Source organism: Aminivibrio pyruvatiphilus, from assembly GCF_004366815.1.
Taxonomy (GTDB): domain Bacteria; phylum Synergistota; class Synergistia; order Synergistales; family Aminobacteriaceae; genus Aminivibrio; species Aminivibrio pyruvatiphilus.
On record NZ_SORI01000010.1, the window covers coordinates 56896 to 110321 of the forward strand.

The window sequence follows — 53426 nt, forward strand, 5'->3', positions numbered from 1 at the left end:
AGTTCCCTTTTCCAGAAGCCGACCATCCGAACAGCTCCCTGCTCCGCCTCTCCGGAGGAGGAAAGGAACTGGTCATACACAGCAGATCCACCGGAGGCGGCTCTTTTGAAATCGCTTCCGTCAACGGCTGTCCTGCGGACATCACGGGAGAATCCTTCGTCTTTCTCCTTGAAGGGCAGCGGGAGGAAGATCTGAAGCATGCCTCCGTTATCGCTGAAGAATGCGGATGGGAAACCTCCGTTCGCCGGGGTTCCGGGGGACCGGTGCTCTTCGGCAAATCCTCCGCTCCCCTTCCCGAAACCGCCAGGGAAACCCTTGCCCGGAACGGGACCCGGTTCTTCAACGCCGATCCTGTCATGCTGCCCATGCCAGGAGAACCTCTTTTTTCCTGTGTTTCAGGGCTGCTCTCCCTTGCGGCGGAAAAAGGATGGTCTCTCGGCCGCGCTGCCCTTGCGTCGGAGGCCTCTCTCCTGGGTGTGCCGGAAAAGGATCTTATGGATGAGATGGAACGCCGCCTCGACATCATGCTCACAGCGGTAAGAAAGGGACTGGCAGGGGATTTTTCCTCCATGAAGCTGCTCACCCCCATGGCGCAAAGGCTCTGGAATTCGGAAAAGAAGGGCGCTCTTTTCACCGGAGGGCCTCACGCCAGGGCCGCCATACGGTCCCTGGCGGCCCTCCACGTCTGCTCTTCCGGCGGCGTGGTATGTGCGGCCCCAACCGGCGGTGCTGCCGGTGTTCTCCCCGGAGTGGCGGCCACCCTGGCGGAGGATTTCGGCATCACAGGGGAGAGGCTCCTGCTGTCCCTCTGGGCCGCCGGAGCCGTGGGGTACCTCCACGACCTCAGAAGCACCTTCGCGGCGGAGGTGGCGGGATGCCAGGTGGAGATCGGGGCGGCGGGAGCCATGGCCGCAGCGGCTGCGGCTGAGGCTGCGGGAGGAACGGCACGGCAGGGGTGCGACGCGGCGGCCACAGTGTTCCAGAATGTCATGGGGTCGGTGTGCGACCTCGTCCAGGGAGTGGTGGAAATACCCTGCCACAGCCGAAACGCCTCCCTCGCCTCCCAGGCGTTTCTCTGCGCCGACCTGGTCCTCGGCGGATATGAAAACCCGGTTCCCCTGGATGAAACCATCGACGCGGTGGACAGGGCAGGACGGATGCTTCCGGAGGAACTGCGATGCACATCCCGGGGAGGCCTCGCACTCTGCCCTTCGGCCCTTGCACTTCCCCGGCTCGATACGGGGACACACTAAATTCACAAGGAGGAACACAACATGCCGGCAGTTTTATGGGAAAGAAGCGATGGCGTAGGCTCCATCACCCTCAACCGCCCCGAGGCCATGAACACCTTCAATACGGAACTCGCAGCCGAACTGAACGATGCGCTCCGCACCATGGAATCCGACGACGCCGTGCGGGCCGTCGTTCTCTCCGGTGCGGGAAAACATTTCTCCACGGGAATCGACCTCAGGGAGTATCTGACAAAGGAACGGCATGAGATCAGGGGTTTTCTCTCGCTCATGAACATCCACAACCACACCCTTGCGGCCATGACGAAACCCGTCATCGCCTCGGTGCAGGGATACGCCCTGGCCAACGGGACTGGGCTTGCCCTCGCCTGCGACTTTGTCGTGGCGTCGGAAGACGCCGTCTTCGGCACCACCGCGGTGAACGTGGGCCTCATCTGCCTGGAACCGGGACACCAGCTCGCGCGGTGGATCGGTGAAAAAAGGGCCCTTCAGTATGTTCTCACCGGGGACCTCATACCGGCTTCCAAAGGAAAGGAACTTGGTTTTGTTTATGCCGTGACGGAAAAAGAAAAACTCGAAGAAAACTCCCTGGCCCTGGCGGCACGGCTGGCCTCGAAGAGCAGGCTCTCGGTCCGCACAGGGAAAAGGGGCTTCGCCGCCATGTCCGGTCTCCCCGTTGAGCGGGCTGTGGAGGCCGGCGGCGAGCTGTTCGCCGCCCTGGCGTCCTCCGAGGACGGAAGGGAAGGCGTGGAAGCCTTCCTCGCCAAGCGCCCCGCGGCATTCAGGGGAAGGTAGCAGAAAGGGGATTCCAGCAGATGATCATTACCACGACGCACACCATTGAAGGCAAGAGTATCACATCATACAGGGGGATCGTCTTCGGTGAAGTCATCGCCGGGGCGAACTTCATGAAGGACTTTAAGGCAAGCCTCACGAATTTTTTCGGCGGCCGGTCCGGGGCCTATGAAAAAGAGCTCACCGAGGCCAGGGAAGCCGCCCTGAAGGAAATGGAACAGCGGGCTGCCGGGCTGGGAGCCAACGCCATCGTGGGCATGCTGGTCCACTACGAAGTGCTCGGCAGCAACGGAAGCAACATGCTCATGGTCTCCACCTGCGGTACGGCGGTGCGGACGGACTGACCGGGAGCGGAGCGGGCGCCGCGAACGGTTACCTCCTAGAGGTCGTCCCTCCACAGCGGCATGGTGGAACACCGGGGACCTCCCCCGCCCTTCACCAGCTCGTCCGCTTCCACGGGGACCACGTTGATGCCGGCCTTTTCCAGGGCCCGGATGGTTCCCGTATTCCTGTCCCAGATGCACACCTTGCCGGGCTCCAGCGTGAAGGTATTTCCGCCGGAGCCCGCTCTCTGTTCGGCGAAGGCCACCGCTTCGCTCTCGCTGCCCCCCACTTTGACGATCCGGAGGGACGACAGCTTCAGCACTTTCCGGATGGCCCCGAAAAGAGAGTTTTCCCTGGTGATCCTGAGCCGGTCACCCCGTCCCCGGGTAATGTGAAGCACCGTGATTTTCTTTTCAATATAGGGGAAAAAGAGAAAGGCATCGTGGTCGATCATGTTCAGGAACATGTCAACGTGGACTGTGAGCCCGATGGAATCCTGGGGACCGAGCCTGGGATTTTCGAAAAGGAGGGCGAGCACGTCGGTAATGTGCCCCGATTCCATGGTCCGTCGTGCGATTCGCTCGATGGATTCGGGGTGAGTCCTTTCGTTCACCCCGACAACAAATACGTTCGGGCTGTAGCAGTGGATGTTGCCTCCTTCGACAGGCCTGTCGTCACCTTCGGCGGAGCCGTACCATGTTTTGAACCCCGTGTCCTTCAACAGGGGGTGATGTTTGAAAAGAGCCTTCACGCAGGCAGGCTCCTTCATCCTGTCTCTGTTCAGCATCCTGCCGAAAACCACCCCTTCCCCGAGAACGGCTGCGGAATCCCGGGAATAGAGCACGTTCGTCATGGGGAAAAGGCACCATTCGTCCCGCCTGTCGGCCAGGTCATGCAGGGAGACCTCCCCGGTCTCCCTGTTGAGTTCATCCTTCGTCATGCCGAAAAAAAGCCGGTCCACCATGTCCCGGGGGGACATCCCCAGAAGGTATTCCCGGAGCACTTCCAGTGTCTGGGCCGTCACACAGGGCCGTTCAGTCTCCAGTATGGAAGGCAGGACATCTTCCCTCACCCCCGGAAGGGCGAAAATTTCCCGGAGCAGATCCTCGAAAACCAGGACCCCGGCACCGAAGGAGCGAACCGTCTCCACCCACTTTCGGTGCTCTTCCGCCGCCTTTCCGGGGCTGGGCACCGCATCCCAGGCGAAGGAACCGATATTGAGGGGGGTACACCGCTCGATGCCCTTTCCGGGAGGCTGCATTATCACCGCCCGGAGCTTTCCGATTTCCGAATTCACCCTGATCTTCAGCCCCGACACAGGCGTTCCTCCTTTTTCTTGAACCGCTTCAGCGGTAGAGGTCCGTACTCAGGTACTTCAGCCCTGAATCGCACACGAGAAAAACGACGTTCTTTCCATATTCCTTTCCCCTGAGCAGTCCGGCCGCCGCCTGCAGGTTCGCCCCGGAAGAGAAGCCGGCGAAAATACCCTCCAGGCGGGCAAGGGCTCTCGCTCCTTCCGCGGCTTCCTCGCTGCTTACAGTCAGGTAGCCGTCCACAAGGGCAGGGTCAATGAAGGGAAGGTCCCTGCTGTACCCCCCGCCCTGAATCTTGTGATTCGCGTTTGTCACTTTCCTGCCCGCAAGAAAGGCGGCGGTGTCAGGCTCCACCACATAGCACCGTATGGACGGTTTGAGTTTCTTCAGGGCTCGGGAGCAGCCGGCAAATGAACCTCCGGTTCCGGCGAAATCCGCGAAGGCGTCGATCCTGCCCTCCGTCTGTTCCCATATTTCTCTCCCCGTCCCGAACTCGTGGGCCCTGACATTGCTTTCCAGGGCAAACTGGTCCGCCCGGAAGGCATTCCTTTCGCGGACGATCCGCTGCGCTTCCTCCTCCACCAGGGCCAGGTCGATGCCCGAAACCTGCCCCGGCTGCGATCCCGGCGCCTGTTCCACCAGGACGACTTCAGCCCCGAGGGCAGACATCATCCTGGCCCGCTCCATGGAATTCCCCCTGGACATGACAGCGGTGAAGGGATAGCCTTTGACTGCACAGACAATGGCAAGCCCGGTTCCCGTATTTCCGCTTGTCAGCTCCACGACGTTCTGCCCCGGAGAAAGTTCTCCCGACGCCTCGGCCTCTTCAATCATTCTGAGGGCTATCCGGTCTTTTTTGCTGAATCCGGGGTTCAGATATTCGAGCTTGCCGTACAGCCCGCCGCTCAGTCCCCATTCTGAGGCCAGCCGGTCAAGCCGCACCAGGTGCGTGCTGCCTATGGCCTGAAGTACGCTGTCCAAAACCCTATTCATCAATCCCCCACTCCTCTCCGCCCCTGCATGTCGAGGTCAGTTCCCGCAGGCCGGCTGAATTTTGACACTACTATCATATCGCATTCTCGCATTGACACGGTGTCCTGGAGACACCATACTTTTCGTGCATCATAAACCCGGGCGGAGGTGGCGTGCAATGGAACCGATAAGAGCTGTCATATGGGGACTCGGAACGATGGGCTCGCTCATGGCGAAAATACTCTCTGAAAAGGAAGGAATCGAAATAACCGGTGCCGTGGATCTGAACCCGAACAAAACAGGAAAATCTCTGGGAGCAATAACAGGCTCCTCCCGCCACGGCGAAATTACGGTGACAGCGGATGCCGGGGAGGCGCTGGCACAGGAAGCGGACCTCGTCCTCCTGGCCACATCCTCGTTTATCAGTGAAACCGCGGAACCTGTCAGGCAGATAGTGAAAAGCGGCAAAAACGTGATCACCATTGCCGAAGAATGGGCCTTTCCCCGCCGGACAGCCCCGAAAGTGGCAGAGGAAATCGACCGGCTCGCGAAAACTTTCGGCGTCACCGTCCTGGGAACGGGCGTGAATCCGGGATTCGTGCTCGATACGCTGATAATATCCCTTTCCGGAACCTGTGCGGGGGTAAGCAAAATAACCGCCAGGCGGGTGAACGACCTTTCACCCTTCGGCCCGACAGTAATGGCAAGCCAGGGAATCGGCCTCTCGCCAGAAGAATTCGGGAAAGGACTCGAAAACGGCGCCATCTCAGGCCACATCGGCTTCGAACAATCAATACACATGATCGCCTCTTCCCTGGGGATCAGGCTGGAAAGAATCACCCAGTCCCTTGAACCCATCATATCCCGTACTTCACGAAAGACCCCCTGCGTGAGCATCTCCCCCGGGCAGGTCGCTGGCTGCAATCACCGGGCAGAGGGATGGTCGGACGGCAGGCCCGTCATCATTCTCGAACATCCCCAGCAGGTTCACCCGGAAACCGAAAACGTCGAGACCGGAGATTTCATCCACATTGAAGGCAGACCGGACATCCGGCTCGCAATCCAGCCCGAGATACCTGGGGGAACAGCCACGGCAGCCCTTGCCGTCAACATGATCCCTCATGTTCTGAATGCCCCGGCGGGTCTTGCCTGCATGGCCGACCTTCCGGTTCCCTCAGCGAGGCTTGCTGATTTCCGGCAGTTTCTGAAATAAGGCGGGAGGGAATACCCCCGCCCTATTTGCACTCAGAACCCGAGTACTCTCAGAACCACGCCAAGAAGAACTTCAACCCCTGCCGCCAGATCCTCCCCGGAAGTGTGCTCCTCCGGACTGTGGCTGATGCCCCCGGCGCTGGGTACAAAAATCATGGCCGTTCTGCAGACCCTGGCCATCATCTGGGCATCGTGGCCGGCTCCCGAGACCAGCCGCATGGAGGAAAGGCCTTTCGAAGCAGCTGTCTCTTCGACGGCCTGGACAAGTTCCCTGTCGAAAACCACGGGTTCGAAGCGGACAAGGTGCTCCGACGAAATCCCGACACCTTCTTCGAAGGCGGTTTTTTCCAGGAAGGCCGCGAGCCGCTTCTCCGCCTCTGTCAGCTTCTCACCGTCCGGATCCCGCAGGTCCACCGTGAAAACGGCCTTCGAGGGGATGACGTTCACCGCTCCGGGTTCGAAGTCGATGGTTCCGACGGTGGCAAGGGTGGTCCCCGCAGAGAGGGAAAGGCCCCTCAGGAACACCGACACCAGGGCGGCGGCATAGCCTGCGTCATGGCGCAGCTTTGTCGGGGTCGTCCCGGCGTGATTCGCCTTGCCTTCAATGGTGATCCGCCACCAGGAAATTCCCTGCACTCCCTCCACCACACCGATCCGTTTCTTTTCGGCGTCAAGCCTCGGCCCCTGCTCCACGTGAAGCTCGAGATACCCGGAGGGAAGCAGGAAACCCGGTTCTTCCCCGCCGGAACACCCTATGGCGGCAAGTGCTTCGCCCACGGTGCAACCCTTTCCGTCGGTGATGTCCAGCGCCTCTCCGAGGGGCATGCCCCCCACGGCCACAAGAGACCCCAGCATATCGGGCTGAAATCTCACGCCCTCTTCATTCGTGAACGCCGCCACCACAAGCGGCCGGGGCGGAACCACGCCGGCCTCCCGGAAGGCCCTGAGCACCGCCAGGCCGGACAGGACGCCGTAACAGCCGTCATAGGGCCCCGCATGGATCACCGTGTCAATGTGGGAACCGATCATCAAGGCATTCCCAAGGCCGCCGTCCGCCCCCCGGAGAATGCCGAAAAGATTGCCGATCCTGTCCATCCGGACCTCGAGGCCGGCTTCTTCCATCCATCGAACCACCATATCCCTGCCCGCTTTATCACTTTCCGAAAGGGCGAGCCGCGTCCTCCCGCCGCTCGAATCCAGTCCCACTGACGCCAGGCTGTCTATCTGCCCGAGAAGCACGTCACTCCTCACAACCGGCCGGGAAACTGAATTTTCTCCTGAAATCATTGCCGAGCCTCCTCAATATACCTGTTTTTCATTTCAGTAATACCGGCACCCGTTGCATCATCCTTCTTCCGAAGAGAGCGGCCGGACTCCGAGGAAAACATCTCCGCCCGGACCGCCTTCCGGTCCGTGGGCAAAGGGAACGCGGACCGGTTCGAATCCCGCGCCCCTTATGAGTTCAACCCACACCGCCCGGGGAAAGAGCCCCAAACTGTGGCGGTCGTGGAAAACCTCCACTGTTCCGTCCCGCTCTCTTAGAACATAGGCCATGTCGGCGATATACTCCTCTTCCCGGTTTTCGGGAATCCACCGCCACTCGAGATAGCGGAGGGCACGGCCGTCCTTTTCGCTGCCTCCCGTTTCCGTTCCGGGTGCGAAAGTCTCCGTGACGAAGTCGGGCTGGAAGAGAGCCGCTCCTCCCGGGGCGGTATGAATGAAGGCCGTGGCGATTGCGTCGGCGAGACCGCCGCGGCTTTTCATGTAGTTCACCGCGTCATGGAGGAGAACACAGTCGAACGTCCCTCCGAGCCGGATAGAGCGCATGTCTCCCTGCACATGTCTGCATTCCGGGTTGAGACGGCGGTTCAGTTCCAGCATGGCCGGTTCCAGGTCAACAAGAGTACAGGCGAAGGACCTCTTCAGGTATGCGGCATTGTGCCCGGGCCCGCTTCCCAGATCGAGCAGCGTGACCGGATGCCTCAGGCTGTGGGAAACAAAGAGGCGCCTGTACAGGTCAGCCTCTTCGGCGTAATCCTCCACAGGGGTCAGCAGGGGGTACCACTCCGCAAGGTCCCGGTACAGCCTGAGATTCAGGCCGGAATACGTCTCTTCGCTTCTCCCCATCTGCATCCCTCCCTCTTACGTCCGCCGGGCCGTGAAAAACTCGTAGGCGAAATACTCCGGGTACTTCCTGCGCATTTCAGGTTCCAGAGCCAGTCGGTCAAGGACAGCGAGCGCGTCTTCGTCGCCTTCGTATTGTTTCCGCATCTCGCAAATGCGTTTTTCCATGGGAGTGTAGAAATCCGTCCACCAGGCTTCGTCCGGCAGGGAAAAATGGCCTGCCGGGGAAAACCCGGATTTTTCCAGCAAGACCAGGATATCGGCCGTCCTTCCCATGGACGGGTAATCGAGCTCGAAGCTCTCTCTCACCTCGGCCGGAGGGTCATCCCTGAGCCACACGGCGTCTGTGAAGGCAAGGAATCCTCCCGGGCGGAGCAGCCCCCGGCAGACGGACAGGGCCTGTTCCATGCCGATGGAGTACAGGGCCCCCTCGGACCAGACCAGGTCAAAGCTCTCCCGTGGCAGCCCGGTATCGGCCATATCGGCAACCATGGGAAAAATCCGTTCCGAGAGCCCGAGGGACAACACCGTCTCCCTGAGGCGGCTGATGCTGGGCTCATGAAGATCCACGGCGACGATGGTTCCACGGGTCATTTCGGCGAGGTGGAGGGTCTGTCCCCCAACGCCGCACCCCAGGTCCGCAACTTTCGGGAAGGGCGGCAGACCGTCGCACAGCCCGAGGGCCCTCTCGACGCAGGCCCTGTTTCCGGGCCCCTGCCGCGGAAGGGATTCGAACAGCTCCAGGAACAGCTGCCAGAACCGGGAAGTCGGTTCACTCATGGCTCTCCCTCCTTCAGATATTACCGGAACGTCAGTTGTGTCCAGTGTCCGGGGCACGTTTCTCAGTGAAAACCACCCGTTTGCAAACATCCGGCAGGCCTCCCGCGATGCTCCCTCTCACCGACTCAATTGTCGGGGCATTGCCCTTGCCCGTCAATACTCATGGAGAGGCAGTTTCTGCCTCTTTAGTGAATAAAAAAGTCTCCTCCCCTTCAGGGGAGGAGACTGCGCTTTCGTCGCTGCGAAAGGGAAATCTCTTAGTTTCCCTGTTCGCTGGTGACTTCGCTGTTCCACCGGTCGTTCGACTTGCGGAAAAGCACCGGGTCGACAATCCTGCCGTTCTTTTGTTCCACGGCGAGGAAATCGCCCTCCGGAAGAAGCCAGAAGGGCTTTCCGGACATAAACACAAGTTTCTTGAACATGGTTGTACCTCTTTCTCTTTCTGATTTCCGAAAAAACGGCGCCTCAAAGGGGATGTCTCGGTTCCAGCCGCTTCAGGTCGTATGGGCGCCGCAAAAAAATGAATCAGGCCATTCCGGATATATTCTCCAGAATGGCCTGGAAACTATCTGGCTCCTCGGCGAGGACTCGAACCTCGAACCTAGTGGTTAACAGCCACCCGCTCTGCCGATTGAGCTACCGAGGAATGATCTCTGGTGTAGTGGAGGCGGCACCCAGATTCGAACTGGGGATAAAGGATTTGCAGTCCTCTGCCTTACCACTTGGCTATGCCGCCGTACAACAAATGGAGCGGAAGACGGGATTTGAACCCGCGACCCCAACCTTGGCAAGGTTGTGCTCTACCCCTGAGCTACTTCCGCATCCCTTTTCAATAGTGCGAAGATGGTGGCGGGACCCAGAATCGAACTGGGGACACGCGGATTTTCAGTCCGCTGCTCTACCATCTGAGCTATCCCGCCTCATTTGGAGGTTAAATGGCGGGGCCGACGAGACTCGAACTCGCGACCTTCGGCGTGACAGGCCGACGCTCTAACCGACTGAGCTACGACCCCGCATTCTCCAATGAAGCCTTGGTGGGCGAAACAGGGTTCGAACCTGTGACCCCCTGCGTGTAAGGCAGGTGTTCTACCGCTGAACTATCCGCCCGTGGGTGTTCCTGCAACGCGAGGGATAGTATATAAGGAATTCTGCTGATGGTCAACACTCTCTACCAAAGAAAGAATTTTCCGGCCTTTTCAGGCAAATCGCTTTTTCCCCTATGGCAGGTGCTCAAGATTTCCCCCTCCTCCGGGAAGGCCATCCCAACATTTCCAGGAGGGGTACCCATGAAAAGCGGCGGTCATTTTCCTGACAGACCGGATCCGGACTTAACCGCCGCAGAAAGACGTGTCTCCGGAAGCTGAAAAGGATCATGACCGCAAAGGGGGCATATGCCACCCGCTTTTCCTTCAACGGTCTCAGGCGAGAGCTAAATCCACGGCCGCCAGCGAATGCAGCAGAGTGGAATCGAAAACTGGAATTGACACGTGTTCCTGTTGTATCAGCAAGGGGATCTCGGTGCAGGAAAGGGCTGCGCATTCCGCGCCCTTCTTGGCCAGGTCCTCGATGATTCTCACATACTTTTCCCGGGATTCGTCCTTTATGATGCCCAGACAGAGTTCGTGCCAGATAATGTCATCCACTATCTTCCTGCCTTCGTCGTCAGGTATCATGGGTTCAAGTCCATAGCGTTCGACCAGCACGTTCCTGTAAAAAGTTTCCTCCATGGTGAACCTGGTGCCCAGAAGAGCCACTTTCTTCATTCCCTTTTCCTTTATGGCCTTTCCGACGGCATCGGCAATGAAAATGCCTTTCATTCCCGTGGCCTTTTCCACGTCCGGAGTGAACATTCCCATGGTGTTGGAACAGATGATGAAAAAATCGGCTCCGGCGCTCTGTATGCTTTTTCCCGCCTCCACAATTGTCGCAGCGGCCTCGTCCCTTCGCCCGGCACTCAGGGGACCTTCCACATCTTCAAAATCTACGGAATACATGGCGATCCTGGCGGAGTGCAACCCTCCCAGGCGCCTGCTGACTTCCTCATTCAATATTCGGTAATAGTCTATGGAAGATTCCCAGCTTACACCTGCAATGACACCGATTGTCTTCATTATGAACTCTCCCTTCTTCATGTGACGGAGCACCCTGATGATTATACCCTGAACCGGCCTTTCTGCTCAGCTCCGTTGACTGTGTCAGGCCCCGTTGGACCGGGACATTCCGGCGGTTCCCCCTGAATGGGGGCTTTCTGCCGCTGTTCCGGCCATCTTTTCGAGAAGGGTCAGAATGCGGAGAAGGTAAAGGAGAACCCCGCCGTTGGCTGCAAGAATAAGCCCCGTCACAAGGGACGGGAGCAGTCCGGGAAAGAGCATGGAGGTTCCGAACATGATGGAGAGGAGGTTCAGAACAATCTGGGAAAGGTTCAGCCGCACCAGGATGGGCGGCACAGGATCCCCCCCTCTTTTCGGGATCCCGGAGAGCGTGCCCCGGAGTCCCATGACCCCGCCGGCAATATTCAGAATGCCGATGAGAACGGTCAGAAGCGGAACGAGAATTCCCGGAACAATACAGGATACGATGCCCAGGGCCGCGAAAAGGACGCCGCAGAATACCACAAGCCGGGTGCGGCGGAAGGCGCCGATTGGGGTGCTGCCTGTGGAGAGCATCTTCAGGGCCATGATCACCATGAGAAGGCCAAGCTGGGCGCTTGCGGCGAAGGGAAGCATGCCGAGGCTCACCGGAACGAGAAAGAAGCCGAGAAGGACCATAAAGATGCCCGTGAGAAGGATGACCGAATGATCCGCGGAAAGAGTTCCGCTCCCTCTTTCTTTCTCCTCCGGAAGGGGATGCCTGCTGTATATTCTTTTCAGCACCGCCGCCAGGAAGAGGATGGCCGAACCGAAGACCAGGACGGCGGCGGCGGTTTCATCGCCGCTGAACAGTCCCTGCTTCAGCACGAGCACCCCCATAAGCATGGAAAGAAGGTAGACGGCGGCACAGCCGATCCAGAGGAGATGGAACATTCCCCCCAGGCGGGCCCAGACGCGGAACCTGTCGGGGGCGAGGAAAAGGTGGACCAGAAGGGCTGTACCTCCGGGAGTGAAACAGAGGAACAGCAGCATTGCGGGAAAGCGGCTGAAGATGCCGGGAATGAAGCAGGTCACTATTCCGGCGGATGCCACAGCGAGACCGGCGATAAGAAGGGGGTTCGACCGCTTCATGTCTCCGAAGGGGGTCTTTCCCAGGAGGACGATCTGCAGGGCAAACAGGAAAAGAACGAGGCCGTAGACCCCGTTTTCGTAGTAGGGAATTGTTCCCCTCGTCACGGGAAAAAGCAGGATGCCGGTCAAAACCATCATCAGGCCTGAAATGAGGAGAATCACCACGTCCAGCGTGAGGTCCGTTTCTTCAAGGAAAAAATTCCTGTTCATCGAACCTGCTCCTTTCTTTCGCCCTGAAACCGCAGTTCCGGAAGGTTTTCGGACGAATGGGGGAATTTTCTATATCTTACGCTCCATTCCCGTTTTTTTCACCCCCGTCGCAGGGAAAGATTTCCGGCCGCCGCTCCTGCCGGAGAGAGAAATGATACAATGGCCGGGAGAAGGCCTGTTCCATACGGACGCTGTCCGTCAGCACCCTTCCGGTCACGGATGCCGGGGTAAAGGAGATACTCATGAATCTGGACGCCATTGCCGATTTTTCCTTTGTGCGGCCTCTTGCCCCACTGCTGCTCCTGCTGCTGGTTCTTGGGGCCGCCCTTCCTTTTCTGCGCCGTCCCGGAAAGGAACGTCTCTTTTTTGCCGCTCTCGGGCTTTTCTTTTTCGGGGCGTCGGCGGTTTTTCTTCTGATGGGGCAGCCCCTTGCAGCCTTGTCCGTATTTTTTGTTCCGGCCCTTCTCTACGGCGTCTTCAGGAAAGCGGGACGAAAGAATAAATGAAGGAATTGCTGGTCTTCGCCTTTTTTCTCTATTTCCCTTACGGCTGGTGCGCCCTGTCCGGAAACAGCAGGGAATCCTTCGGGCTGATCTGGAAAGCAGACCGCCATGCCCTTCGGGACGTTGCCGCAGTTTCTCTTCTGACCCTGCTGCCCCTGACGGCCGCTTCCCTTTTCTTTTTCGGTAACCGCCTTTTTCCGCCGGCCCTCGGAGCAGTTCCCGCTGCGGTTCTCTCCGGACTCGCGGCAGCCGTGGCGGAAGAGACCTTTTTCAGGGGATGGGTTCAGACCATGCTGGGATACCGTTTTTCCAGGGTATGGAGCGTTGTCCTGGCCTCCGCCCTGTTCGGGATTGCCCACCTGGCCTCTCCCCACGCCCCCTTCGCGGTGCTGGCTTTCTTTCCGGGGCTGGCAATGGGGTACCTCCGGGACCGCCACGGGTCGGTGCTTCCTGCGATTCTCTACCACTGGATCGGCAATATCTGGTCCATCTGGCTGTATCCTCGTTTCTGAGGAATACGAAGAAAGGAGTTTTTCCCATGAAATCCCTTCGTTCCATGATCATTCCGGCTGTTGTGTCCGTCATCGCGGCCTTTCTCTTCTCTTCTCCCGTGTACGCAGGGCCCGTCTACAGGATCGTGATGCCCCTCGTCCGGGGAGAGGAGGCGCGGGCGGAACTCCCCGGCGGACGCATTTTTCCCCTGGGGAAAGTGACCGGGCTGCCTACGGCAACCCGGTGGCCGGGGTATACGGCATCGAAATGGGCCGCACCGGGAACGGTGGCTGCTTCGGCGGTGAATGCCGTTCATCTCACCCTGTCGGTGGAGAAGGACGCCGGAAGGACCATGAGCATCCTGCCGCTCCACACGGTGGCTCCGGCGGCCGGAGATAAAGCTTTCATCACCCTCGACGTTCCGGCGGGCACCGGTTTCTTCGGAGGCTGGGCTCCTCCCGTGGGGACAAGGGTCCTGGTGCGGAAGGCAGATGGACTGCTGGTTCCCCTGGAGGTCAGCGGTCTTCCCTCTCCGGGAGACGAACTGATTTTTGACGTGGAGGAAGAAGAACGGCCCTACATCATCGACGTGGAGAATCGTCCCGGAGGGCGGGTTCTGGGCTGGTATCAGGCGGGACCGAAAGTCCTTGCCCGGGTTATCCGCCCGGTGAGGGGCGTCGGGAGGTTCGGGGGAACGGAGTTTCAGGGCAGGGGAAGGATCAGGGCGAATCATTCGGGAGTCATCGACGTGAGCACCGCCGGCCGGGGGGTGACCGGAGGATTTCAGATACTTCCCTTCCTCCACTCGAAGTCAAAGGAGATGGGAGGGGCCTGGCAGTTGAGCCAGTGGCTCATCATCGCCTCCGAAACGGAGCGGGCATTGCCCGGAACGGCGCCTCTTTTCTCGGGAAACCTCGTTCCAGGAAGCCAGCTTTCAGACGTTCTCTGGGACATCTGGTCCACCTACGGAAGAAAGCCCCTGGTGCTCTGCAGGCTTGACGGCGGCCCGTGGGAAAAGCTTCCCGAGGAGGGCGGGAAGCAGGATTTCGCCCTGGAACGGGTAACCCACCTCCGCATCTACAGCCCTTTCACCGGGGAGCCCCAAAAAGAATGACCGGACCGGAAAGAGATAAAAGGGCGCGGGAAAAACTCCCGCGCCCTTTGCTTTTATTCCACCGTAACGCTCTTCGCGAGGTTCCGCGGCTGGTCGATGTGACAGCCCAGGAACCTGGCGAAGAAGTAGGAGAAGAGCTGCAGGGGAGCCACGGTGAGGAACGGGGTGAACTGGTCCAGGGTCTCTGGGACGAAGAATATGTGGTCCGCTGTCCCGTCCAGGGAATCGTCACCCTCGGTGGCAATCGCAATGACCGGTGATTTTCTCGCCTTGGCCTCCAGGATGTTGGAGAAGGTTTTTTCGTGAAGCCCGTCCTTCGGAGAGATGACCACCACGGGAACCCTGGGGTCGAGAAGGGCTATGGGGCCGTGCTTCATCTCCCCCGCAGCGTAGGCCTCGGCGTGGACGTAGGAAATCTCCTTGAGCTTCAGGGCTCCTTCGAGGGCCACGGGGTAGGAGATGCCCCTTCCAAGGAAGAGGAAATCCCGGGCCTCATTGTAGAGCATGGCCGTCTCCTGAAGGCTCTCCTGCCGCAGGAGCACGGATTCGAGCTTGTAGGGAAGCGCGGTGAGCTCGTCACAGTATTTCTTTTCCTGTTCCGGGGTCAGCTTGCCCTGCATCTTGGCCAGATGAATGGCCAGGAGGTAGAGCACGGCCATCTGTCCCATGAAGGTCTTGGTCGCGGCGACACCGATTTCAGGTCCCGCCTTGAGCTGGAGTACGTCATGAACCTCCCTGGCGATGGTGGAACCAATGACGTTCGTGACTGCAAGGCACCGTGCGCCCTTCTCCCGGGCGATCCGTTCCGCCGCGAGAGTGTCCGCCGTCTCTCCCGACTGGGAGACGAACACGGCGAGGGTGTCCGGCCCCAGGGGAATGTTCCTGTAGCGGTATTCGGACGCCACATCCACCCTGATGTCGAAGTCGGTGATGGTCTCGAGGAAACGCTCCGCCACGAGGGCGGCGTAATAGGATGTTCCGCAGGCGACGATATGGAGCCTCTTCCATGAGGCCACGTCTTTCTTTGTCCAGGGAAGCTCGGCGGAGAGGTCCACCGTTCCTTCCGCCAGCCTTTTTGCCATGGAGTTCCGGAGCACCGCTCCCTGCTCGTTGATCTCCTTGAGCATGAAATGAGGGTATCCTCCCTTATCGACCATGGTGACGTCCCAGTCGATGTGAGTCGGGATTTTTTCCAGCATCTCGCCGGAAGCGTTCCAGAAAAGAATCCCTTCTGATGAAAGTTCGGCGATATCCCCGTCATCCAGGTAGACCACGTCCTGGGTGTAGGGAAGAATAGCGGGAACGTCCGAAGCGCAGAGGGTTTCTCCCTTCGGGGAGGTTCCCACCACGAGGGGAGACCCTTTTCTGAGGCAGTAAATTTTGCCCGGGGCTTCCCTGGCCATGATCACGAGGGCAAAGGATCCGCTCAGCCGGGCATAGAGCTCCACAAGGGCCTCGACCATGCAGCCCCTGGCGCTGTAGAGCCTTGAGAGGAGCTCGGCAACCACTTCGGTGTCCGTTTCGGACTTGTAGTCACCGCAGGCTCCTTCTGCCAGTTCCCTGCGGATCTCGCGGTAGTTTTCCACTATGCCGTTATGGACGAGCACAAGACTCGATGAGAGGTCCGAGTGAGGATGGGCGTTCACTTCCGTTACTCCGCCGTGGGTGGCCCACCGGGTGTGTCCGATGCCCTGGCTTCCCGAAACGGGATGGTCCTCCAGGATTCTCTCCAGGTCTGCTACTTTCCCCACGCCCTTGACAATATGCAGTTCCGGAGCATCCATGAGGGCGACTCCCGCTGAGTCGTACCCCCTGTATTCAAGACTCCGCATTCCATTAATCAGAACGTCCTTGACGTTCCTTCCGCCGATATACCCAACTATTCCGCACATATTCCAAACACCGCCTTTTTCCGCTCAAAGAAAACGGCCTTCCTTTTTGTGGCGGAAATTGCTTTCCGCTTTTGTATGAAGGCTTTGCGGGCCGGTTTTCGCGGCCCCGGAGGCATCCGCCGAATCTTCGATACTCCTCCGTCCTCGTCAGCCGGGGTCTCCCGGCGCAGGCGCTTTACACTGGCCGCTCGTTACCGCTGCTCCATTTGCGCTACAGCCCTGAGCACCACCTCCCTGAGTTCCGGATGGTCCATGGCAAGCTGGATGTTGGCCGAAAGCCACCCGGGCTGGGTGCCGCAGTCAAAGCGCCTGCCGTGAAATACCACGCCCCAGACCGGTTCCCTGGAAAGGAGGGTCCGTATGGCGTCGGTCAGCTGTATCTCCCCGCCTGCTCCTGCCTGCTGGCCGGTGAGGATAGGGAATATGGACGGTGAGAGAACATACCGCCCCATGATGGCAAGGTTGCTCGGAGCCGTTCCGGGAGCGGGCTTCTCCACCATATCCCGTATGGCGAAAAGTCCGGGTGCCGCTTCTTCCGCCCTGACCACCCCGTACCGGGACGTTTCCTCAGGAGGCACTTCCTCCAGGGCGATGACGCTTCCCCCCCGTTCCTCATGGACGGCGATGAGCTGGGCAAGTACCGAGGGACGGGCGATCATCACATCGTCGGGAAGGATGACGCCGAAATACTCGTTGCGGCATACAGGTTCGCCGCAGAGCACAGCGTGGCCCAGGCCCAGGGGACGGTGCTGCCTGAGGTAGATGAAGTCGGCCATTTCCGAGAGGGAGATCACTTCGTCATAGAGGGTTCTCTTGTTTCTCGCCTTGAGCATTTCCTCGAGCTCGAAGGAGCGGTCAAAATAGTCCTCTATGGCCTTCTTGGACCTGCCGGTGATCATGACCATCTCCCGGCATCCTGCGGCAAGAGCCTCCTCTACGCCGTAAGCGATGATAGGCCGGTCCACCAGGGGGAGCATTTCCTTGGCGATCTCCTTGGTAGCCGGCAGGAATCGTGTTCCAAGGCCGGCCACGGGGAAGAGACATTTTTTAATGGATGAGGGCATGGTATCCGTCACCTTTCCGTACGCAATGTTTTACCTGCATTTCTCGCGGATGGCATTCACGAGCATATCCGAGACTTCTTCCATGAGCTTCCTGTCCCTGGCCTCCACGAGAACTCTCATGAGGGGCTCGGTACCGGAAGGCCGGATGAGAATCCTTCCGGCTCCTCCAAGAATAGGCTCCACGTCGGAAGAAAGTTCTTTTATAAAATCGCCGTTCACTTGCTTCTCCCTCGAAATCTCCACGTTCCGGAGAATCTGTGGGTAGGGAGAAAACCTGTCGGCAAGGGTATCAATATCTTCGCCGAGGGAGAGGCAGGCCTTGAGGAAAAAGAGCCCCGTGCAGATGCCGTCCCCGGTGTTGACCACCGAGGAGATAATCACGTGGCCGGACTGTTCTCCTCCCAGGCGGGAACCCGTTGCATTCAAGGTCTCCATGACGTATCTGTCCCCCACCTGGCATCGGTGAACCCTGAGGCCTTCGCTTCCGAGGTGTTCCTCCAGGGCCATGTTGCTCATCACCGTCGCCACGACTCCGGAACCGAGGCATCCCGCCGAGGCGAGCCACCGGCCGAGAATCCACAGCATGATGTCTCCGTCAAGGGGCCGTCCCCTGCCGTCGGACAGTAGAACCCGGTCGGCGTCTCCGTCGTAGGCTATTCCCACAGGGAGTCCTTTTTCCTTGACAAGGCCGCAGATATGGGACATCTTCATCACGCCCACACCTTCGTTGATGTTCAGGCCGTCCGGTTCGTTTCCCACCACGGTCCACCTGCCGCCGAGCTTCTCGAAGAGGGAGGGGGCCACGAAGGATGCTGCTCCATGGGCGCAGTCCACCGCGCCTTCTGCCGGAAAAGGCAGCTCCCGGCCCCAGAGGGAGGCAAGCCAGTCACCGTATTCCACGGCAAGTTCCGGGGTCTGCCGCAGCACACCGACCGAGGCGCCGGTGGGACGCCAGTCGTCGGTGAGGTTGTCCCCCATGTATTCCTCGATGGAGGCCTCCATTTCATCGGAAAGTTTGTAGCCTTCTCCGTCGAGGAACTTGATGCCGTTGTACTCCGCAGGATTGTGGGATGCGCTTATCACAGCACCGCCGTGCATGCCGGTTTTTTTGACCGCAAAGCTGACACCGGGTGTCGGTATCACTCCGAGCATGAACACCTCCGCCCCGGCGGAGGTCATGCCTGCGGCAAGGGCGGCCTCCAGCATCTGTCCCGATCTCCTCGTATCCCTGCCTACGGCGATGCGGGGTCTCGGAACCCCCCTTTCAGTGAGGAAGAGAATATAGGAGCGCCCGAGGCGCAGGGCCATTTCCGGAGTCATGTCTCCCCTGTTGGCGACATCCCTGACGCCGTCCGTTCCGAAAAGGCAGCGCACTCTTTCGGGGTTGCTCGTCATGTTACCTCACCATCCCAGCGGTTAGAAATAATCACTGTACGTCTGCAATGACTGTAATATTCGAGGGTTCAACCCTGACCACCTTCAGCTTCCCTTCAGTCCTGTTCCGAACCTGTACGGGGACTGTCAGGCGCCGGGAAACCACGTTGGTCACGTTGACAAAGGGCTGGATGAGGAGTTCTTTTTCATCCAGGGAATTGACTTCCGAGGGAACTCCTTCCACGGTGATGTTCACCGACGGAGGCTCCACCTTCCACTTGGGGTAGACGCTCTTTCCCTCCACTTCCACTGCCACCCGGGAGAGAAGGCGCGTCACGGTGAAAGGCGTCAGAAGGACATTTACCCTCACAGACGAAGCCCCGACGATCTTCACAAGCGTATCTTCCGGCTCCCTGAGAGGAATGACCATGTTCTGCTCTTTCGCGATGTCGGTGATGTCGATGGTTTCTGTATCGATCTTCGTCACCGAGTCAAGCTTCGCAAGGGGACCTTCCACGGTGACCACCGCCGGTTCCACCACAACCGCCTTGAGACGGAAATCGTCCACCGGCTTGCCTATGATCCGGGCATTCACCGGAACGTTCTTCTTCGGCACTCCTTCCGCGAGAACGGCACTGAATTTCACCCGCTTCGGCTCAAAGGATACTTCCTCCTCGAATTCTTCGGACTTGACTATTTCCACGGGCAGGGAAAGCTCTCCTCCCGCCTTGAGATCCTCAAGAGTGGGAGCGATACGGGCAGATCCTATCTTCGCGAGATCCTTCTCGCTTCCTTTCACGCTTATGTCCCTGGGAACGATTTCCACCATGTCAAGATACAGCCCGGGGGGCAGCCCTTTATCCACGGTCACTTCCACAGGGATGAGCCTGTCGATGTACCGGAGAAGCTCGATATCGACATGTGTCGGGACCACGTCCACCAGTTTTACGTCCTTGGGGGCAATGGCCCTCACTGCCAGCCTGTATTTTCCCACACCGAGCCCCCTGGCGTCCACTTCGCAGACCACCGCATCGGGCGAAAGGGAGGACAGGACTGCCGGGGCACCGGAAAGGACTACCTCCACCTCTTTCACAGGCCCCTTCAGGGTCGTCTGGGGAGGAACGTTGAGGTATTCGAGAGGGACGGACATGCTTCTCGTCGTTTCCGTGGTTCTGCTTCCGGAAGCGTAAAACCAGAAAGCGAAGGCAATGACCACGGCCATTACCCGAAGGAACATGGGAGAGGATATTATATCATCGGTTTTCGGTGTTTCAGCCATAGTGTGCCGGCGCCTCCTCAGAGAAAAAAGGGAAATCAGGACCAGAGAGTCCGGATGTCTTCCTGCAGCCTGTCGAGAAGGGACTTGTTCTCCTCGTCTTCACCGCCGAAGTAATGGAGCAGCAGCTTCTGCACCTGGGCTTCCTTGAGGTTTTTGGAAAGGTGGCCGTTGATCGCCAGGGAGACTTCCCCTCTCTCTTCGGAAACCACAAGGGCGATGGCATCGGATACCTCGGTGACACCAAGAGCTGCCCTGTGACGGGTGCCGATCCACCTCGAAAGGTCGGAATTCTCGGTGAGGGGAAGGTAGCAGCTCGCGGCGACGATATTGTCCCTGTCAATGATGACGGCTCCGTCGTGGAGGGGGTTTCCCTCCCAAAATATGGAGATAAGGAGTTCCTGGGTGATATCGGCGTTCAGCTTGATAGCCGTTCTCCAGAAATCCTTCAGGCCGGTGTTTCGTTCAAGAACGATGAGGGCGCCGATTTTCTGCCCCTTGAGATAGCTGATGGCCCGGGCGACCTCGTGGCTCAGGAGTTCGGCCTTCTTTCCTGTTTTCTTCCTCTGCCAGAGACTTCCGCCCCTTCCCAGCTCCTCGAGCATTTTCCGCAGCTCGGGCTGAAAAACGATTGGAATGGCAATGACCAGCACACCAAGGACCTTTCCAAGAAACCACGAGAGGGTCCGGAGGTCGAATATCCGGGCAGCGGCAGCGAGGGCCCCCATGATGAGAAGCCCTTTGACGAGCTGCATCGCCCTCGTGCCGACGATCAGCAGGAGCAGCCTGTGGACGATTATGGAAATGACTATTATATCGATGGCGTCCTGCCACCGGAAAAAATCAAGCATGGGTTCTCTCCGGGCTATAATATGGAACCATTCCGTACTATACTATACCACTTCGAAAGGAACATAGGGGGAAGTCGCCAGGGCCAGCATGGCGCCGTAATCCGGAAAAAACTTCAGCTTGTCTCCCTGGGCGAGAGGCACAGCGGCATCCTCCACGTCCAGGATCAGGTGATCGCTGGACGCGCCGAGAATAATAACTCCCTCAAGCTCCGGCACAAGCCCTTCGATCCGGACGTCCTGCCTTCCCACGGCGGCAATGGCCCTCATGCGGGTTCCCCTGTCCTCGAAAACCGGCCGGCCTCCGAAGGCATCGGCCCCTACGGGGCCCACGGGAACCGACGGCTTCTTTCGCACCTCCACCAGTTCCGCCTCAAGCCACATGGTCCTCCGGAGGAGCCAGGGAATGGACCTCATAGACGTAACATCCTCGCCGAGAAGGATACCCTCGCCGATCCTCAGGCTGTTTATGCCCGGAGGAATCTCTCCCCGCTCCAGGAGCAGGAGAGAGGAAGTGGACCCTCCGGAGAAGACGGAAAGGGGGTATCCGACCTCCCGCTCCAGTTCCTTTCCGATGCGTATCAGCTGCAGGAGCTTCTCCCCTGTCGGGAGGGTGCCTCCGTAGCATCCGAAATTGACGCCCACACCCCTGCAGCGGACCCTCGGGGAACACTTAAGGATTTCGGCGATTCTGCCCGTATCGTCCATCCACACGCCTTCCCGGAGATCGCCGAGGTCCACCATGACGATCACTTCGTGGCTCAGCCCCGAAGCGGCACAGGCTTTTTCCAGCCCGACCACCGTTTCGGCAGTGCTGACAAGGGAACAGTCAGCCCGGGAAACAACAAGGTGCAGTTCGCTGAGCATGGGGATGCGGAGAAGAAGAAGGGGCAGACCGGTGTTCAGGGCCTTCAGGGTTGCCAGGTTGCCCACCCGGCTGTCGGCGAGCTCGGAACATCCGCCCGCCACCATGGCCCGGACGATGTCCTCGTGGGCGCACATTCCCTTGGTGACTCCAGAGACGGATATTCCCGCCGCGGCGCATTTCTGCACAACCCTGCGGGCGTTTTCTTCTATCGTCTTCGCGTTTACGATGAGACGGGGCCAGAGTTCGCTCATGTTATCCTCCTCTCAGTTTTCGAAGAAGGGCGATGTCCCCCCCGTAACCGGCGCCGGTCTGGGGGGTTTCCAGAATACAGGGAACATGCTCCCACAAGGGGTCCCCGAGAATCAGGGAAAACGGGGTATACCCCAGTTCGCCCTCGCCGATGTGAGCATGGCGGTCAAGCCTTCTGCCAAGGGGGTGGGAGCTGTCGTTGAAATGCCAGCAGCGGACTCTCTCCACTCCCACCGCCGAATCGATCTGCCCGATCAGACGGCGGTAGGCGGGCTCGGTTCTGAAATCGTGGCCTGCGGCGAACATGTGGCAGGTGTCGAGACACATCCCAAGCCTGGGATCCCAGTCAAGCGCCTCGAATATGCGGCGGAAGTCCCGGAAATCAGCTCCGAGGTGGTTTCCCTGGCCCGACATGGTTTCGAGCAGGATGTTCACCCTCTTGTGGGATGTCCTTGCGAGCGCCGTTCCCAGCCGCCTGGCCACAAGGTCGAGGGAGTCCTCCGCCGGGTTGCCCCTGGAAGACCCTGGATGGAGCACCAGGTCCTCGATGCCGAGGATGTCGCACCGCTCTATCTCGTCCTCGAGAGCCGCAGCGCTTTTCTCGCCCGTAGCGTCGGTGGCAGCGAGATTGATGAGATAGGATGCGTGGACCACCACGTCCCTGATGGAGCTTCCGCTCCAAGCCCGGAGGAAGCGTTCTGCCCTCCCCTGGGAGACGGGACCGCTCCTCCATTGGAGCTGGTTCTTTGTAAAAATCTGCATGACCTCGCAGGAAAGCTCCTCTCCCCTGGCAAAAGCCTGCTCCAGTCCCCCGGCGATGGAAACATGGGCTCCAATGAGGGCCATCAGCATATCCCGCCTTTCAGACTCTCGAGAACGCGGCGGAGTATCCGGGCGGTAACGCCCCAGATAATCCAGCCGTTTTCGAGGCGGTATTCCGGGTATTCATGCAGTGTTCCCCGGACTTCAACGGTCTTCGTCACGGGGACGTCCGGAAAGAGGTCTACGCCTGCGAAGCAGGCGCCCTCGGTCTCTCCTGAGGAGAGGTCGAGATCCTCCGGTTTGAACCGGGTGACCATGCCCACCACGGGAAGCACTGCCACACCGGAAACAACGGCGTATTCGGGGGCCAGGATACCGAGGGTTTCCACGCAATCCGGCTGAATGCCCGTTTCTTCCGCCGTCTCCCTGAGAGCCGTGGAGACGGGGCCGAAATCTCCCTGCTCCCTCATGCCCCCCGGGAAGCAGATTTCTCCCGCATGGTGCCGCAGCTTGGCCGAGCGCCGGAGAAAGAGAAGCTCAGGCCCCCCCGGGCCGGCAAAAAAAGGAACGAGTACGGCGCTCTTTCCGGGGGCGTCAGTGACCACGTTTTCCCACGGGGGATCCGCGGGAGGTGAGAAAACCACGGTGATGCGGTCTTTCCATTCCCGGGCGTCGTTCCAGGAGCCTTTCATACGGTCAGCTTCACCCGGCCGTGGTATATCATTCCCCGGTACCCGTCCACGGTAACGATCATGTCGTCAGAGAGAAGCGAAAGGGCCTTTTCCGCATTCACCACGCAGGGTATGCCGAGCTCCAGGGAAACGATGGCGGCGTGGGACGTGAGTCCCCCCTCCTCCGCCACAATGGCAGAGGCCAGCTTCATGGCGGGAACATACTCCCTGTCTGTGGCCCCGACAACGAGAACGGCTCCTTTCGTCATTTTTTCATTGGCCTCGGCGGCGCTCCGGGCGATGCACACCGCCCCCCTGGCCTCGTGCTTCAGGAGGGAAAGGCCCTTGAGGAGAATCCTTCCCGCTATGTGGACCTGGAGCATGTTCGTGGTGCCCGCCGCCCCAAGGGGAACCCCTGCGGTAACCACCACGAGGTCGCCCTCCCTGATAAGTCCCGCGCTGATGCAGGAGGCGATGGCCGAGTCCACTGCAGTATTCTGGTCGGTCATCTCCTCTTTCATGAGAGGAATGACACCCCAGTAAAGAGCAAGCTCACGCCACGTCCTGACGGAGGGGGTCGCCCCGAGGATGGGGCACGGAGGCCTGTGCTTGCTCACCATCTGGGCGGTGCTGCCGCTCTGGGTCATGGAGATGATGGCGGCGGCCTTCATCTGGCGGGCCACCTGGACGGACGCGCTGCTCACAGCGTCAGGAACGCCCATGGTTTTTGAGACGCTGTGCAGCGGCCGCTCCCAGAGCTCGATCTCGCTTTCCGCCCTGGCCACTATGCGCTTCATGGTCTCCACCGACCGGAGAGGATAGGCCCCCTTTGCCGTCTCGCCGGAAAGCATGACGGCATCCGCACCGTCAAGAACGGCATTCGCCACGTCGCTTGCCTCGGCCCTGGTTGGGCGGGGATTGCGGATCATGGAGTCCAGCATCTGGGTGGCGACAATGACGGCCTTTCCCTTCACCCGGCAGATGTCAATGATGCGCTTCTGCTGGAGGGGAACTTCCTCGGTGGGAATCTCTACGCCGAGGTCTCCCCGGGCGATCATCACGCCGTCCACCACGTCGGTTATCTCGTCGATGTTCAGCACGGCCTGGCGGGTTTCGATCTTGGCGATAACCTTCATGGAACCGCCGAACTCCTCCATGATCCTGCGGACTTCCATGATATCCCGCCTGTTTTTCACGAAGGATACTGCGATGTACTCCATCTGCTGTTCAAGGCCCCAGCGGATATCCTCCACGTCTTTTTCGGAGAGGGCCGGGAGGGAAATTTCCGCCCCGGGGATGTTGATGCCTTTCGTGTCCCCCAGGAGGCCTCCCACGATGACCCTGCAGACCACGTCCGTGCCTGAAATTTCCTCTACCTTCAGATGAAGGGTTCCGTCGTCGATGAAAATTTCCTGCCCAGGCACCACTTCCCCCGGCAGGGCTTCATAGTGCACCGTTACCATGGAAGCGTTTCCAAGGAGCGGCCTGGTGGTCAGGGTCAGGGTACTGCCCTGCTCGAGGCTCACCGTTCCCCCCTCCACCTTCCCCGTCCGGATTTCCGGACCCTTGGTGTCGAGGAGGCACGCGATGGGCATTTTCAGATCCCGTTCCACCGCCCGAACGAGGTTCAGCATCTCGAGATGGCCCTCGTAGGCCCCGTGGCTGAAATTGAACCGGGCCACGTTCATTCCTGCCTTCGCCATGCTCACAAGGGTTTCAAACTTCGAACAGGCGGGGCCGATAGTGCAGACAATTTTCACTTTGGTCAATTCCCTAAACCCCCTTCTCTCCCTATGCTTCCGACGGAGCGGTCTTCCGACCCCAGGTACGATTCTACCCTATCTGGAACATTTCTCCCGGAAGGACCTCCTCGACGGCCGCGGCTATGGGAGCCCCCGGATCGACCCGTACATCCTGGAGAAGCATGGTCACTGAATAAGCGTCATTTCGGATCTCAAAGAGCACCGGGGATTTTCCCGGGTACGTCTTGAGGGCCCGGAAAAGATCCTTCACGGAAACGCTCTTCAGCGAATCCTCGAAGACCGACACCCGGACGTAGGGAGGACTCCCCCGCTCGCCGGCCTCTTCCACCGGGAATACCGACCTGGCAATGACGCTTGTTTCGCCCCGTTCTTCCGGAAATCCCGAGACGAAGCACACCTGCCCGGCGGAAATTTTTCCCCGGAGGGAAGCCCATGTCTTGGGAAAACAGACCGCTTCCACCCGGGATTCTCCGTCCTCTATTTCGATTATCCCCATGGGATCCCCGTTTTTCGTCGTTCGTTCCCTGACGGAAAGAACCATCCCTCCAACGAGGGGTGGATTCTTTTTTCCTTTCCACTTCTTCAGGTCGGAAATGGCACAGTTGCTGAAGGCACGGACCTTCGCCTCGTGCTGCTCGAAGGGGTGCCCGGAAATGTAAAGCCCCGTGGCCTCTTTCTCCAGCTCCAGCCGCTCGTGGAGGGAAAAATCCTCAACCTCGGGCAGGTCCGGGCCTCCTTCGTCAGTCTCTTCGGGCATCAGTTCGAAGAGAGAGCACTGGTTTCCGTCGGCGCATTTCTTCGAGGCCGCCGAGACAAGATCCGGCAATCCCTCCAGGAGCTGTCTGCGGTTATCGTTAAGGCTGTCGAAGGCACCCGCCCGTATCAGGTTTTCCACCACCGACTTGTTCACCACCCGGAGGTCCACCCTGCAGAGAAAATCCCAGAGTGACGCGAAGGGGCCGCCCTCGTTCCGCGCGGCGAGAATGGCCTCCACCGCCGTATGGCCCGACTTGGAGACAGCGCCGAGACCGAAGCGGATCACGTCGCCTACCGCGGTGAAACTGGCCATGGAGGTGTTCACGTCGGGAGGAAGCACCTTTATTCCTGAGTTCCTTACTTCCCGGACATAGGCCGCAAGGTCCTCTTTCTTGGACCCTATCTGGCTCGACAGATAGGCCGCCATGAATTCCGGCCTGTAGTTGGCCTTCAGCCACGCCGTCTGGTAGGTAATCAGGGCGTAGGCGGCGCTGTGGGACTTGTTGAAGCCGTACCCGGCGAACTCCTGGATGATGTTGAAGATGTTCTCCGCCGTTTTCCCGTCGATGCCCCGCTCTTTCGCACCCTCGACGAACTTGACCCTCTGCTGCTCCATCACGTCGGCCTTTTTTTTGCCCATGGCCCGCCTGAGGAGGTCGGCCTCTCCCAGGGAGTAGCCCGCCAGGATGGCGGCACACTGCATGACCTGCTCCTGGTAGAGCACCACTCCGTAGGTTTCCTTCAAAACGTCTTCAAGGAGGGGATGAAGATACTCCACCCTCGCCCTCCCGTGCTTGCACTGGATGTACTGGTCCACCATGCCGCTGCCGAGGGGGCCCGGACGGTACATGGCGAGGACGGCGATGAGATCCTCGAAGCAGTCCACCCGGAGCTTCTTGAGAAGCTGCCGCATTCCCGACGATTCAAGCTGGAATACACCGAGAGTGTCCGCCTTCTGGAGCATTTCGTAGGAGGCCTGATCATCCAGGGGGATGTGCTCCATATCCGGAACGGGCTTCCCGCTGAGCGAAATGTTCTGCAGGGCCTCCTCGATTACTGAAAGAGTCCTGAGGCCGAGAAAGTCCATCTTGACAAGCCCCAGTTTTTCAATGGGCTCCATGGGGTACTGGGTAACGATCTGCCCGTCGCCGATCTTCCTCACAGGAACGAGGTCCGTCACCGGCATGGGAGTGATGACCACACCGGCGGCGTGCTGGGAGCAGTGCCTGGCGAGACCCTCGATGTTGGAGGCGATATCGAGGACCCTGGCAACCATGGGGTTGTTTTTTTTCAAATCGGCAAGCTCGGGAACCTGTTCCACGGCCTCGCCGATGGAATGGACCCCCATGGGCGGAATGAGCCGTGTAATGGCGTTCACGTCCCGTACCGCCATTCCCAGGACTCTTCCCACGTCCGTCACTGCGGCCCTGCTTTTCATCCGGCCAAAGGTGACGATCTGGGAAACCCTGTCGTGGCCGTAGTGTTCCGAGATGTAGTGGAGCAGTTCATCCCGCCCCTTGTCCGATACGTCGGTGTCGATATCAGGCATGCTGATCCGCTCGGGGTTCAGGAAACGTTCGAAGAGAAGGTTGTAACGTATGGGGTCCAGTTCGGTGATCTTAAGGCTCCACGCCACGAGGGATCCCGCCGCTGAACCTCGGCCCGGTCCGACGGGAATTCCCCGCTTCTTCGCGGCGCCAATGATGCCGGCCACGATAAGGAAATAACCGGCGAAGCCCATGGAGTTGATGACACCAAGCTCGTACTCGAGCCGCCTGGCGTACTCTTCCGGGACCTGGCCTTCCATGCGCTCAGCAAGGCCCTGCCGGGCCTCCTTTTCCAGGTTGCTCTCCAGGGTCTCCCCTTCGGGAAGCCGGAGGTTCGGAAGCTTGTAATCCCTCTCCCCGAGGGGAAGACGGACATTGCACCGCTCGGCGATGGCCACGGTGTTATCCAGCGCGTCGGGCAGCTCCGCTCCGAAGAGCATATCCATTTCCTCCGGAGAGCGGAAGTAGAAATCATTGCTCGAGAAGGACATCCGGTTCTCATCCTCGAGACTGCTCTTCGTCTGGACGCAGAGAAGGATTTCATGCCAGTCGTAGTCATCCTTCGAGAGATAGTGGGCATCGTTGGTGGCTATGAGGGGAAAACCGTGCTCCCTGGCCATGCGGACGATGGCCCTGTTCACGACGGCCTGTTCGGGAATTGCGTTGTACATGATCTCCAGAAAGAAATTTTCCTTCCCCATGATGTCCCGGTACAGCACCGCCCGGTCGAGGGCTTCCTTCTCCCTGCCCTCGAGAATGAGGGCGGGGATCTCGCCTGCAAGGCAGGCGGAGGAGGCAATAAGGCCCGATTTGTATCTGGCGAGGAGGGAATGGTCTATCCTCGGTTTTCCGTAGAAGCCGTCGGTGTTGGCGATGGAGGTGAGCTTGACCAGGTTGTGGTATCCCTCGTCGTTCTCCGCAAGGAGGATGAGGTGATGGTTCCTGTTTCTCTTGTCCCTGGTGGTGTGCCCCTCGGGATCCACGTAGACTTCGCAGCCGATGATGGGCTTGATGCCTGCGGTAAGGCATTTGTCGTAAAATTCCACGGCGCCGTACATGGCCCCGTGATCGGTCATGGCGACTGCGGGCATGCCGTACTCCACGGCCCTGGCGGCGAGCCGGTCGCACCGTATGGCGCCGTCGAGAAGGCTGTATTCAGTATGGACGTGAAGATGAACAAATTGTCGGGCCATTGTTGACGCTCCTTGTGGAATCATCGGTAAGAATGCAGGGAACATTCGGTGCCTCGTGGAAGGATCACTCTGCCGGCGGAACGATTTCTTCAGGAATGTCACCTTCCCTGTCCTCTCTCCTTACGAGGACAATTTCTCCGCCTCCCCATTTCAGGACTTCATTCACCAGTCCCTCGAAGGGTATTTCCGTATCCTCCGGTTCGCCCCCAGCGGGAACGGAAGGAAGGGGGCTGACGGCAGGCGGAGTCGCGGGCGTTTTTCCTTTTCCGTCCCGGGGAGCTTCGTCTTCGTCCCGGGGGACTCGAAAGAGGGGGATTGTCGGGCCGGGGTTCTGCCATTCGGCATCTGCACCGTCGCCGTTTCCTCCTCCCGCACATTTTTTCAGGCGGTCGCCCAGCTTGAGAACCACGGAAACATCCTCTCCGAAATACTCCGCGGCCCTCGAAGCGAGGGAGTAGGCGTTGCGCTCTATGGAGAGCACCTCGAAGCAATAGGACGAATCCCCGGGGAAAATGACGGAAATGGCACGGTCTTCAAGGGAAACGGATGTCCCGGCCAGGGCGGAATACAACAGCAGATCCCTGCCGAAGAGCACTTTCTCGAACCCCGGCCAGTTCTCCGGAAGCAGGGGAACCGGTTCATGGGTCCGGGACGCCGCACCTGAGGAAGTGTTCTCCTTTTCCGCAGGGGGCTCCGGGTCCTTTCTGCGAAACCGTTCGGACGGAGCGGAGCCCGGGGAAGGACTTCCGGCCGGTGCCGAAGGTGTCGGGACAGGCTGTTTCAGCGGCTCCTTGCCCCCGGGGGAGGCATCCCCGCCGTCCCGGGGAGGGGCCGTTCTTTCCGCCTGGGGAGTTCGCCTGGATTCAAGAATCCTTGCGGCGAGAAGGCCGGAGAGAACGTCGGACCGGAGGCCTGCCCTGACCTGGGGTATGAGTCTGGAGCAGAAGAGCATCATGCCGGAAAGTTCGTCCGTGGTCCACTTCGGACTTTCTTCCTTCAGGAAGGAGGTTTCTCCGGCCGAAAGGGCCAGGGAGGCAAGGACATCCTTTCCCCATTTCCGGAAGACCCACAGGTTGCGGAACAGAAGGAAGAGCCCCTCCACGACGCGCTGGGGAGAGGCTCCCCTGAGGAACATCTCTTCCAGAAGGAGAAAGGGCTGCACCGAGTCTTCCCCCGCCGACGCGACCCATCGTTCAAGGTCGGACATGGTGCCCCCCCCGAGGAGCCTGTCCACCGCCACTGCGGAAAGCTCCCCGCCGCCGAGGGACAGGGCCTGCTCCATCATGGAGAGGGCATCCCTGAGCGCTCCGTCGGCCTGGCGTGCAATCTCCCGGACGGCATCCTCTTCCCAGGGGACGTTTTCCCTTTCTGCAACATCCACGAGCCGGGCCCGAATATCCCGGGGGGTGATTCTCCGGAAGGGAATGTGCTGGCACCGGGAACGGATGGTCACCGGGACTTTCGAAGGTTCCGTGGTGGCCAGGATGAAGGCCACGAAGGAAGGGGGCTCCTCCAGGGTTTTGAGCAGGGCATTGAAGGCGGAAATCGAGAGCATGTGGACTTCGTCGATAATGTAGACCTTCCACTTTGAGGAAAAGGGGGAAAGAGAGACGTGGCTTTTCAGCTCCCGGATTTCCTCCACGCCGTTGTTCGATGCGCCGTCGATCTCCACCACGTCGAGACTTTCTCCCGCCGTAATGGAGGTACAGCTCCCGCACTCGCCGCAGGGCTCATATCCGTCCTTCAGGTTTTCACAGTTCAGGGCCTTGGCGAGGAGCCTGGCCAGGGATGTCTTTCCGCACCCCCTGGGACCGGAAAAGAGATAGGCGTGCCCCACCTGGTTTCTCTGGAGCGCCTTTTTCAGGACGTCCACGGCCATGTCCTGCCCGGCAACCTCGTCGAAGGTCCGGGGCCTGTACCGTCTGTAGAGCGATATCGTCATGGGACGTCCTCCTCTGTCAGGAAAAATCATGCGGGCACCGCCGAAGCAGAAACATTGCCGACCGGAAAAAAACACCGGGCGGCTATAAAGACCCATGCTATTCTACATCAAAATCAGCGGAGATATTTCGCGCCGGGGTGTTTGTTGCGGGCCTCACCGAGAGATCTCACCAGGGACTCCCGGAACGATTCGAGTGATTCGGCGCCCCCGGGCAGCGGTTCCCGGGCAACGATGGACGGACCGACCCGGAGGGCGTTCTTTCCATCGAAGGTAATGACCTGAATTTCGTAGGGGGCTGTTTCCATCTGGAGCAGGCCGTCAATTTTCTCCGCAGCCTCGACGGCGATGCCGCGGTTTTCAGTGCTTTCAGGAAGAGACCAGACAGGTTCGCCGTCGAGAAGCAGTACCGTTTTTCCCTCTCTGGATTCCACCGAGGGACGGAGAAGGTTCAGGGCTTTTTTTCTCCGGATGGGAATATTCGTTTCCCTGGCTGTCTGAAGAATATAGGCTACCCGTTCGGGAAGCTCGGGATGAGTCATGAAGACGCCGGGATCCACGTAGGGGCGCTTCAGCTGGTCGTAGATCATGGCCTCGAGAGATGTTACCATCGCCGCAGGGGGAAATCCCGCCTCCACGAGAATGCGGAATCCTTCCTTGTCGGCCTCCCGCTCGAGGTCCTTGCTGTAGGAATTTGTCACCGCTATCTGGGCGAGGTTGGTAAGAATCATGGGGCCTGCGCTTCCCTGGGAGGCGATCATGAGGACGAGTGCCGCGAGGTTGATCTTCGAAGCCCGTGCCGTCTGGATCATGACATGGCGCCTGTCGGCGTGGACGAGCTCGTGGGCAAGAATGGCGGCCACCTCGGCATCGGTGCGGAGGAAGTCCAGCATGCCGGTGGTGAAGTAGACAATACCCCCGGGAAGACTGAAGGCGTTCACCATCTTTTCCCTGACGATCCTGACTTCGTAGGGAAGAGGTCGCGAAAGGTGGGGAAGAAAGCGCCCGAGAAGCATGGAAAGCCGTGCGCTCAGGGCGGGGTCGGCGACCCTTTCCCACTGTTTCTCCACGTCGGCGGCGACTTTCTCGCCGAGGGCGATTTCCTTCTTCATGTCGTCTGATAAAGCCCATAGGGGAAGTGGGATCAGAAAGAGAGCGAATAAAAGCAGAACACCTGTTATTCTCCTTCGAAATTTCATGGCAAAGCCTCTAGAACGACCCTCCGGACTTATAGTAGCCGTGAACGGCCTTCTTTCCCCGGTTCAGCCTGAGCATTTCCTTTCTCAGGTCTGCCACGTGCTCCTCGAGAAGGGTCTGTACTTCCTGCTCCTCTTCGAGCACACTGCCCGCCACATCCCGGATGACCGCAAGGGAGGCCTTCAGGTCGTCCGTCCCGTCGGGGCCGAGGAGGGAGGCGACTTTTTCCCAGAATACAGGGCCGTCCCTGCCCTCCGAAAGCCCGAGACCGGTGCAGATGGTGTTCCATCCCTCCTGCACCAGCTCCTGCCGGGATATTACGTCCTGTTTTTCAACGAGAATGGAAAGAAGACAGTCAAGATCCCCAGACCTGACACACTCGCCCTCTTTCTGAACGAGGAGGGCGAGTTCGTTGTACAGGGCAAGTTCCGTGGATGCCAGGCTTGACAGGTTCTCCCGAAAATCATCCAGCAATGTTCAGGCCCCCCGCAGGCACTGCCTGCCGTTCCTTGGAAACACCGCCCGACAGGGCGCCCGGAAGCGGATGTTCCTGCTGCTCGGCCGCAAGCTTTATGATGGCTTCCTCCCATGTTCCCTTGAGCTCCTCGAGCATACCCCGGACAACGGAAACCTTCCCGGGCTCCTTGTGGACATTGGCCTCGACGAGGAGAAGGTACATGAAGTCATACAGCTTCATCAGCCCTTCCGCCACCTCACCCCCGGCCTCCACGTTCAGGGTGACCATAAGCTCCCGGAGGACGTCCTGGGCTTTCTGAATGTTTCTGTTCGCCTCCTCCGCACCTCCGGAGGCAAGGGCTGTTTCGGCGGTCCTGCAGGCCTTTATTCCTATCTCGTACGTTATAAGAAGAAGCTGTTCCTTCGAAGCGGTATTGACCCTTGTGGCAAGATATACCGCCTGGGCGTTCTGGGCATTCCTGGAGTCCATAAAAAATTCCTCCTTCCTCTCCCTCTGTTTCGGCCGAAGCAGGCGAAAACATTACCCATGCCTGCTGAAAAGAGGCTTCAGGAGAGGTGTTCCAGTTCCACGAGGGGGATATACTCCTCCACTGCTTTTCTGTTCTGTATGCCCTTTCCAACGTGGGCGGCACACTCCCATGCCGAGGCCATGGCGAAACGGATCGTATCCTCCGTTGACATCCCTTCCTCCCTCGCAACCACCAGTCCCGCGAGAAGAGCATCGCTGGCTGAAAAGATGGACCGGACGCTTTTCCTGTCCGCCAGGGCAAGGTAGATGCCGTCGGGGGAGAAAAAAACGTTGCCGTAAGTCCTGTAGGATACGACGGCCCACTCCACCCCTCTCTCGTGAAAGCCCGAGACCACGTCGATGAGGTTGTCCAGGGAAGTGAGAGACCTCCCCATGACCTTCGACATGAAGCGGTGGTCAACCTTCACCACGGTGGGGCCGGCCTCGAGAGCCGCCATGAGAGGAGGCCCCGCGGCATCCACCACGGTGGGTATCCCCTTCTCCCTGGCGAGATGCACAAGTTCGGCGAAGATCTCCCCGGGAGCGCCCGGAGGCAGTGATCCGCCAAGGATGACCATCCGAGTCCGCTGGAGAATCCGCCTGTAGACCTTTCGCAGGCGGTCCATGGCCTCGGGGCTGACGGCGGGACCGGCCTCGGAAATGCCGGTTTCCACATGGCCCGTATCGTCGATAATATACACGTTGGTCCTTGTCTCACCGGGAATATGAACGAAATTCGTGGTGATGCGGAACGCCCGGAGGGCATGGCGGATATACTCTCCGTTGAAGCCCGCAAGGAATCCCATTGCCGTGGAGGAATAGCCGAACTGGGCCAGGAGGGTGGAAACATTGATGCCCTTGCCGCCGGGGGACCGGCTGCTTTTCGTGGCCCGTATCCAGCCTCCGGGGCGGAATTCGGGAACCACGTACTCTTCGTCCACTGCAGGATTGAGGGTGACCGTCAGTATCATGACCTGCTCCTCCCCGGGCACGGGGCGTTTCCGGATCGGACCCGAAACGCCCCGCGGGATGTTTGACCTACTTCAGGAATGTCCCGGCGGCCGAGGCGTCGGCAACGGGCGCCATCTTTACCGTTTTTCCGGATGCCAGCTCCACCATGGCGGGGAGGGAGGGAAGGCCGAGCTTCTCCACCATGCGGGCGTTCTTGTAGCCGTCCACGAGGGCGACCTTTTTCCCGGCGTCCCTGGCCATGGCTTCCACCTCGTCGGAGAGCTTCACCTGCTCCCTGTCGATGCTGGAGTAGAAAAGGGCCGTCACATGCTCCGGGTCGAGAAGAACGGACCTGAGGTGGACCTGCTCGTTAATGTAGGCGGAAGCGCTCATGGCGGCAATCGCTCCGTCGGACGCCGCGGTGACCACCTGGCGGAGCCCCTTGTCACGGACGTCTCCGGCGGCGAAAATGCCTTCCACGGAAGTTTCCATTTCGTCGTTGGTCTTGATCCAGCCGCCTTTGGCAGCCTCGACGAGTCCCCTGACCGGTTCGTCGTGGGGGGACTGGCCCACGAACATGAAGACGCCGGCGACAGGAAGATTTGACACCTCACCGGTCTTGATGTTCTTCAGAACCAGGTTCTCCACCATGCCGTCCCCTTCGATCTTTTCCACCACAGTATTCCAGACCGGAACGATCTTCGGGTTGGAGAGAGCCCGTTCAACGGCGGCGCGGTCGGCCCGGAACTCGTCCCTCCGGTGGATGATGTACACTTTCGACGCAAAGGTGGTGAGATATTCGCCTTCCTCCACGGCGGTATTGCCGCCGCCCACGACGGCAATCTCCTCGTCCTCGAAAAAGGCCCCGTCGCATACTGCACAGTAGCTCACGCCCTGCCCTATATGCTCGGCTTCCCCTTCGCATCCGAGACGGCGGAAATAGGCCCCCGTCGCGATTATGACGGCTTCGGCCTCGATCTCCCCTTTATTTGTCAGGACGACTTTCGTTCCGTCGCGGACTTCCACGGCGGATACGTCGACATCGCGGAATTCTGTCTTGAACTTTTCCGCATGGCTCCGGAACATGGCGGCAAGCTCGGGGCCGGTGGCATGCTCGACGCCCGGCCAGTTTTCAATCTCCTCGGTGATGTTGATCTGTCCGCCGGGAACACCCTTTTCAAGAAGCAGCACATCAAGACCGGCTCTTCTGCCGTAAATCGCCGCCGAAAGCCCGGCGGGCCCTGCGCCGATGATGACAAGCTCCCTTTTTTCCATTAGAAATCCACCCCTCCAGATGAAAAACGATAGTTACCATCGAAATTATACACGAAGCCACGAGGCCGCGCGAGGCTTCCGGGACAGATCATGGAATATTCCCTCAAATTCCATGCTTGATGGCGCAATTTGCACCAGTAGCTCTCCCTGTTCACCATCCCCTATCTCGAAGAGCAGCCTCCCCCCCTTCCGGAGCTTTGCCGGTGCCCATCCGAAAAGCGCCCGGTACCACAGAAGGCCGTCCTCTCCCCCGTCAAGGGCGGAGAGGGGTTCTTTCCTGACCTCCCTCGGGAGGCCGGAAATCAGTGGGAATGGAATGTAGGGTGGATTGCTGACCACCAGGTCGAACTCTCCGTCCCCGGCCGGGATGTCCTGCGGGGTCCTGGAATGCCAGAGGAAGCATCGGGAAAGAAGGCCATGAAGTTTCAGGTTTCTCCAGGTGAGGCTCACGGCCAGGGCATTGGCGTCAACGGCCACGGCAGTAAGGTCGGAACGTTCCGAGAGAAGTGCCAAGATGATGCACCCCGAGCCCGTACCCCAGTCAAGAAACCGCCCTGATGAAGGGAGGAACGTAAGAGCGTGTTCTACAAGAATTTCGGTGTCCGGGCGGGGAATGAGGACTCCCGGGGCAACATCGAGAGAACGGCCGTAAAATTCCCAGGATCCGAGGATGTACTGCAGAGGCTCCCCTCCGAATCGGCGCTCCGTCATTTCCCAAAGCCTTCGGGCGGCGGAGTCTTCCAGCGGGAGGAAAGGATGGGCTGCAAGGAAGGAACGGTCAATCCGGGCTGCTTCGGCGAGAAGGAACTCCGCCTCCCTCTCGGGATATTCGGTGCCGGAGGCGCGCAGTCTTTCGGCGGCACGCCTCCGTGCCTCGGACAGGTTCATCAGCCCGCCTCGATGGAATGCAGCCTTTCAGTCTGGTCCGCCACGATCATGGCCTCGATGAGATCGTAGATATCGCCGTCGAGATACTGGTCGAGCTTGTAGAGGGTCACCCCGACCCTGTGGTCGGTAATTCTGTTCTGGGAAAAATTGTAGGTCCGTATCCGTTCGGAACGGTCTCCGGTGCCGATCTGGCCCCGGCGCTCGGATGCAAGTTCCTCGTTCTGCTTCCGGAGCTCGGCGTCATAGAGCTTGGCCCTGAGGTAGGCCATGGCCTTGACCCTGTTCTTGAGCTGGGACCGCTCGTCCTGGCAGGTAACCACTATTCCCGTGGGAATGTGGGTTATCCGCACTGCGGAGTCTGTCATGTTCACGTACTGGCCGCCGGCACCGCTGGACCGGTAGGTGTCGATCTTCAGGTCTTCCGTGTTGATCTCCACGTCCACGTCCTCGGCCTCGGGAAGGACGGCCACAGTGGCGGTGGATGTGTGAACCCGGCCTCCCGCTTCCGTGGCAGGAACCCGCTGGACCCTGTGAACTCCGCTGTCGAACTTGAGCTTGCTGTAGACACCGTTTCCGTCGATCCGGAAAATGATTTCCTTGTAGCCGCCGATTCCTGTCTCGTTGTAATCGAGAACTTCGGTCTTCCAGCCCTCCCGCTCCGCGAAGCGGGTATACATACGGAAAAGGTCCGCCGCGAAAAGAGCGGCTTCCTCTCCTCCCGCACCTCCCCGGATCTCCATGATGACGCTTTTCTCATCGTTGGGGTCCTTCGGCAGGAGGAGGATCTTTATCTCCTGTTCCAGCTTGCCGAGAAGGGGCTCCTTCTCCGAAAGTTCGTCCCTCGCAAGCTCGGCCATGTCGGGATCGGTACCGTACACGAGGCTTTTTGCCTCCTCGATGTCCCCGGCTGTCTTCCTGTATTCACGGTATTTGGCCACCACGGGTTCGAGCTGGGAGTGCCTTCTGGCAAGAGCCTGCAGTTCCTTCAGGTTCCCGTGGGTTGCGGGATCGGCCATTTTCGCTTCGATGGTCTCAAAATCCTTTTCAAGAGCCTCGAGTTTCCCCAGGTAGTTCATTCAGACTCCTCCGCAGGCATGTTCAGTTTTTTTCCAAGGGCGGTCTCGAGGGACGTGAGGGCCACCTCGATCTGCCGTTCGTCAGGCTCCCTGGTGGTGAGATATTGAAACGACATGGCGGGAGCCATGAGAATCCTGCCTGCCGGTCCGGCACAGGACGCTCCCTTGATGATCTCGTAGGAAATGCCCATAACCAGAGGCAGCAGGACGATCCTGCTTCCGATGCGCCAGAGGATGGAACCGGATCCGGCGAGGGAGAACACCACGATACTCACCGCAACGACAATGAGAAGGAAGGACGTTCCGCATCTCGGGTGAATCCTGGAAAAGCCCCGGATGTTTTCCGGCGTCATCACCGCTCCTGATTCGTAGGCATTGATTGTTTTATGTTCGGCGCCGTGGTAACGGAACACCTGCCGTATTTCGCTCCACAGGCCGATACCGGCGACATAGGCGATGAACACCACGCCCCGGAGGCAGCCTTCGAGCACGTTTTTGCCCATGGAAGTGAGTCCCCATGCCTTTACCGCCACGTCGGAAAGCCACAGGGGAAGCGCGATGAAGAGCCCCACAACGGCAAATATGGCCACGGCGACGGTGATGAACATTTCTTTCGCCGTGATCTTCTCCTCCTCGCCGACGGCGATCTGGGCCGATTTGTCCAGTGCCCTGAAGCCCACGGTCATCATCTCGACCATGGTGACCACCCCGCGGATGACAGGCAGCTTCCACGGCATGGAGGACGTCCAGGAACGGTTGTTCCAGCTTTCACTCTCGATCATGCCGTCGGGCTTCCTCACGGAGAGCCCCCATCGTGCGGGGCCCTTCATCAGAACCCCTTCGATCACGGCCTGTCCGCCTACGGGCATCCTTCTGTCCTCGGCCCCTTCAGCAAGCAGCAGCAACAGAAATGCAAGCAGTCTTTTCATTTTCACCTCAGTAATTTTCCTCGTCTAAAAGCGCCTCAAGGGAAGCGTACGGTTTCCCGCAGGGATTCATCTCCCTGCATTCGCCGAAAATGACACACGACGGCCCCGCCTTCTCGAAAAGAAGGGGGGCTGCCCGCCTGACCAGCCGGAGCATTTTCCTTGCCAGGTCCCGGATTTCCCACTGGGCCCGCCGGCACAGCCGGAGCGTGAAGAAATGATGAAGCTCCCTGGCGTTCATGGTCATGACGAGCCGGGTGCTCCATCCGTGGGGGAGAATGAAACGGGCGTCCTCTCTGGGAATGCCTGCCTCCACCATCTCGGCGTAGAAGCGGTGAGCCTCCTCCGCCATTGTCCGGAACCGTTCAGAAAAGTCCGGGTTCGATGCTACGGAAGGAGGAAGAATGACATCGGGGTCGCCCATCTCCACGTATCTCTGGCTCTGCTGGCTGAAGGACGCTATCCTGTGCCGCACGAGCTGGTGGGATGCCACCCTGCTGAGTCCGTCCATGGCAAAGGTGAAGGATGCGTGTTCAAAGGGGGAATAGTGGCCGCTTTTCCAGAGGTGGTGAAGCAGCTTCCCGCTTTTTTCAGGCGACTCGGCCTCGAGAAGGTCGGCGGCGGAGGCGTCGCTGTAGCAAATTCTTGCCGCGGCGGCGACCACGGCGTCCGGAGACGGCGTTGAGGCAATCAAAAGGACACGGCATGCCATGGAATCGTTCTCCCCTTTCCGCTTCGGATCCTGCGGTAAGGCGGACCCGAAATGAAAAAACAGCCAGCGTCGCATCGTGATGCGGCTCCGGCTGAAAGCGGACTCTCAAAAAAAGGGGACCGCAGCCCCCTTTTCCCTACTGATCGGAAGTCTCTCTCTGGCCGTAGTTGATGCCCTGATACTTCCTCTGGAACTTCTCGAGCCGTCCCGCCTCGGTCAGAACACGGCTTCCCTTCTTGCCGGTGTAGAAAGGATGGCACGAGGAACAGACACCGACCCGCAGCTCCTTGTCGGTGGAGCGGGTTTCGAACGTATTGCCGCAGGCGCACGTCACCGTGCATTTCTCGTAGCGAGGGTGGATATCCTTTTTCATCTATGAGACACCTCCGAAGAAAATCGTGACCCGTAAATTGTCACTAAACAAACAGAAACTCTATCACAGGACGCTTCCCCGTGCAAGAGTCATTTTTCTTCCGTTTATGAGGAAGGATCGCCGGAAAGGGCTTTCCGTCAGATATGCATGACCCCGAGGCCGCACCGTTCGTGATGGGCCACGGCGTGGTAGGCTGTGTCTCCCATGACGGCCACGGAAATCCACTTGCTGTTCCTGACGATGGCGATTTTCGCGCCGACGCTCGCCTCGAGCATTCCCACCACAAGGAAGCCGTCAAGGGCCTCCAGGGCAGCGTGCATGAGAGCATGCATTTCGTTCCGCTTTTTCTCCACCACCCCGGCGTTGAGCGAAGCCCCGACAAGGGCCCTGGTAATTTTCTGCGGAAGATCTCCCGCAAGCCCTCCCACTTCCGTGGCGACCGATCTCCAGCCGATGGACGACAGCTCTTTCTTGAAAACGCACTCTGTCTCGTTGCTCGTCGTGGCCGCCAGAAGAAGGGCCGCCCTTCCAACCTGGCTTTCATCGTCGATCCGAATCCTGAGGTTCAGGTCAATGCCCGACTGATCCCTCTCCCCTCCCCTGGAGTTGATATCCAGCGACAGCGGTTCCTTTTCCCTGCCGTGGGACTGCTGGGAAGGCCGGTGATTCACTTCTTCCGGACACACAGATTCCGCTTCCATTTTCACAGGTTCCTCCTCCAGCTCCTCCTGAGGGGCGTTGAAAATCTTCTTCCAGATCACGAACATGCAGCTCCTCTCTGGTGAATTCTAATACGCATTATAAAGGAATTAGAGAAAAGAGTCACTTCCCGGGCCGTTTTTGTCCGGCGGCGGAGGGAACCGGGTAAGAAGAATTGCTGAAAAGCAGGATAGATTCCTTGTCCCCGGGCATGTTCCGGTCTATACTTAGGCGGAAATGACAAGAGCAGGAACGATCAGAGAGGATCTGAACATGCTGCATCAGTTTCCGGGTGTATGCCGCCGCAGGCCGGAAGGCTTATGTTTTTCTGATTTCCAAGGGGCGGATCCGGCGGGAAGAACGTTCCCTCGGGATGGCGATTCAGAAGCCGTTTCCGTGAAGGAACTATTGTATTTCTTACTATTTTTCGCTAGGGGGAGTTTTCCAGATGAAGAAACTGCTTTCCGCGGTCTTCACTGTCGTTGTGATTATTTCGTTCCTCTCCGTGCCGGCTTCCGCCAGGACGTTCCTTTCCATCGCCACCGGAAGCACGGGGGGGACCTATTATCCTCTCGGAGGAGGCATCGCGGAAATCATCAGCAGAAACGTGCCCGATTTCCAGGTTACCTCCGAGACGGGCAACGCTTCCGCGGCGAATATCAACCTCGTCGGAACCCGCCAGATCGAGATGGCTTTCGCCCAAAACGACATCGCCTACTGGGCGTCGAAGGGAATGGCTCCCTTTAAGGAAAGGTACGACAACCTACGCGTCGTGGCGTCTCTCTACCCGGAGCATGTCCACTGCATCACCCTGAAAGGAAGCGGCGTAAACGACATCATGGACATAAGGGACAAGAGGGTGTCCGTAGGCGCCCCCGGCTCGGGAGTCCTCGGTGACGTGTCCGCCATCCTGAAACTTGCGGAACTGCGCTACGCCGACATGAGCGCCGACTTTCTCGACTTCAACAACACCACCCAGCGCTTCAAGGACGGCCAGCTCGATGTGGGCTTCGTCGTCGCAGGATACCCCACATCGTCTGTTATCGACCTTGCCGCCACCCACGATATCGATCTTGTAAGCTTCAATGACGACTTCATGTCGAGGCTCACGGCGGAATATCCCTACTTCATCAAGGACGTCATTCCCGCGGGAACCTACAGAGGAGTAGACCGCGACGTAGTGACCCCCGCGGTTATGGCCATGCTCATATGCGAAGCAGGACTTCCCGACGAGGTGGTCTACAGGTTCACAAAGGCCCTATGGGAAAACATTGCAGATCTTCACAGGGTTCACCCGAAAGCGACACTCATCACCCTGGAAACCGCCCTCGACGGAGTATCCGTTTCTGTCCACCCGGGAGCGGCCAAATTTTACTCAGAAAAAGGAATGACCGTTCCGGCGGTGAAATAACCCTTCCCGAGCCATGAAAAAGCGGCCCGTCAGGGCCGCTTTTTTTCTGCATATACTTTTATCGCTTCCAGCCAGGGCTCAGCAGCCATGACGGGAGAAAGGCCGTTGAGCCAGTCGCTCCGCCCCCCGCCCCTGGCGGCGAGAGCGGGGCTTTCCTTCAGAAAGGCGGAAAAATCCACGGAAACTTCTTTTCCCCTGTAGAGGAGGAAAGCCCCCTCATTCTTTTCCGGGTCTGGAAGAAGCAGGAGCAGGACACTACCGGGATGGGCATCGGACCATTTCCTGGCCGCAGGGGCTGCGAGTTCCCTCGAAAAGCCGGGCAGAACCGCGGCGGAGACCGGCAGTCCTCCGGCCGTGCAGTCTTCCGCGGGAAGGGAGATATATTGGGAGGCTCTCTCCATCATCTTCTTCAGGGCCCCGTTTTCCTCCTGGAGCCCGATGACAACCTGGCCAAGCTGGGGAAGCCTGCAGCCTATTCCCCTGACAAGCCTGCGGGCCGCTTCGCTGTACTCCTGGCGGAGTGCCACCCCGTCCACTGAAAACTTGAATTCCCAGTCCGGCGCGGTTCCCCGGAAAGCCGTTATGAAGAGGTTTCCTACCTCACCGGTGGACGAAGCATGGCTCCCCGAACAGGCGATGGTGTCATACCCGGGAATGCGGACCACCCTGATGGTTTCGTCGGCGATCCTGCCCCAGTTGCCCTTGATTCCGGGAAGGCGCTCTGCCTCCTCCTTCGAAAGCATGACTGTTTCAACGGGACGATTTTCCGCAACGATCCGGTTGCCTTCCTTTTCCGCCTCGAAGAGCATATCCCAGCCCAAGTCCCCGTCCCAGGCCAGGTACACCGACGTTTCGGCGCTGTCCACGGCAACCTTGAAAACCCGGAGCCCCGGATGTGCTTTCTCGAGAGCCCTTGAAAGTATATGCTCCCCCGTGTGCATTCTCGAGAGGAGACGGTGCCGCTCCAGGTCGGCCTCTCCTTCCACTTCCAGTCCTGGGACAGGGAAACCCATTTCAGCCTTTCCCGAGACAGCCACTCCTCCATCCTTTTTTTCCGTGTCGTCGATGCGGAACCGGAAATTCTCCGCCCAGAGAACTCCAGAGTCTCCGGGCTGCCCTCCGCCGGAGGGATGAAGCTCTCCGCCGGAGAGAAGAAGGGTGAATTTTTTCTTTTTTTCTTCCGATGCAAGAACATCCAGAATGGTCGCCCTGAAACTCACGATCACAGCTCCTTTCCTGCCGATGTAAAAACAGCACAAAGCCGGGATTAATCCCGGCTTTCGATTTTTCTATGGCGCGCCTGTGGCGATTCGAACGCCAGACCCTCGGCTCCGGAGGCCGATACTCTATCCGCTGAGCTACAGGCGCATTTGGTGCCCCGAAAGGCGAAGATTATTCTACCCTCGAACGGAGGAACCGTCAAGGCAAGGAGAATTGTCTTTCAATAGAGCCGTTGAGGCCGGCGCACGGTCAATCCGGATACTCAAGGCGAAAAGTCATGGTCTGCGTTTCGTTTCGAGTTCGTCCAGCACCCTGCGGACATCGCCGACACATCAGGTGCCCGCAGGATTTTTGACCCCGCATTCGCAGGTTCCGCTCTTTTTCGCCGAGAGGATTTTTTCGAGGATGGCGGAACCCCCGGTGGAAAAATACTCTTTCTCAATATCTTCCCGGGAATACCCGAAGCAGTAACATACCAGTCTGCCTGCCGCCACTCTTTCCAACTCCTTTTTCCGTTATCCGGGAGGGAGAGTTCCACGGAAGTCCGGGCTTATTTCCGGAACTCCACCACTGTGACGCCGAAGCCGCCTTCCGAGGGACCTCCGAGGCGATAGGACGCCACGTACTTCAGGGAGGCACAGAGGGAGTGAACCTCCCGCCTGAGGATGCCTTCCCCCCGCCCGTGAATAACTGTAACCTGGTCGTATCCCATCCGCATGGCCTGGTCGAGATAGCGCTCGACAACGGGGAGAGCCTCATCCACGTTCATTCCCCTGACCATGACCGAAGGCGGAACCCGGTCCGGAGACATGGAAAAAGATTCGGGCGGCGTGACGGCTCCCTTGGGTTTCTTTTTTGTGGGAACAAGCTTTTTGACATCCACTTCCATCTTCATGACACCGGCCCTGAGAAGGGCCCGGTTTCCCCTGAGGGACTCGATGGTCCCGACGATTTCCGTCCCCGCGACCTGGACAGCCATTCCAACGGAAGGAGAAAACTCTCCCCTGGTGCCAATGCCGCTGCTGAGAAGCCTTTTTTCCTGGTTCTGCTCCAGGTGTTTTCTCTCGGAACGGACTTTTTCGCTCGTATCTCGGATCTGGCGGTGGACTGCCGATTTTGCGGAGTCTTCAAGCTCCTTCAGCAGCTTTTTGCTGGATTCCTCCGCCTTTTCCAGGATGGAGGCAGCCTTCCGCTCCGCCTCGGAGAGAATCCTGTCCCTGCGGAATTCGATTTCTCTCACCCCGTCGTCGTATTTCTCTTTTTCTTCCTTAAGGCTTTTCCGCAACGCCGCTATCTCTCCCTCCGCCCTGTCGAGCCAGGCTTTCCTCTCGTTGAGCTCCCCTATCAGGTCTTCCACGGGGGCCTCCCTTTCGCTGAGGACATTTCGGGCCTTTTCGAGCACTTTTTCCGGAAGACCGTACCTCCCGGCGATAAGAAGGGCGTTGCTCTTTCCCGGAACCCCGAGAAGCATTCTGTAGGTTGGAGAAAGGGATTCAATGTCGAATTCCATGCTGGCCGTTTCCACTCCCGGTGCGGTAAGGGCGTACTGCTTCACCGGATTGTGGTGGGTCGTGGCCAGGGTGAGTCCCTTTTCCCTGGTAAGGGTATCCAGGATGGCGATGCCCAGGGCTGCCCCCTCCTGGGGGTCAGTACCGGCTCCAAGCTCGTCCAGGAGAACCAGGGACGTGCGGTCCGCCTGCTCGAGAATGGAGATGATGTTTTTCACGTGGGCGCTGAAGGTGGAAAGATTCTGCTCGATGCTCTGCTCGTCGCCGATGTCGGCGAAAATGGACCCGATATTGCCCACCACGGAATCCTCTCCCGCCGGTATGGGCAGGCCGCACCAGGCAAGGTAGATGCACACTCCGGCCGTCTTCAGGACAACCGTCTTTCCGCCTGTATTCGGGCCCGTTATGACGAGACTCCGGAATCGGTCCCCGCACCTGATGGTCACGGGTACGGCAGACTCACCGAGAAGGGGATGCCGGGCTTCCTGGAGGACGAACATGGTCTTTTCGGCGTACTGGGGAAGTTTCCACCGTTTTTTTGCCATGACCTCCGCCGCGGCGTAAATAAGGTCGAGGTCCGAGAGGACGGTCTCACATTCGGAAAGAGGCCGTTCCCGGGCAAGGATCACCTGTGTGAGCCTCCGGAAGATGGCCCGCTCTTCCTCCTTTTCATCCCGTATTTTCATGGCAAGCCTGTTGTTCAGGGGGACAAGGGCAGAGGGTTCCATGTAGACGGAGCTGCCGGACCCCGACCTGTCCACCACCGTTCCGGGGAAACGGTTGACGAACTCCTGCCGGACGAGAAAAACAAAATGGCCGTTTCTGAAGGCCGTCACTCTTTCCTGCAGCATATGGGCAAGAGAAGGGTTGTCGAGAATGTTCTGGGCCGACCGGCGTATCTGCCGGCGAAGGATCTCAAGCTCACGGCGAATCTCTGCGAGCTCCGGGGACGCGGAATCATAGAGGTTTCCCTTGTCGTCCAGCACACCAAGGGCATCCGACTCTTCAGAAAAATCCCGTATCTGCCGGCTGAGGCTGTCGAAGTGAGGATAGGCGTCCCTGTGCTTCGCCAGGTGTTCCCTGGTCAGCTTCGCAAGGGAGAGAAACCGGGCGACGGAAGCCAGCTCTTCGCCGGTGAGCATGCCGGACCTCCGTGCCTCCGACAGCATGGCGGAGACGCATCCGGAGGAGTTCCACGGCCACTCGCCGAAGGTGTCCCTGCAGGACGTATAGCTTTTGAAAAGGGCCACTCTCTCCACCAGGGCTTTGGCATCCCCCCGCGGCCTCAGTTTTTCTATGGCCGACAAGCCGAGTTCGCCTCTGACACAGGAGGCGAACTCGGCAAGAATCTTCGGTATTTCGAGGATTCTGAGAATGTCTTCCCTAACCTCCATTGCCGCCCCCGGCTTTTCCCGGGAAGAGCCCGGGGAGATTCAGGTCCGGCAGGGTAAAATTCTCCGGGAAGAGATCGTGCTTCCGGAGAAAGTCCTGTATGCCCGGCCATGCGGCGTCGGCGCCGCGCATGACGTAGCTCGCCCCCATCCATTCCGTGGGGAAGAAAGGCGAATAGGTGGTGATGCCCACGTACAGGAACAGGATGAGAACGGCACCTTTGAGGATTCCGGCGGCGCCGCCGAAAAACCTGTCGGCGAACGTGAGAGACGCAAACCTGAGGAAGGCCTTGACGATACGGCAGATGGAGGCGGCTAGAACGACGACCCCAATGTATATGGCCACCATGAAGCCCACGGACACCATGGAAGGATTGGCCTCCGGAAACATGGAAAGGATCCATGCCGCAGGCACTCCGGAATATTTCCAGGCCACAATGACGCCTCCCACCGTGCCGAGAAGGGAAAAAATTTCCCCTGACAATCCGCGAAACAGGCCCCTGACAGCAAAGGATGCCACAATCAGGGCAATGGCAATGTCAAAAATGGACGAAAAAGTCATAGCCCCTCCTTTTCCCGAATATCTTCAAGTGATCGTTCGAGTTTTCTTCCGAGTTTCTCCAGCAGCCACGCGAGCTGCAGACAGGAAAGGAGCAGAAGGCTCTCCTGGTCGAGAGAACCTTCGAACTCCCTGGTAATTTCTGCAGACAGGTCCGATATACCCTTGATGCTTTCGTCGTCGAGAGTGGTTTTCAAAAAGTATGATTTTTTCCCTATCCTGATGTTCACTTCACGAAGGGAGGCGTTCACTCCTAGGGTCTCCTTTCACCTCTGGCATCCTGGCCGATTGCCTGGGGCTGCTTCGCCTCGGGCATGAGTGAACTGAGCTTTTCGTACAGGGCTTTCATCTGCCCTTCGATCTGGCTCTTTTCCCGCTGGAAAGCGAGTTTTTCCCGCTCCATGATCTCAAGGTTGCGCTGGCTCTCCTTCGATATGCGGATGCACTCCAGTTCCTTTTCTGCAAGCTTGTTCTTCATTTCGTTGAACTGGACGCGAAGCTGGTCTCTCTCGTTCCTCAGGGACGCGACCACCTCCACGAGCTTGTCGGCAAGTTGTTCAATATGACTGATCGTGACCATGAAAAGTTCCTCCTATCGAAGAATATAACCCCTGGCTTCCATTTTCGCCCTGACACCGGCATGCACCGCATCGACTTCCCCATCGGTGAGGGTCTTGTCGTTCCGCTGGTAGGCGAGAGAGAAAGCGAGGCTCCGGTATCCGTCGGGTATTCCCTTTCCGGAATAGATATCGAAGAGGCGTATCCTCCTGAGCAGCTCGCCCCCTTCGCTCCGGATTCCCGCCGTGACTTCCTCCATGGGGCTGTTCAACGGTACGAGCAGGGAAATGTCCCTATACACCGGCGGGAATTGGGAGTTTTCCCTGAAAACCGGGAGAGACTCCTTTACCAGGGGTTCCAGGTCGAGCTCGAAGGCATAGAGCGGAGAACACTCGATGTCCTTCTCGATGGCCGGCTTCAGCCGCAGGAGATATCCCGCAGGACGGTCCTCCCGCATGATGACGGCGGTCTGCCCCCGATGCCCGAAGGGCTCCTCACCCTGGACAAACCCGAGGGAAACGCCCCTGCTTTCAGCGATGGCGAGAATATCCCCTTTCATGGAGAAGAGATCATCGGCTCCGGCGGGACCGAAGGGAAGGCGGGGATCCCTGCCTCCGTAAACGAGGCCCGAGATGCGCTCCACTTCTTCGTGTCCGCCTCCGTCGAGGGGGAGAAATACCCTGCCGAGCTCAAAGACTCTCACGGGTGCCTTCCATCCCGCCTGGACGGTCTGCTCCACGCTCCGGATCAGTCCGGGCAGAAGGGTGGTCCTCATCTTGGACTGTTCCGCGCTCAGGGGGTTCGCCAGTTCCAGGGGGCGGGCCCTCCTGTCTTCGGGAGGAAGCCTGAGAAGCTCTACGAAGGACGGGGCAAGGAAGCTGTAGTTCACAAGCTCCACATAGCCCCTGGAGAGAAGGATGTTCCGTATGCCGCCCTTTACCCTGGTGACCTCGCCGATGTCCCCCCGGCCGTAAAGCGCCTGGGGAAGCCGGGGAGCCAGGGTTTCGTTGTAGCCCCGGATTCTTCCCACCTCTTCGATCAGGTCTTCTTCAATGGTGATGTCGGGACGCCATGAGGGGACTGAAAAGACGCGCTTTCCCTCTTCCGAGGCAACCTGCCGCAGTCCGAGCCTTTCGAGGATTGCCGAGGCGCCGTCCATGTCGCCGGTAAGAAGGATTTTCCGGAGGTTCTTTTCCGTCAGGGCAACTTCCCTCCGGGCAGGCTCCATGGAGACGGCCGCCTTGAAAACGTAGCTCGTTTCCGCAGCCCCCCACTCTTTCAGAAGAGACGCGATAAAGTTCAGGGCCGCCTCCGACAGGTTCGAGTCCACCGTCCTGGCATAGCGGAAAGCAGCTTCCGAGTTGATGCCGAGCCGCCGGGACGTCCTGCTGACACGGATGGCATCGAACGTTGCCGATTCAATGAACACGGTCCTGGTTTCCGGCAGGATATCGCTGTTTTCTCCGCCCATGACTCCCGCGAGGCCTATGGCTTCTCCGGCGCTGGTTATGAGGAGATCTGTATTTTCGAGGGAATGCCGTTTTCCGTCCAGTGTAGTGATCACTTCTCCCGGTTTCGCCGGACGTACCGTGATTTCCGGGGCGGCAAGCCGTCCGGCATCGAAGGCGTGGGTCGGCTGTCCGAGGGTCAGCATGGCGATGTTGGTGGCATCCACCATGCCGCTGATGGGCCGCATTCCGAGGAATGTCAGTGCAATCCGGGTCTTCAGGGGAGACGGAACGGGCCTCAGCCCCGTCGCCAGGCCGAGGCAATATTTGCTGCATCCGTCGTCCTGAAGAGAGATGCCTTCAAAGGGCACAGGCCAGTCTGCGGTCTTCTCCGGAGGGGCGATGTCCGCAGGGTTTTTCTTCCACTCCGCCCCGGGGAACAGGGCGTATACTTCCCGGGCCACACCGAGGAGGCTCAGGAGATCACCCCGGTTCGGCGTGATGGAAAGATCGAGGACAGCGTCGTCCAGGCCGAACAGCTTCACCACGTCGCCGCCCACGGGAGAGTCTCCGGGAAGGCGGAGGATGCCGAATTCGTCCGCGGCTTCCGGAACGCCCAGTTCTGCGGCAGAGAGCAGCATTCCCTCACTGATGACGCTGCCGAATTCCCTGGTGCCGAGAACCGTTCCGTCGGCCAGGACGGATCCGGGCCGCCCGTAGGGCACCCTGTCGCCTTGCGAAAGGTTGGGAGCGGCGGTGACCACAACGGCGGTACCGTTGCCGTCCCGCACCACGGCGACGAACAGGTTTTCCTTTTCAGGATGGCTGGTGAGGCTTTCTATCTCGGCAACCTGGACATCCTTGACCAGGGCGCAGGGCCTTTCCACCGATTCCACCTCGCACCCGGTGAGGGTAAGCCGTTCGGCCACTTCTTCCAGGGTGGCGGGAATGGAGAGCGTTTCATTGAGCATGTTCCAGGAAATCAGCATGAGAGGGTCCTCCCCGAGAGAAGATAGGGCACGTTGCCTTCAAAGAGGACGCGCAGGTCGGTGAGCCTGTATTTCAGCATGGCGATGCGGTCGAGGCCGATGCCCCACGCAAAGCCGTTGTAGACGTCAGGGTCGATTCCCCCGTACCGGAGCACGTTGGGGTGCACCATGCCGAGCCCCGCCACTTCAAGCCACCCCGTCCCCTTGCAGATCCGGCAGGAGGGGTTCTTGCCCGAGCATTCCACGCACTCGATGTCCAGCTCCAGGGAGGGTTCTGTGAAGGGGAAATAGCTCGCCCTGTACCGGGCCTTCAGGGGACGGGCAAAGATGGCGGCCATAAGCGCTTCCAGGCATCCTTTCATGTCGGCCACGGAGATGTCCTTCTCCACCAGGAGGCCTTCGAGCTGGTTGAACATGGGGGAATGGGTAGGATCACTGTCCCTGCGGTACACTTTACCGGGACAGACAATCCGTATGGGGGCTCCGTATTTCAGCATGGATCGGACCTGCACGGGTGAGGTGTGGGTCCTGAGCAGCTTCCCGTCGGGGAAATAGAAGGTGTCCTGCATATCCCTTGCAGGATGGGAAGCCGGAATGTTGAGGGCTTCAAAGTTATGGAAGTCATCTTCTATCTCAGGGCCGAGGGCCACGGAAAATCCCAGCCCCGCGAGGATTTCCACCACATCCTGGGTGAGCTGGGCCACGGGATGGATGCCGCCCCATTCCCTGCCCCGGGCAGGGAGTGTGACGTCGATGCGGTTCCGCCGCTCTTCTTCAGCCGACTCGGCCTCTTCGATGGCCTTTTTTCCTTCGGCAAGGCGGGCTTCCATGAGGTCCCGGAGGGAGTTTACCGCCTCTCCGGCGGCAGGACGCTCCTCGGGGGGGAGCGATCCGAGCTTTTTAAGGAAGGAGGTCAGGATTCCCTTTTTTCCGAGAAAGGCCACCTTCACCTGCTGCAGCTCTTCGGACGTGGCCGCCCGGGAAAGCTGTCCGGCGAAGTCTTGCTCTATTGTATGCAGTTCGCTGGGGATTGATGTCACTTGCCGTTTTCCTCCTTGTCCTTTTTCTCTATCATTTTTGCGATATCCTCGTCCGTTCCGGCGACAAGAAGCCTGTCCCCTTCCTGGATGACGCTGTCCGGCCGGGGCAGGAAGCGGCTTCCCTTCCGGTCGAAAAGGAGGACGATGCCATTATACGTCTTCCGAAATTCGAGTTCCATCAGCGATTTCCCCACCATCCCGGGCGATGCTTCAATCTCGCCGACGAGAACTCCTCCGCCCGGGATGGCGGAAAAGGCTGAAAGCCACGGGTTGACCAGTGTTTCCGCTATATTTTTGCCTGCGTCCCTTTCCGGGAAGATCACCTTGTGGGCTCCCACCCGTGAAAGAATCCTTCCGTGAATGGCGGTCTGTGCCCTCGCAATGACCTTTGGGATGTTCAGCCCCTTCAGGATGGCCGTGGCAAGAATGCTTGCCTCAACGCTGTTTCCGATAGCCACCACGGCGATATCCGCCTCTTTCGCACCTACCTTCAGAAGGAGGTCTTCATCTGTAGCATCGAGCTGGGCACAGTACTCCACAACCTCCGCCACTTCCTCGACCCTTTGCTTGTCTATGTCCACGGCGATTACATGCTGGCCGAGTTGTGCCAGTTTTTCGCAGACGGAGACGCCGAAGCGCCCGAGTCCGACTACAAGGATGGTCTGTTTGCTGTCCATGGCCCGCCTCCCTGTTAACCTACGGGGATGTTCGTTTCGGCGAAGGTGATTTTCGACGCCTCCCTGTCCCGGGAGATCATCCCGTACATGAATGTAAGAATACCAACCCGACCCCAGAACATCAACAGGATGATGATCACCTTTCCCGGTGCTGAAAGAGAGGGCGTGACACCCAGTGAAAGTCCCACGGTCCCCATGGCTGAAACCGCTTCGAAAGCCAGGGTACCGAAAGGAAAGGGTTCAAAAAGACACAGAAGGATAATGCCGAGAAGAACGGTCAGAATATACAGCACAGCAACGGCAAGAGCCCGCCTGACGTTGCCGTCGGAAATCTTTCTGTTTCCTATGGCCATGCTCTTTCCCCGTATCTCGGAAAGGGAGGAATAAAAAAGCAGTCCCGCCGTGGTGGTCTTGATCCCCCCTCCGGTGGACCCCGGGGACGCACCGATGACCACGAGAATACAGAGAACAAAAACCCCGAGCGATGAGAAGGACGGTATGGGAATCGTGTTGAAACCAGCCGTCCGTGCCGTAACGCTCTGGAAAAGAGCGTTCCAGATCTTCAGAGGAAGAGGATGGCCGGAGAGCCCCCGGGCCGAGTCTGAAGCCAGAAGGAGCACTGCCCCCCCTGCGACCAAGACGGCGGTTGTCCTGAGAACAAGAATGGAATGGGCCGACAGGTGGGACCGCTCCCGCAGCCGGACGAAGAGGTCGCCGATGACCAGAAAGCCGAGACCTCCCGTCACGATGAGAATCATAATCACCCCGGGAAGGAGGAACTGGCCCGAATACCCCTCCAGCCCACCCCGCAGGGTAGAAAAACCTGCGTTGCAGAAGGCGCTCACAGAATGGAAGACGGCATCAAAAAGAGCTTCCCCTGGAGAAAAAGACCTGAGAAATACTATGAACAGTGGAATTGAGGCGGCAATCTCCATAATGAAGGTGAATCCAAGCATCCTGTAGAGCAGTTTTACGGCTCCTGAGGGGGTCTCAACTCCGAAGCCTCCGGTAAAGAGAAGCCGCTGCCGTATGCCCACCCGCCTTCCGAGCAGCACCATGATGGCGGTTGCTGCCGTCATGACCCCGAGACCGCCGAGCTGGATAAGGACAATGACAACCCATTGGGAAGCGGGAGCGAGGTCCCTGCCCGTGTCCACCACAACAAGCCCCGTCACGCACACTGCCGATGTGCTGGTGAAGAGAGCGTCGAGAAGAGAAAGAGGCTTTTCATGCCCGGAGTTGAGAGTCCATAGAAGCAGGGTTCCCGCCGCGATCAGCGACAGGAACCCCAGGGTAATGGTCTTTTCAATCCGGAGCGAGCTGTAGGTCTTCACTCTTGCCGGGCCGGGGCCGCGGACGGCGGCTATCTGCCCAGGGCACTCCGTGCCTGCTCGGAGAGCTTGATGAAGGCGGGCATGTCGTTGATGGCCAGCTCGGAAAGCATCTTCCGGTTGATGGAGATTCCCGCCTTCTTCAGCCCGTTCATCAGGACACTGTAGGACAGTCCCTGTGCCCGGGAAGCGGCGTTGATACGGGTGATCCACAGCCGCCGGAAATCTCTCTTCTTTTTCTTCCGGTCGGCATAGGCTCTGGAAAGGGAATGGAGGTAGGCCTCCCTGGCCCTTCTGTAAACATTCTTTTTCCGACCCCAGTAACCCTTGGTGATGGAAAACAGTTTCTTTCTTTTTCTATCGCTAGCGCTACCACCTTTGACGCGGGGCATCGCACGTCACCTCTTTCATGAAAATTGACTGTTAAACGGTATTGTTCCTCAGCTGTACGGAAGCAGCTTTCTCATGTACTCCATCTGCGTATCATCAACGTAGCCGGTCTTGCGGAGCTTTCTGAGTCTCGAAGGGCTCTTGCAGGTGAGCAGGTGTCCCCTTCCCGCCTTGCGGTAGGAGAGTTTTCCCGTTCCCGTGAACGAGAATCTTTTTTTTGCTCCCGAATGGGATTTAAGCTTGGGCATGATGTGTTCCTCCTTCCCCGGATATTGAGTCAAGATAAAAGCCCGCCGCTGTGCACGGCAGGCGGAAAAGCGGTGCGCATTTTATGGGGTCACGGAATTACTCTGCCGTTTTCTCCGCGGAGACAGGTGCCGTCTCCTTCGGCTTTCCATTATTCTTTTTTTCAGTCGCCCCTGCCGCCTCGCTCTTTTTTTCGGGCTTCGGAGCCATCTTTCCCTGGCCGGGAGGAAGGGGGGTAAGCATGATCCTCATATACCGGCCCTCCATGCGGGGGTTTCCCTCGCTTTTGCCGAGGCCGTCGCAGTCGGCGATCACCCGGGCGAGCACTTCCTCGCCTTTATTGAGAAAGGACATTTCACGGCCCCGGAAGAACACCGAGACCTTGACCCTGTGGCCGTCCTCGAGGAAGCCCTTGATTGCCCGGACCTTGAAATCATAGTCGTGCTCGTCGATTTTCGGGCGCATCTTCATTTCTTTGAGGGCCTGGACCTTCTGTTTCTTTCTCGCGTCCTTCTCCTTTTTCTGGAGCTGGTAGCGATACTTCCCGTAGTCCAGTATCCTGCAAACGGGAGGGGTGGCCTGAGGAGCCACTTCGACAAGGTCGAGCTGCCGTTCCTCCGCCAGCCGAATTCCCTCTGCTGTGGGTATTACCCCCAGCTTGACGCCGTTTTCGTCGATGAGGAGCACTTCACGGGATGTGATTTCGCGGTTGACTCTGGGATCTCCGTCTTCTTTTCTTGTTACTATAGCCTTTCACCTCCGTGTGAAATATGAAGAGGGGCCGGTGAAGCCACCGGCCCCTCGATAAAGTGCGAGAGATTCTCCGATACCGAAAAGCATGTTTCGCCGTCCGGTGAGAGGGTGGCCCCTCTGCTTTGCACTGATTGTAATAAAGCTGAATGAATATATCACACCGCCGGAGAAAACGCAATCTTCTTTCCCGAACCTAAATCCGCAGGTTCGTTCCCTCAAGTAAAGGGATAACTCCCCGGACGGGGAAATGAACTGTTTTCGTTTCCCCGTTTCCTTTCTTTCTTACCCTTTTTCAGGTTTTTCAGGTCTT

General features: G+C 58.9%; 52 protein-coding genes and 7 tRNA genes (1 of these 59 running past the window's edge). 8 read left to right on the top strand and 51 right to left on the bottom strand.

Translation table 11 applies throughout. The features are described from left to right. The 3 genes in view from C8D99_RS08800 to C8D99_RS08810 are tightly spaced (at most 21 nt apart) and all read left to right on the top strand, a layout consistent with a single transcriptional unit that may run on beyond the window. Positions 1-1253, top strand: the 3' portion of a protein-coding gene (locus tag C8D99_RS08800; protein ID WP_243833877.1) for an L-serine ammonia-lyase, iron-sulfur-dependent, subunit alpha. The gene continues 253 nt to the left of window position 1, outside the view; only the last 1253 of its 1506 coding nucleotides appear in the window; its start codon lies beyond the left edge, outside the window; its stop codon occupies positions 1251-1253. A 21-nt stretch (positions 1254-1274) separates the two neighbouring features. Beyond that, positions 1275-2045 carry an enoyl-CoA hydratase/isomerase family protein gene (locus C8D99_RS08805; RefSeq protein ID WP_133957773.1) on the top strand — a complete coding sequence of 257 codons (771 nt, stop codon included), beginning with the start codon at positions 1275-1277 and terminating at the stop codon, positions 2043-2045. A 20-nt stretch (positions 2046-2065) separates the two neighbouring features. After that, complete coding sequence (locus C8D99_RS08810) at positions 2066-2389, top strand: heavy metal-binding domain-containing protein (RefSeq protein ID WP_133957774.1); 324 nt, start codon at positions 2066-2068, stop codon at positions 2387-2389. A gap of 35 nt (positions 2390-2424) precedes the next feature. On the opposite strand, the gene C8D99_RS08815 is transcribed toward C8D99_RS08810, so the two are convergent. Then, on the bottom strand, positions 2425-3687 hold the full coding sequence (locus tag C8D99_RS08815; protein ID WP_243833878.1) for an arginine deiminase: 1263 nt from the start codon (positions 3685-3687) through the stop codon (positions 2425-2427). A gap of 28 nt (positions 3688-3715) precedes the next feature. Continuing rightward, positions 3716-4675: a PLP-dependent cysteine synthase family protein gene (locus C8D99_RS08820; RefSeq protein WP_133957775.1), complete on the bottom strand. Its 960-nt coding sequence runs from the start codon at positions 4673-4675 to the stop codon at positions 3716-3718. A gap of 157 nt (positions 4676-4832) precedes the next feature. On the opposite strand from C8D99_RS08820, the gene ord reads away from it, so the two are divergent. After that, positions 4833-5867, top strand: a complete 1035-nt coding sequence (gene ord, locus C8D99_RS08825) for a 2,4-diaminopentanoate dehydrogenase (RefSeq protein ID WP_133957776.1) — start codon at positions 4833-4835, stop codon at positions 5865-5867. A 32-nt stretch (positions 5868-5899) separates the two neighbouring features. Here the strand turns inward: ord and C8D99_RS08830 are convergent, their stop codons facing one another. The 13 genes from C8D99_RS08830 to C8D99_RS15425 all read right to left on the bottom strand — a co-directional run bounded on the left by C8D99_RS08830 (position 5900) and on the right by C8D99_RS15425 (position 12445). Next, positions 5900-7153 carry a M20 family metallo-hydrolase gene (locus C8D99_RS08830; RefSeq protein ID WP_133957777.1) on the bottom strand — a complete coding sequence of 418 codons (1254 nt, stop codon included), beginning with the start codon at positions 7151-7153 and terminating at the stop codon, positions 5900-5902. A gap of 57 nt (positions 7154-7210) precedes the next feature. After that, on the bottom strand, positions 7211-7993 hold the full coding sequence (locus tag C8D99_RS08835; RefSeq protein WP_133957778.1) for a class I SAM-dependent methyltransferase: 783 nt from the start codon (positions 7991-7993) through the stop codon (positions 7211-7213). 15 nt (positions 7994-8008) lie between these two features. Further along, positions 8009-8770, bottom strand: coding sequence for an SAM-dependent methyltransferase (locus C8D99_RS08840; protein WP_133957779.1), 762 nt, complete (start codon positions 8768-8770; stop codon positions 8009-8011). Between the two features lie 257 nt (positions 8771-9027). Continuing rightward, positions 9028-9192 (bottom strand): hypothetical protein, encoded by a 165-nt coding sequence (locus tag C8D99_RS15210; protein ID WP_166670097.1) that lies wholly within the window; start codon positions 9190-9192, stop codon positions 9028-9030. A gap of 148 nt (positions 9193-9340) precedes the next feature. After that, positions 9341-9416, bottom strand: a tRNA-Asn gene (locus tag C8D99_RS08845). A gap of 16 nt (positions 9417-9432) precedes the next feature. Further along, a tRNA-Cys gene (locus C8D99_RS08850) sits at positions 9433-9506 on the bottom strand. A gap of 10 nt (positions 9507-9516) precedes the next feature. Further along, positions 9517-9591 (bottom strand) — tRNA-Gly (locus C8D99_RS08855). A gap of 23 nt (positions 9592-9614) precedes the next feature. Next, positions 9615-9690, bottom strand: a tRNA-Phe gene (locus C8D99_RS08860). Positions 9691-9706: 16 nt separating this feature from the next. After that, positions 9707-9783 (bottom strand) — tRNA-Asp (locus C8D99_RS08865). A gap of 19 nt (positions 9784-9802) precedes the next feature. Continuing rightward, positions 9803-9877, bottom strand: a tRNA-Val gene (locus C8D99_RS08870). Positions 9878-10188: 311 nt separating this feature from the next. Continuing rightward, a complete protein-coding gene (locus C8D99_RS08875; RefSeq protein ID WP_133957780.1) occupies positions 10189-10881 on the bottom strand; it encodes an aspartate/glutamate racemase family protein in 693 nt (230 codons plus the stop codon). Positions 10882-10965: 84 nt separating this feature from the next. Next, positions 10966-12201, bottom strand: a complete 1236-nt coding sequence (locus C8D99_RS08880) for a hypothetical protein (RefSeq protein WP_133957781.1) — start codon at positions 12199-12201, stop codon at positions 10966-10968. 76 nt (positions 12202-12277) lie between these two features. After that, the gene (locus C8D99_RS15425; protein ID WP_208321138.1) at positions 12278-12445 is read right to left on the bottom strand and encodes a hypothetical protein; all 168 of its coding nucleotides are present in this window, start codon (positions 12443-12445) and stop codon (positions 12278-12280) included. Between C8D99_RS15425 and C8D99_RS08885 the strand changes: the two genes are divergently transcribed. From C8D99_RS08885 to C8D99_RS08895, 3 genes are read left to right on the top strand one after another with little or no spacing between them, the layout of a single operon-like run. Next, a complete protein-coding gene (locus C8D99_RS08885) occupies positions 12444-12707 on the top strand; it encodes a hypothetical protein (protein WP_133957782.1) in 264 nt (87 codons plus the stop codon). The genes C8D99_RS15425 and C8D99_RS08885 overlap by 2 nt on opposite strands. Then, positions 12704-13216, top strand: coding sequence for a Synerg-CTERM system glutamic-type intramembrane protease MrtS (gene mrtS / locus C8D99_RS08890; protein ID WP_133957783.1), 513 nt, complete (start codon positions 12704-12706; stop codon positions 13214-13216). The genes C8D99_RS08885 and mrtS overlap by 4 nt, the downstream gene beginning before the upstream one ends. Before the next feature lie 26 nt (positions 13217-13242). Then, positions 13243-14310, top strand: coding sequence for a hypothetical protein (locus C8D99_RS08895; RefSeq protein ID WP_133957784.1), 1068 nt, complete (start codon positions 13243-13245; stop codon positions 14308-14310). Between the two features lie 53 nt (positions 14311-14363). On the opposite strand, the gene glmS is transcribed toward C8D99_RS08895, so the two are convergent. From glmS to C8D99_RS09005, 22 genes are all read right to left on the bottom strand, one after another. After that, positions 14364-16202, bottom strand: coding sequence for a glutamine--fructose-6-phosphate transaminase (isomerizing) (gene glmS, locus C8D99_RS08900; RefSeq protein WP_133957785.1), 1839 nt, complete (start codon positions 16200-16202; stop codon positions 14364-14366). Between the two features lie 191 nt (positions 16203-16393). After that, on the bottom strand, positions 16394-17266 hold the full coding sequence (gene galU, locus C8D99_RS08905; RefSeq protein ID WP_133957786.1) for a UTP--glucose-1-phosphate uridylyltransferase GalU: 873 nt from the start codon (positions 17264-17266) through the stop codon (positions 16394-16396). A 30-nt stretch (positions 17267-17296) separates the two neighbouring features. After that, the gene (gene glmM / locus C8D99_RS08910) at positions 17297-18661 is read right to left on the bottom strand and encodes a phosphoglucosamine mutase (protein ID WP_133957787.1); all 1365 of its coding nucleotides are present in this window, start codon (positions 18659-18661) and stop codon (positions 17297-17299) included. Between the two features lie 31 nt (positions 18662-18692). Further along, positions 18693-19877, bottom strand: coding sequence for a CdaR family protein (locus C8D99_RS08915; protein ID WP_208321139.1), 1185 nt, complete (start codon positions 19875-19877; stop codon positions 18693-18695). A 77-nt stretch (positions 19878-19954) separates the two neighbouring features. Beyond that, positions 19955-20767, bottom strand: a complete 813-nt coding sequence (gene cdaA, locus C8D99_RS08920) for a diadenylate cyclase CdaA (protein ID WP_133957789.1) — start codon at positions 20765-20767, stop codon at positions 19955-19957. A gap of 42 nt (positions 20768-20809) precedes the next feature. Further along, on the bottom strand, positions 20810-21883 hold the full coding sequence (locus tag C8D99_RS08925) for an alanine/ornithine racemase family PLP-dependent enzyme (RefSeq protein ID WP_133957790.1): 1074 nt from the start codon (positions 21881-21883) through the stop codon (positions 20810-20812). A gap of 1 nt (position 21884) precedes the next feature. After that, positions 21885-22727 carry a deoxyribonuclease IV gene (locus C8D99_RS08930; protein ID WP_133957791.1) on the bottom strand — a complete coding sequence of 281 codons (843 nt, stop codon included), beginning with the start codon at positions 22725-22727 and terminating at the stop codon, positions 21885-21887. Further along, positions 22727-23335 (bottom strand): NUDIX hydrolase, encoded by a 609-nt coding sequence (locus tag C8D99_RS08935; RefSeq protein WP_133957792.1) that lies wholly within the window; start codon positions 23333-23335, stop codon positions 22727-22729. Before C8D99_RS08935 ends, C8D99_RS08930 begins: the two co-directional genes overlap by 1 nt. Further along, entirely contained in the window at positions 23332-25083 is a 1752-nt protein-coding gene (gene pyk, locus C8D99_RS08940; protein ID WP_133957793.1) for a pyruvate kinase, read from the bottom strand. The genes C8D99_RS08935 and pyk overlap by 4 nt, the downstream gene beginning before the upstream one ends. A gap of 64 nt (positions 25084-25147) precedes the next feature. Further along, entirely contained in the window at positions 25148-28573 is a 3426-nt protein-coding gene (dnaE, locus tag C8D99_RS08945) for a DNA polymerase III subunit alpha (protein ID WP_133957794.1), read from the bottom strand. A 64-nt stretch (positions 28574-28637) separates the two neighbouring features. Further along, complete coding sequence (dnaX, locus tag C8D99_RS08950; RefSeq protein ID WP_166670098.1) at positions 28638-30515, bottom strand: DNA polymerase III subunit gamma/tau; 1878 nt, start codon at positions 30513-30515, stop codon at positions 28638-28640. Positions 30516-30628: 113 nt separating this feature from the next. Then, entirely contained in the window at positions 30629-31624 is a 996-nt protein-coding gene (locus C8D99_RS08955; protein ID WP_166670099.1) for a M48 family metalloprotease, read from the bottom strand. A 97-nt stretch (positions 31625-31721) separates the two neighbouring features. After that, positions 31722-32183 (bottom strand): hypothetical protein, encoded by a 462-nt coding sequence (locus C8D99_RS08960; RefSeq protein ID WP_133957797.1) that lies wholly within the window; start codon positions 32181-32183, stop codon positions 31722-31724. Continuing rightward, positions 32173-32655 carry a flagellar export chaperone FliS gene (gene fliS, locus C8D99_RS08965; RefSeq protein WP_133957798.1) on the bottom strand — a complete coding sequence of 161 codons (483 nt, stop codon included), beginning with the start codon at positions 32653-32655 and terminating at the stop codon, positions 32173-32175. The genes C8D99_RS08960 and fliS overlap by 11 nt, the downstream gene beginning before the upstream one ends. Positions 32656-32732: 77 nt before the next feature. Beyond that, the gene (locus C8D99_RS08970; RefSeq protein ID WP_133957799.1) at positions 32733-33665 is read right to left on the bottom strand and encodes a 1-phosphofructokinase family hexose kinase; all 933 of its coding nucleotides are present in this window, start codon (positions 33663-33665) and stop codon (positions 32733-32735) included. 67 nt (positions 33666-33732) lie between these two features. Further along, positions 33733-34920, bottom strand: coding sequence for a thioredoxin-disulfide reductase (gene trxB, locus C8D99_RS08975; RefSeq protein WP_133957800.1), 1188 nt, complete (start codon positions 34918-34920; stop codon positions 33733-33735). A 45-nt stretch (positions 34921-34965) separates the two neighbouring features. Then, entirely contained in the window at positions 34966-35808 is an 843-nt protein-coding gene (prmC, locus tag C8D99_RS08980) for a peptide chain release factor N(5)-glutamine methyltransferase (RefSeq protein WP_133957801.1), read from the bottom strand. Continuing rightward, entirely contained in the window at positions 35808-36884 is a 1077-nt protein-coding gene (gene prfA / locus C8D99_RS08985) for a peptide chain release factor 1 (RefSeq protein WP_133957802.1), read from the bottom strand. The genes prmC and prfA overlap by 1 nt, the downstream gene beginning before the upstream one ends. Beyond that, entirely contained in the window at positions 36881-37813 is a 933-nt protein-coding gene (locus C8D99_RS08990; protein ID WP_133957820.1) for a DUF1385 domain-containing protein, read from the bottom strand. Before C8D99_RS08990 ends, prfA begins: the two co-directional genes overlap by 4 nt. A 7-nt stretch (positions 37814-37820) precedes the next feature. Next, complete coding sequence (gene thyX, locus C8D99_RS08995; RefSeq protein WP_133957803.1) at positions 37821-38522, bottom strand: FAD-dependent thymidylate synthase; 702 nt, start codon at positions 38520-38522, stop codon at positions 37821-37823. Between the two features lie 136 nt (positions 38523-38658). Further along, entirely contained in the window at positions 38659-38895 is a 237-nt protein-coding gene (gene rpmE, locus C8D99_RS09000) for a 50S ribosomal protein L31 (protein ID WP_133957804.1), read from the bottom strand. Between the two features lie 137 nt (positions 38896-39032). Beyond that, complete coding sequence (locus C8D99_RS09005) at positions 39033-39662, bottom strand: HutP family protein (protein ID WP_243833879.1); 630 nt, start codon at positions 39660-39662, stop codon at positions 39033-39035. Positions 39663-40042: 380 nt separating this feature from the next. On the opposite strand from C8D99_RS09005, the gene C8D99_RS09010 reads away from it, so the two are divergent. After that, on the top strand, positions 40043-41005 hold the full coding sequence (locus tag C8D99_RS09010; protein ID WP_133957805.1) for a TAXI family TRAP transporter solute-binding subunit: 963 nt from the start codon (positions 40043-40045) through the stop codon (positions 41003-41005). A gap of 29 nt (positions 41006-41034) precedes the next feature. On the opposite strand, the gene C8D99_RS09015 is transcribed toward C8D99_RS09010, so the two are convergent. The 14 genes from C8D99_RS09015 to infC form a co-directional block, all read right to left on the bottom strand. Beyond that, complete coding sequence (locus C8D99_RS09015) at positions 41035-42225, bottom strand: alanyl-tRNA editing protein (protein WP_133957806.1); 1191 nt, start codon at positions 42223-42225, stop codon at positions 41035-41037. A 72-nt stretch (positions 42226-42297) separates the two neighbouring features. Next, positions 42298-42373: transfer RNA gene (locus C8D99_RS09020), tRNA-Arg, on the bottom strand. A gap of 185 nt (positions 42374-42558) precedes the next feature. Then, entirely contained in the window at positions 42559-42720 is a 162-nt protein-coding gene (locus C8D99_RS09025) for a bacterioferritin-associated ferredoxin (protein ID WP_133957807.1), read from the bottom strand. Positions 42721-42776: 56 nt separating this feature from the next. Next, on the bottom strand, positions 42777-45128 hold the full coding sequence (locus tag C8D99_RS09030) for an endonuclease MutS2 (RefSeq protein WP_133957808.1): 2352 nt from the start codon (positions 45126-45128) through the stop codon (positions 42777-42779). Further along, positions 45118-45687 (bottom strand): CvpA family protein, encoded by a 570-nt coding sequence (locus tag C8D99_RS09035; protein WP_133957809.1) that lies wholly within the window; start codon positions 45685-45687, stop codon positions 45118-45120. Before C8D99_RS09035 ends, C8D99_RS09030 begins: the two co-directional genes overlap by 11 nt. Next, positions 45684-45935: a hypothetical protein gene (locus C8D99_RS09040; protein ID WP_133957810.1), complete on the bottom strand. Its 252-nt coding sequence runs from the start codon at positions 45933-45935 to the stop codon at positions 45684-45686. Before C8D99_RS09040 ends, C8D99_RS09035 begins: the two co-directional genes overlap by 4 nt. Positions 45936-45937: 2 nt before the next feature. Further along, positions 45938-46264 (bottom strand): hypothetical protein, encoded by a 327-nt coding sequence (locus C8D99_RS09045; RefSeq protein WP_133957811.1) that lies wholly within the window; start codon positions 46262-46264, stop codon positions 45938-45940. A gap of 12 nt (positions 46265-46276) precedes the next feature. Beyond that, positions 46277-48679: a phenylalanine--tRNA ligase subunit beta gene (pheT, locus tag C8D99_RS09050; RefSeq protein WP_133957812.1), complete on the bottom strand. Its 2403-nt coding sequence runs from the start codon at positions 48677-48679 to the stop codon at positions 46277-46279. Then, positions 48673-49719: a phenylalanine--tRNA ligase subunit alpha gene (gene pheS / locus C8D99_RS09055; protein WP_166670100.1), complete on the bottom strand. Its 1047-nt coding sequence runs from the start codon at positions 49717-49719 to the stop codon at positions 48673-48675. The genes pheT and pheS overlap by 7 nt, the downstream gene beginning before the upstream one ends. Beyond that, positions 49716-50396, bottom strand: a complete 681-nt coding sequence (locus tag C8D99_RS09060; RefSeq protein WP_133957813.1) for a potassium channel family protein — start codon at positions 50394-50396, stop codon at positions 49716-49718. Before C8D99_RS09060 ends, pheS begins: the two co-directional genes overlap by 4 nt. Before the next feature lie 14 nt (positions 50397-50410). Further along, positions 50411-51730: a TrkH family potassium uptake protein gene (locus tag C8D99_RS09065; protein ID WP_133957814.1), complete on the bottom strand. Its 1320-nt coding sequence runs from the start codon at positions 51728-51730 to the stop codon at positions 50411-50413. 29 nt (positions 51731-51759) lie between these two features. Beyond that, complete coding sequence (gene rplT, locus C8D99_RS09070; RefSeq protein ID WP_133957815.1) at positions 51760-52119, bottom strand: 50S ribosomal protein L20; 360 nt, start codon at positions 52117-52119, stop codon at positions 51760-51762. A 48-nt stretch (positions 52120-52167) separates the two neighbouring features. Next, the gene (gene rpmI, locus C8D99_RS09075) at positions 52168-52365 is read right to left on the bottom strand and encodes a 50S ribosomal protein L35 (RefSeq protein WP_133957816.1); all 198 of its coding nucleotides are present in this window, start codon (positions 52363-52365) and stop codon (positions 52168-52170) included. A 97-nt stretch (positions 52366-52462) separates the two neighbouring features. Beyond that, positions 52463-53110, bottom strand: coding sequence for a translation initiation factor IF-3 (gene infC / locus C8D99_RS09080; protein WP_133957817.1), 648 nt, complete (start codon positions 53108-53110; stop codon positions 52463-52465). Positions 53111-53426 lie beyond the last annotated feature (316 nt).

Bases quoted from the DNA above. Each gene is read 5' to 3' on its own strand.
- fliS (WP_133957798.1), bottom strand. From the start codon at position 32,655: ATGGACTCCAGGAATGCCCAGAACGCCCAGGCGGTATATCTTGCCACA.
- C8D99_RS09005 (WP_243833879.1), bottom strand. From the start codon at position 39,662: ATGTTCGTGATCTGGAAGAAGATTTTCAACGCCCCTCAGGAGGAGCTG.
- mrtS (WP_133957783.1), top strand. From the start codon at position 12,704: ATGAAGGAATTGCTGGTCTTCGCCTTTTTTCTCTATTTCCCTTACGGC.
- pheT (WP_133957812.1), bottom strand. From the start codon at position 48,679: ATGCTGATTTCCTGGAACATGCTCAATGAAACGCTCTCCATTCCCGCC.
- C8D99_RS09010 (WP_133957805.1), top strand. From the start codon at position 40,043: ATGAAGAAACTGCTTTCCGCGGTCTTCACTGTCGTTGTGATTATTTCG.
- thyX (WP_133957803.1), bottom strand. From the start codon at position 38,522: ATGGCATGCCGTGTCCTTTTGATTGCCTCAACGCCGTCTCCGGACGCC.
- C8D99_RS09030 (WP_133957808.1), bottom strand. From the start codon at position 45,128: ATGGAGGTTAGGGAAGACATTCTCAGAATCCTCGAAATACCGAAGATT.
- C8D99_RS09035 (WP_133957809.1), bottom strand. From the start codon at position 45,687: ATGACTTTTTCGTCCATTTTTGACATTGCCATTGCCCTGATTGTGGCA.
- C8D99_RS08840 (WP_133957779.1), bottom strand. From the start codon at position 8,770: ATGAGTGAACCGACTTCCCGGTTCTGGCAGCTGTTCCTGGAGCTGTTC.
- ord (WP_133957776.1), top strand. From the start codon at position 4,833: ATGGAACCGATAAGAGCTGTCATATGGGGACTCGGAACGATGGGCTCG.
- C8D99_RS08895 (WP_133957784.1), top strand. From the start codon at position 13,243: ATGAAATCCCTTCGTTCCATGATCATTCCGGCTGTTGTGTCCGTCATC.
- rpmE (WP_133957804.1), bottom strand. From the start codon at position 38,895: ATGAAAAAGGATATCCACCCTCGCTACGAGAAATGCACGGTGACGTGC.
- C8D99_RS08875 (WP_133957780.1), bottom strand. From the start codon at position 10,881: ATGAAGACAATCGGTGTCATTGCAGGTGTAAGCTGGGAATCTTCCATA.
- C8D99_RS08885 (WP_133957782.1), top strand. From the start codon at position 12,444: ATGAATCTGGACGCCATTGCCGATTTTTCCTTTGTGCGGCCTCTTGCC.
- glmM (WP_133957787.1), bottom strand. From the start codon at position 18,661: ATGACGAGCAACCCCGAAAGAGTGCGCTGCCTTTTCGGAACGGACGGC.
- galU (WP_133957786.1), bottom strand. From the start codon at position 17,266: ATGCCCTCATCCATTAAAAAATGTCTCTTCCCCGTGGCCGGCCTTGGA.
- C8D99_RS09045 (WP_133957811.1), bottom strand. From the start codon at position 46,264: ATGGTCACGATCAGTCATATTGAACAACTTGCCGACAAGCTCGTGGAG.
- C8D99_RS08810 (WP_133957774.1), top strand. From the start codon at position 2,066: ATGATCATTACCACGACGCACACCATTGAAGGCAAGAGTATCACATCA.
- C8D99_RS08955 (WP_166670099.1), bottom strand. From the start codon at position 31,624: ATGAAGAAGGAAATCGCCCTCGGCGAGAAAGTCGCCGCCGACGTGGAG.
- C8D99_RS08925 (WP_133957790.1), bottom strand. From the start codon at position 21,883: ATGAGCGAACTCTGGCCCCGTCTCATCGTAAACGCGAAGACGATAGAA.
- C8D99_RS15210 (WP_166670097.1), bottom strand. From the start codon at position 9,192: ATGTTCAAGAAACTTGTGTTTATGTCCGGAAAGCCCTTCTGGCTTCTT.
- C8D99_RS08935 (WP_133957792.1), bottom strand. From the start codon at position 23,335: ATGAAAGGCTCCTGGAACGACGCCCGGGAATGGAAAGACCGCATCACC.
- C8D99_RS08930 (WP_133957791.1), bottom strand. From the start codon at position 22,727: ATGGCCCTCATTGGAGCCCATGTTTCCATCGCCGGGGGACTGGAGCAG.
- C8D99_RS08805 (WP_133957773.1), top strand. From the start codon at position 1,275: ATGCCGGCAGTTTTATGGGAAAGAAGCGATGGCGTAGGCTCCATCACC.
- C8D99_RS08990 (WP_133957820.1), bottom strand. From the start codon at position 37,813: ATGAAAAGACTGCTTGCATTTCTGTTGCTGCTGCTTGCTGAAGGGGCC.
- prmC (WP_133957801.1), bottom strand. From the start codon at position 35,808: ATGAACCTGTCCGAGGCACGGAGGCGTGCCGCCGAAAGACTGCGCGCC.
- C8D99_RS08830 (WP_133957777.1), bottom strand. From the start codon at position 7,153: ATGATTTCAGGAGAAAATTCAGTTTCCCGGCCGGTTGTGAGGAGTGAC.
- cdaA (WP_133957789.1), bottom strand. From the start codon at position 20,767: ATGCTTGATTTTTTCCGGTGGCAGGACGCCATCGATATAATAGTCATT.
- trxB (WP_133957800.1), bottom strand. From the start codon at position 34,920: ATGGAAAAAAGGGAGCTTGTCATCATCGGCGCAGGGCCCGCCGGGCTT.
- prfA (WP_133957802.1), bottom strand. From the start codon at position 36,884: ATGAACTACCTGGGGAAACTCGAGGCTCTTGAAAAGGATTTTGAGACC.
- C8D99_RS08970 (WP_133957799.1), bottom strand. From the start codon at position 33,665: ATGATACTGACGGTCACCCTCAATCCTGCAGTGGACGAAGAGTACGTG.
- rplT (WP_133957815.1), bottom strand. From the start codon at position 52,119: ATGCCCCGCGTCAAAGGTGGTAGCGCTAGCGATAGAAAAAGAAAGAAA.
- rpmI (WP_133957816.1), bottom strand. From the start codon at position 52,365: ATGCCCAAGCTTAAATCCCATTCGGGAGCAAAAAAAAGATTCTCGTTC.
- C8D99_RS08835 (WP_133957778.1), bottom strand. From the start codon at position 7,993: ATGGGGAGAAGCGAAGAGACGTATTCCGGCCTGAATCTCAGGCTGTAC.
- C8D99_RS08915 (WP_208321139.1), bottom strand. From the start codon at position 19,877: ATGTTCCTTCGGGTAATGGCCGTGGTCATTGCCTTCGCTTTCTGGTTT.
- C8D99_RS08820 (WP_133957775.1), bottom strand. From the start codon at position 4,675: ATGAATAGGGTTTTGGACAGCGTACTTCAGGCCATAGGCAGCACGCAC.
- C8D99_RS08880 (WP_133957781.1), bottom strand. From the start codon at position 12,201: ATGAACAGGAATTTTTTCCTTGAAGAAACGGACCTCACGCTGGACGTG.
- dnaX (WP_166670098.1), bottom strand. From the start codon at position 30,515: ATGACGATATCGCTCTACAGACGGTACAGGCCCCGGACCTTCGACGAG.
- dnaE (WP_133957794.1), bottom strand. From the start codon at position 28,573: ATGGCCCGACAATTTGTTCATCTTCACGTCCATACTGAATACAGCCTT.
- C8D99_RS09060 (WP_133957813.1), bottom strand. From the start codon at position 50,396: ATGGACAGCAAACAGACCATCCTTGTAGTCGGACTCGGGCGCTTCGGC.
- C8D99_RS15425 (WP_208321138.1), bottom strand. From the start codon at position 12,445: ATGAGTATCTCCTTTACCCCGGCATCCGTGACCGGAAGGGTGCTGACG.
- glmS (WP_133957785.1), bottom strand. From the start codon at position 16,202: ATGTGCGGAATAGTTGGGTATATCGGCGGAAGGAACGTCAAGGACGTT.